Source organism: Kitasatospora sp. NPDC056446 (assembly GCF_042796115.1).
In the GTDB taxonomy this organism is placed as follows: domain Bacteria; phylum Actinomycetota; class Actinomycetes; order Streptomycetales; family Streptomycetaceae; genus Kitasatospora.
The window spans coordinates 1-57,525 of sequence record NZ_JBHTRF010000032.1 but is presented as its reverse complement, the minus strand read 5'-3'; the positions used below and the strand labels follow the sequence as shown (position 1 = coordinate 57,525).

The following is a 57,525-nucleotide window of genomic DNA, read 5'->3' as shown; positions in this document are numbered from 1 at the left end:
CGGTGGACGCCGCAGGCGGAAGGGGGTTGCAATCGGGCCGTGCCACGAAATGATGTCGGAATGGTTGAAGAACTGATCACCGCCGACGGCAGCACCCCGCGCCGTATCGCGGACGGTTACGTCCGCGCCCTGGCCGAGCTCGACCCGCTGACCGCGGTCTACCTCGGCCTCAACCCCGAGGACGACCGGCTGCCCGACCTCTCCCCGGCCGGGGCCCGGGCGATCGCCGACCTTGCCCGCCGCACCCTGGCACAGCTCGACGAGGCCGAACGGGCCGGCGCCGCCGAGGACGAGTCCGAGCGCCGCTGCGCCCGGCTGCTGCGCGAGCGGCTGACCGCCGAACTCGCCGTCCACGACGCGGGGGAGCACTTCCGCGCGGTGCGCAACCTGGGCTCCCCGGTGCACGACCTGCGGGAGTCCTTCACGCTGATGGCCACCGGCACCGAGGCCGAGTGGCAGGTGGTCGGCCGTCGGCTGGAGAAGGTCCCGGTGGCGTTGGAGCAGTACCGGCAGACCCTGGCCGAGGGCATCGAGCGCGGCCTGCTGTCCGGCCCGCGTCAGGTGACCACGGTGGTCGGCCAGATCGCCGAGTGGCTGGAGGGCGGCGCCCCGGCCGAGGACGCGACGGGCGACGGGCACCGGGCCGGCTGGTTCGGGCAGTTCGTCCAGGACGCCCCGGAGGCCGTGCGCCCCGCACTGCTCGGGCACGCGGTGGCCGCCACCGAGGCGCTGGCCGCGCTGCGCGACTGGCTGCGCGACGTCTACGGCCCGGCCGCCGCCGGCACCCCGGACGCGGTGGGCCGCGAGCGCTACCGCCGGTGGGTCCGTTACTGGTCCGGCGCCGATCTGGACCTGGACGAGGCGTACACCTGGGCCTGGACCGAGTTCCACGACCTGCTGGCCCAGATGCGCACCGAGGCCGACAAGGTCCTCCCCGGCGCCGACCCGATGGCGGCGATGGCCTGGCTGGGCACCGACGGCCCGTCCGTCGAAGGCGCCGAGGGCATCCGGGAGTACCTCCAGGGCCTGATGGACCAGGCGGTCCGGGACCTCCAGGGCACCCACTTCGACCTGGCCGAGCCGATCACCCTGGTCGAGTCCAGGATCGCCCCGGCCGGCAGCGCCGCCGCGCCGTACTACACCCCGCCGTCGCTGGACTTCACCCGTCCCGGCCGGACCTGGCTGCCGCTGCTCGGCCGGGAGCGCTTCCCGCTCTGGGACCTGGTCTCGATCTGGTACCACGAGGGCGTTCCGGGCCACCACCTCCAGCTCGCGCAGTGGAACTACGTCGCCGACCGGCTCTCCACCTACCAGGTGAGCCTCGGCGGGGTCAGTGCCAACCTGGAGGGCTGGGCGCTGTACGCCGAACGCCTGATGGACGAGCTCGGCTACCTCACCGACCCGGGCCAGCGCCTCGGCTACCTCAACGCCCAGATGATGCGGGCGCTGCGGGTCATCGTCGACATCGGCATGCACGCGGGCCTGGACTTCCCGGCGGACTCCCCGTACAAGCCGGGCGAGCCGGTGGACCCGGAGAACGCCCGCGAGTTCTTCGGGCTGTACTGCGGCCAGACCGTCGACTTCCTGGACAGCGAGCTGGTCCGCTACCTGGGCATGCCCGGCCAGGCGATCGGCTACAAGCTCGGCGAGCGCGCCTGGCTGCGCGGCCGGGCGGCGGCGCGGGCGGCGCACGAGGCGCGCGGCGAGGAGTTCGACCTCAAGGCCTGGCACATGGCGGCGCTCTCGCAGGGCTCGCTGGGGCTGGACGACCTGGTGGCGGAGCTCTCGGCGCTGTAGCCGTAGGTGTAGCCGGAGCGGCACGGAGCGGCACGGAGCGGCACGGAGCGGCACGGACGTCGCACGGACCAGGGCCCCGGGGCTCCTCCCGGAGTCCCAGGGCCCTGGTCCTTTTGTCCCGTAAGCCCGATTTGGTGAGGTTTTTCCTTGCCTTTCCCTCGGGCCCGGGTATTGGCTGGAAGGCGACTGCGTGACCTCTCCGTACCACCCCGGGAGGCTTGACCCGTGTCTGCGCAACCCGCAACCGGTCATGAGGGCGCGGACACCCGCCGCTGGTGGGCGCTGGCCGTCATCGCCATCGCCCAGCTCATGATCGTCCTCGACATCACCATCGTGAACATCGCGCTGCCGTCCGCCCAGCGGGACCTGGGCATCTCCGACGCCGACCGGCAGTGGGTGATCACCGCCTACACGCTCGCCTTCGGCGGCCTGCTGCTGCTCGGCGGACGACTGGGCGACCTCTTCGGCCGCAAGCGCGTCTTCACCATCGGCCTGTTGGGCTTCGCCCTCGCCTCCGCCCTCGGCGGCGCGGCGGTCGACCCGACCATGCTCTTCGGCGCCCGTGCCCTCCAGGGCGCGTTCGGCGCCCTGCTCGCGCCCTCCGCGCTGGGGCTGCTCTCCACCACCTTCTCCGACCCGAAGGAACGCAGTACGGCCTTCGGCATCTTCGGCGCGATCGCCGGTGGCGGCGCCGCGATCGGCTTCATCGCGGGCGGTCTGCTCACCGAGTACCTGAACTGGCGCTGGTGCCTGTTCGTCAACGCCCCGATCGCCGTCGCCACCGCCTTCGCGGCCTTCTCCGTGCTGCAGCGCGACCACGTGGCCAAGGGGAACCGGGTCCGGCTGGACCTGCCGGGGGCGCTGCTCGGCTGCGGCGGCCTGCTGGCCATCGTGTTCGGCACCTCGGAGGCCGTGACCCGGGGCTGGGTCGACGGCCTGGTGCTCGGCTCGCTGCTCCTGGGCGTGGCGCTGCTCGCGGTGTTCGTGCTGGTGGAGCGGCGCAGCGCGCACCCGCTGCTGCCGGTGCACATCGTCGCGGACCGCAACCGCGGCGGCGGCGCGCTCTCGGTCGGCCTGGCCATGGTCGGCATGTTCGGCCTGTTCCTGTTCCTGACGTACTACCTCCAGGCGATCAAGCACTTCTCGCCGATCGTGTCCGGGCTCTCCTTCCTGCCCATGACGGCCGCCATCGTGATCAGTTCGACGGGCATCGCGGCCCGGCTGATGACCAGGGTGCCGTCCCGGAACCTGATCGCACCGGGGCTGCTGCTCGCCGGGGCCGGCATGGCCTGGCTGACCCAGATGAAGGTGGACAGCCCGTGGGCGGGCATGGTGCTGCCCGCCGAGCTGCTGCTCGGCTTCGGCATGGGCCTGGTCTTCATGCCGGCGATGAGCCTGGCCACCCTCGGGGTCGCCCCGAACGAGGCCGGTGCGGCCTCGGCCACCATCAACTCGGCCCAGCAGGTGGGCGGTTCGTTCGGCACGGCGCTGCTGAACACCATCGCGGCCAGTGCCACCGCGACCTTCCTGGCGACCCGGATCGCCTCCGACCCGGCGGTCCGGGCCCAGGGCGCGGTGCACGGCTACGTGGTGGCGACCTGGGTGGCGATGGGCATCCTGCTGCTGGCCGCGCTGGTCGCCTTCGTGATGATCGACCACCGGCCGGAGACGGGCGGGGCCACCGCCGTCGAGGGCGGTCCGGAGGAGGCGGCGGCGGTCGCCGGCGTCCGGGCCGTGGACGGGCGGCCGAGCCCCCGGGCTGCGGCCATGGCCGACGTGAAGGCCAACGTCCGGGCGGGTGACGCGGTGCGGACGGAAGCGGGGGCGGAGCGGCCACCGGCCGATTGAAAGTTTCAGCAAGGTCTTGCAGTCAACCTCCGGCGCCTGCTTGACTCCTGGCCACCGTCCAGGGATCAAGGAGGCGCCGCCGTGCTGCCCGAGACCACACCGTCCGACGCCGTGCCGGCCACCGCCGCGTCGCCGGAGTTCGACCTGCTCGTCGTCGGCGGCTCCGGAGTGGACACCGTCGTCCGGGTCGACCGGCTGGAGATCCCCTCCGGCGACTCGCAGTTCGTCGGCCCGGTGCACGACTACGTCGGCCACACCGGCACCGGGGTCGCCCTCGGCGCCCACCACCTCGGCCTGCGCACCGCCTTCCTCGACTTCCTGGGCGACGACCCGCAGGGCGCTCAGGTCCGGGCCGCCCTCGCCCGCCACGGCCTGCACTTCGCCCACCTGGTGAGCCCGTACGGCACCCCGCGCGGGGTCAACCTGGTGGACGCGGCCGGCCGGCGGTTCTCCTTCTTCGACGGCCGCCACCCCGCCGACCTGCGACTGCCCCGCGACTTCACCCTGCCGTACGCCGAGCGCAGCCGGCACGTCCACCTGTCCATCACCGGCGTCAACCGGGACATGTACGCCGACCTGCACCGGCTCGGCCGCGGCACCTCCACCGACCTGCACGACTGGGACGGCGCCGACCCGCACCACCGCGACTACGCGCTCGGCTCCGACCTGGTCTTCCTCTCGGTGGCCGGCTGCCGCGGCCGGCACGAGCAGGTGATGCGCGCGATCCTCGCCGAGGGCCGGGCGCGGGTGGTCACCGCCACCGCGGGCGCCGAGGGCTGCTTCGTGCTCACCCGCGAGGACACCGCGCCGCGCCACCTGCCGGCCGTCGACCCGGGCCGCCCGGTGCTGGACACCAACGGCGCGGGGGACGCCTTCGTCTCCGGCTTCCTCTACGCCTGGTTCCGCGGCCGCCCGCCGCTGGACTGCGCCCGGGCCGGCTCGGCGGCCGGGGCCTTCGCCTGCACCGCCGCCGGGACGCACACCGCCTTCATCGGCGCCGCCGGGCTCGACGCGGTGCCGAACGGCGGCTGACCGGGCGGGCGGTGGGCCGGACAGGCGGTGGGCCGGGCCCGGGCGTGACGGATTTCTCATCGAGCTCCAAGCATCCGGTAACGACCTTTCCAGGCTGAGGCGTCATAGTCGTTGACCGAACGCCGCCACCGACCCCGGTAGGAGAGACAGGCATGGGTCAGCACCGCCGCCAGAGGTCCCGCCGCAGCCTGCTGGCTCCGACGCTGCTCACCGCGCTGTCCGCCCTCGTGGTGGCCGCGGTGGTGACCGGCACGCACGGGCTGGACCTGTCCGACGCGACGGCCGCCGGGAAGGCGGCCCGCAGCACCCGCGCCGCCGTCGTGCCCGCCCCGAGCGGCGACGCGGCGGCGCCCGCCCCGATCGCGGCCCCCACGTCGGCCCCCGTGCCGACCGACACCCCGGCCCCGTCCGACCCGCCCGCGCCCGCCCCCGAGGACACCCCGGCGGCCCCGGCGGCGGCCCCGGTGACGGCGGCGCCCGCCCCCGGGACCCACAGCGCCGCCCTCGGCACCACCGCCGCCGCCCCCAACGCGGGCGAAAGCGCCACCGTCGGCGCGCTGTTCAGCGGCGCGGTGGCGGCCGGCAACCACTTCTGCACCGCCAGCGTGCTGCACAGCGCCACCGGCAACCTGCTGCTGACCGCCGCGCACTGCCTCAACAGCACCGACGGCGTGACCTTCGCGCCCGGCTACCGGGACGGCTCCGCCCCGTACGGCACCTGGCAGGTCACCGCGATCCACACCACCGCGGGCTGGTCCCAGAAGGGCGACGCGGACGAGGACTTCGCGATCCTGGAGACCGCCCCCAGCAACGGCCGCAAGGTCGAGGACGTGGTCGGCGGCAACCGGCTGGGCGCCGACGAGCCCTTCGGCGCCACCGTCCGCCTCTACGGGTACCCGGCCGACGCCGAGACGCCCAACCTCTGCACCAACGCCACCGACCAGCAGAGCTCCTACCAGCGGGTCATCCAGTGCCCGTCCTACCCGTCCGGCACCAGCGGGGGCCCCTGGATCAACGCCGCCACCGGCGACGTGGTCGGCGCCATCGGCGGCTACCAGCAGGGCGGCGACACCGACGACGTCTCCTACAGCGCCTACTTCGACCACACCATCGCGACCCTCTACAACCAGGCCGAGGCGTCCGCCTCCTGACCGTCCGGGGCCCGCCCGCGCCACGGCCGGGCGGGCCGTCACGGCAGGGCCCGGCCCGGCCCGCGAACCGTGCCCGGAAAACGAAGAAGGCCCAGACCGTGGATCAACTCCACTGATCTGGACCTCACTTGCACTTCCTGCGAAGTGCCCCCGGTAGGATTCGAACCTACGCACCCGCCTCCGGAGGGCGGTGCTCTATCCCCTGAGCTACGGGGGCCTATTGGCCGGTCGGTCGCTCGCGCTTCCGATGTGAGAACACTACCAGGCCCGGGCCGTGGTCCGTGCACGGGTTTCCCGGAAGATCGTCGGGGCGGCGGAGGCGGGGCGGCGGAGCGGAAGTGCCCAAAGGCCGGACGGGGCGGTGGGCCCGCGGATAACCTCGGTGAGGTGTCGGGAGTGTCCGGGCGGGTCCTCGTGGTGGACGACAGCGAGGTGATCCGCCAGCTGATCAGGGTCAACCTGGAGCTCGAGGGCTTCGAGGTGGTGACCGCCGCCGACGGCGCCGAGTGCCTGGAGGTCGTCCGCCGGGTGAAGCCCGACCTGGTGACGCTGGACGTGATGATGCCGCGGCTGGACGGTCTGCGGACGGCGGCCCGGCTGCGGGCGACGCCGGACACCAGCCGGCTGCCGATCGCGATCGTGAGCGCCTGCACCCCGGCGGACCTGGACCTGGGGGACGCGGTCGGTGTGGACGGCTACCTCGGCAAGCCCTTCGACCCGGCCGACCTGGTGGCCCTGGTCCGGCGCCTGATCCGGCCCGGCGCGGAACCGGGTGCGGAACGCGGTGTGGAACGCGGGGTGGAACGCGGGGTCGAACGCGCGCAGGCCGGCCCGGAGCCCGGTGCGGGGCTCGGCGGGCGGCCCGAGGGGCGGCCCCGGGCGTTTCGCCCTGAGCGAACAGAGCGGAGCGATCACGGCTGAGACCCCCCGGGGCGGACGGCGCGTGGCCGCCCGCGGACGTCTCAACCGGTAAACCGGGTGGCGGGCGGGCACCCCGTCTCGCCTACGCTTGGCGTCGTGACCCCCGCAGACCTTTCCCAGGCAGTCCAGGCCGCAGTGAGCGCCGCCGTCGAGGCGGGCGAGCTGACCGTCGCCGTGCCCGAGCACGTGACGGTCGAGCGGCCCAAGAACAGGGACCACGGCGACTACGCGGTCAACGTGGCCCTCCAGCTCGCCAAGGCGGCCGGCAAGCCGCCGCGAGCCATTGCCGAGGTCCTGGCCGGGCGCCTGCGAGGGATCACCGGCGTCGCCAAGGTCGACATCGCCGGTCCGGGCTTCCTGAACATCACCCTGGACGCCGCCACCGCCGGCGCGCTGGCGCGCACCGTCGTCGAGGCGGGCGAGGCCTACGGCCGCAACGAGGCGCTCAAGGGCCTCAAGATCAACCTGGAGTTCGTCTCCGCCAACCCGACCGGCCCGATCCACATCGGCGGCGTCCGCTGGGCCGCCGTCGGCGACTCGCTGGCCCGGGTGCTGCGGGCCTCCGGCGCCGACGTCACCACCGAGTACTACCTCAACGACGCCGGTGTGCAGATCTCCAAGTTCGCCGCCTCGCTGCAGGCCGTCGCGAACGGCGGCGAGGCGCCCGAGGGCGGCTACGTCGGCGAGTACATCGCCGACATCGCCAAGGCGCTCACCGACGCGATCCCGGGCGTGCTCGACCTGCCCGAGGCCGAGCAGCTGGAGGTCTTCCGCACCGAGGGCCTCAAGCTCATGGTCGCCGAGATCAAGCGCTCGATGGAGGAGTTCGGCACCCACTTCGACGTCTGGTTCTCGGAGAAGTCGCTGCACGACTCCGGCGCCGTCGGGCAGGCCATGGACCGGCTGCGCGAGCAGGGCCACGTCTTCGAGAACGACGGCGCGGTCTTCCTGCGCACCACCGACTTCGGCGACGACAAGGACCGCGTCCTGGTCAAGGCCGACGGCGACACCACCTACTTCGCCGCCGACGCCGCGTACTACCTGTCCAAGCGGGACCGCGGCGCCGAGGTCGCGCTCTACATGCTGGGCGCCGACCACCACGGCTACGTCAACCGCCTCAAGGCCATCTCGGCCTGCGCGGGCGACGACATGGACCACAACATCGAGGTGAAGATCGGCCAGTTCGTGAAGATGCTTCGCGACGGCGAAGAGGTCCGCATGTCCAAGCGGGCCGGCAACATCATCACGATCGACGACGTCGTCGAGTGGATCGGCGTCGACGCGGCCCGCTACACCCTGGCGCGGTCCTCCACGGACTCGACGATCACGCTGGACATCGACATCCTGACCAGCCAGACCAACGAGAACCGGGTCTACTACGTCCAGTACGCCCACTCGCGGATGTGCGCCGTCCAGCGCAACGCCGACGACCAGGGCATCACCCGCGGCTCGGCCGAGGACTTCAAACCGGAGCTGCTGGCCTCCGAGTGGGAGTCCGACCTGCTCGGCCACCTCGGCGAGTTCCCGCGCGTGCTGGCCGCGGCCGGCGAGCTGCGCGAGCCGCACCGGGTCGCCGTGTACCTGGAGGAGCTGGCGGGCAAGTACCACCGCTTCTACGACAACTGCCGCATCCTGCCCCGGGGCGACGAGGAGGTCACGGACCTCACGCGCGCCCGGCTCTGGCTGGCCGACGCCACGCGCACCGTGCTCGCCAACGGCCTCACGCTCCTGGGCGTGACGGCGCCCGAGCGGATGTAAGTACCACCCCCAAGCGCACCAGCAGGGGGCGGCTGACGGTCAACGAGGACCGTCGCCGCCCCTCGCCATAGGTCTCGAAGGACTTCGGACATGAGTCGCTCCGCACACCCCGCAGGCCCCCGTCACGGCGACGTCCTGCCCGAGGGCCACTACCAGGCCCCGCCCGCCGACCTGAACGCGCTCGACCCCAAGGTCTGGTCGCGCACCGTCACCCGCGACGCGGAGGGCGTGGCCACCGTCGGCGGGATCGGCGTCAAGCAGCTGGCCGCCGAGTTCGGCACCCCGGCGTACGTGCTGGACGAGGAGGACTTCCGCACCCGGGCGCGCGCCTGGCGGGACGCCTTCGGCACCGAGGCGGACGTCTACTACGCCGGCAAGGCGTTCCTCTCCAAGGCGATCGTGCGCTGGCTGCACGAGGAGGGGCTCAACCTCGACGTGTGCAGCGTCGGCGAGCTGGCGGTGGCGCTGGCCGCCGGGATGCCGCCGGCGCGGATCGCGCTGCACGGCAACAACAAGTCGGTGGACGAGCTGGAACACGCGGTGAAGACCGGTGTCGGGCACATCGTGGTCGACTCCTACGAGGAGATCGAGCGGCTGGCCGCGATCGCCGCCCGCCAGGGCGTGCGCCAGCAGGTGCTGATCCGGGTCACCGTCGGCGTCGAGGCGCACACCCACGAGTTCATCGCGACGGCGCACGAGGACCAGAAGTTCGGGCTGTCGCTGACAGGGGGAGCGGCCGCCGAGGCGGTGCGCCGGGTGCTCGGCCACGACAGCCTGGAGCTGCGCGGCATCCACTCGCACATCGGCTCGCAGATCTTCGACACGGCCGGCTTCGAGGTGGCCGCCCGCCGGGTGGTCGGCCTGCTGGCGCAGGTCCGCGACGAGCACGGCGTCGAGCTGCCCGAGATCGACCTCGGCGGCGGCCTGGGCATCGCCTACACCAGCGAGGACGACCCGCGCGAGCCGGCCGAGATCGCGGCCGCGCTGGCCGACATCGTCCGCCGCGAGTGCGCCGCCGCGCACCTGGAAGCCCCCCGGCTGAGCGTGGAGCCGGGCCGGGCGATCGTCGGCCCGACGGCGTTCACGCTGTACGAGGTCGGCACCGTCAAGCCGCTGGAGGGCCTGCGCACCTACGTCAGCGTGGACGGCGGGATGTCCGACAACATCCGCACCGCGCTGTACGACGCCGAGTACTCGGTGGCCCTGGTGTCGCGGACCAGCGAGGCCGAGCCGATGCTGGTCAGGGTGGTCGGCAAGCACTGCGAGTCCGGCGACATCGTCGTCCGGGACGCCTTCCTGCCGGCCGACCTCGCCCCGGGCGACCTGATCGCGGTGCCCGCCACCGGCGCGTACTGCCGCTCGATGGCGAGCAACTACAACCACGCCCTGAAGCCCCCCGTGGTGGCCGTCAAGGACGGCGCGGCCCGGGTGATCGTCCGGCGCGAGACGGAGGAGGATCTCCTGCGTCTCGATATCGGATGACGAAATCCTTGTCTCAGATCATGGAACGACCGTAGATCCGTGCGGAAAGTCCCGGAGACTGGTACGGACCGAAGTTCCCGGCGGCCCCGGAAAATCCGCCGGAAATACCGAAGCACGATGAATGCAGAGCGGAGTCGGATGATGCGTACGCGCCCGCTGAAGGTGGCGTTGCTGGGTTGTGGTGTGGTGGGCTCCGAGGTGGCGCGCATCATGACGACGACGGCCGACGACCTCGCCGCCCGCATCGGTGCCCCGGTGGAGCTGGCCGGGATCGCGGTCCGCCGCGCCGGGCGGGCGCGCCCGGGCGTGCCCGAGCACCTGATCACCACCGACGCCGAGGCCCTGGTCAACCGGGGCGACATCGACGTGGTGGTCGAGGTCGTGGGTGGCATCGAGCCGTCCAAATCCCTGCTCCTCTCGGCCTTCGAGCAGGGTGCCTCGGTGGTCAGCGCCAACAAGGCGCTGCTCGCCAAGGACGGCACCGAACTGCACGCCGCGGCCGCCCGGGCCGGCGTGGACCTGTACTACGAGGCCGCGGTGGCGGGGGCGATCCCGCTGCTGCGCCCGCTGCGCGAGTCGCTCGCCGGCGACAAGGTCAACCGGGTGCTGGGCATCGTGAACGGCACCACCAACTTCATCCTCGACAAGATGGACACCACCGGCGCCGGCTACTCGGAGGCGCTGGAGGAGGCCACCGCGCTGGGCTACGCCGAGGCCGACCCGACGGCCGACGTCGAGGGCTTCGACGCCGCCGCCAAGGCCGCGATCCTGGCCGGCATCGCCTTCCACACCGAGGTCACCGCGGCGGACGTCTACCGCGAGGGCATCACCGAGGTCACCGCGGCCGACATCGCCTCCGCCAAGGAGATGGGCTGCGTGGTCAAGCTGCTCGCGATCTGCGAGCGGGCGGCCGACGGCGAGTCCGTCACCGCCCGGGTCCACCCGGCGATGATCCCGCTCTCGCACCCGCTGGCCTCCGTCCGCGAGGCGTACAACGCGGTGTTCGTCGAGGCCGAGGCGGCCGGCCGGCTGATGTTCTACGGCCCGGGCGCGGGCGGCTCGCCGACCGCCTCCGCGGTGCTCGGCGACCTGGTCGCGGTCTGCCGCAACAAGCTGGCCGGTGCCACCGGCCCCGGTGACTCCGTGTACACCCAGCTGCCCGCCAAGCCGATGGACGAGGTGGTCACCCGCTACCACGTCAGCCTGGACGTGGACGACCGCGCGGGTGTGCTCGCCCAGGTGGCGTCCGTCTTCGCCGAGCACGGCGTCTCCATCGACACCGTGCGCCAGCAGGGCCGCGACGGCGACGCCTCGCTCGTCGTGGTCACCCACCGTGCCACCGACGCCGCGCTGTCGGCGACGGTCGACAAGCTCCGCGCGCTGGACAGCGTGCGGGACGTGGCCAGCATCATGCGGGTCGAAGGGGAATAAGGAACAGCCATGAACGCCGTTGCCGAGAACGTCGTCCGAGGCGCGCACACCCACCAGTGGCGCGGCCTGATCGAGGAGTACCGGGACCGCCTGCCGGTCACCGCGGCCACCCCGGTGGTCACCCTGCTGGAGGGCGGCACGCCCCTGGTCCCCGCCCAGGTGCTCTCCGAGCGCACCGGCTGCGAGGTCTACCTCAAGGTCGAGGGCGCCAACCCGACCGGTTCCTTCAAGGACCGCGGGATGACGATGGCCATCTCCAAGGCCAAGGAGGAGGGCGCGCAGGCGGTCATCTGCGCGTCCACCGGCAACACCTCGGCCTCCGCCGCCGCGTACGCGGTGCGGGCCGGGATGGTCTCCGCGGTGCTCGTCCCGCAGGGCAAGATCGCCCTCGGCAAGATGGGCCAGGCGCTGGTGCACGGCGCCCGGATCCTCCAGGTCGACGGGAACTTCGACGACTGCCTCACCCTTGCGCGTGAACTGTCCGAGAAGTACCCGGTGGCCCTGGTCAACTCGGTGAACCCGGTGCGGATCGAGGGCCAGAAGACCGCGGCCTTCGAGATCGTCGACATGCTCGGCGACGCCCCGGACATCCACGTCCTGCCGGTCGGCAACGCGGGCAACATCACCGCCTACTGGAAGGGCTACCGCGAATATGCCGCGGACGGCCTCTCCTCGCGCAACCCGCGGATGTGGGGTTTCCAGGCCTCCGGTTCGGCCCCGATCGTGGACGGCGCGCCGGTGCTCAAGCCGCAGACCATCGCGACCGCGATCCGGATCGGCAACCCGGCCTCCTGGGACTTCGCGCTTGCCGCCCGGGACGAGTCCGGCGGCCTCATCGACAAGGTGACGGATCGTCAGATCCTGTCCGCCTACCGGCTGTTGGCCTCGCAGGAGGGCGTCTTCGTGGAGCCCGCCTCGGCCGCCTCGGTGGCCGGTCTGCTGGCGAAGGCGGAGGCCGGCCTGGTCGACCCGGGCCAGCGGATCGTCTGCACCGTGACCGGCAACGGCCTCAAGGACCCGGACTGGGCGGTGGCCGGCGCGCCGCAGCCGCAGATCGTCCCGGTCGACCCGGAGACCGCGGCCCGCAGCCTCGGCCTGCTCGACCGGTAACGGGCCCGGTGCCCCGACGGGCCGACCCTTTCGGGGGTCGGCCCGTCGGAGTTCTCCATTGACACTTCCGTGTCGATTCCGCGTCGTATTCCGATCCGGTTCCGGCTCTCCCCTTGACGGAGGGGGGTGCGCATTCCGGCCAGAACCGGCAACACACCGGACCGGAGGCCCACGGGGTGTACCGCTCGGGAACCTCTCTTCGATACTCTGGCTTCGGCCGTGTGGCACATGCCCCGGGCCCGGCTCCGTCCGGGCCGCGCCGACGACTGTGACCGCCCGCCCCGACGGGGCCGCGGTCCTTTCCCCCACCCTCGCACCGACGACGCGCTCCGCGCCGCCCGAATTCCCCAGGAGAGTCCACCGCATGGCCGGTCCCGCGTTCCGTGCCGCCGCCGTCCGGGTCCGGGTTCCCGCGACCAGTGCCAACCTCGGCCCGGGCTTCGACGCCTTCGGACTCGCGCTGGGTCTGTACGACGACGTCGTCGTCCGGGTCGCCGACTCCGGCCTCTCCGTCGACATCGCCGGCGAGGGCGCCGGGACGCTGCCGCGCGACGAGCGCCACCTGCTGGTCCGCTCGATGCGCGCCGCCTTCGACCTGCTCGGCGGCCAGCCGCGCGGCCTCGAAGTGGTCTGCGCCAACCGGATACCGCACGGCCGGGGCCTCGGATCCTCCTCCGCCGCCATCTGCGCCGGCATCGTGGCCGCCCGCGCGGTCACCATCGGCGGCCCGTCCGCGCTGGACGACGACGCGCTGCTGGCGCTCGCCTCCGAACTGGAGGGCCACCCGGACAACGTCGCGGCCTGCCTGCGCGGCAACTTCACCATCGCCTGGACCGACGAGGAGTCCGCCAAGGCGGTCGCCCTGGAGCCGTCCGAGCAGGTCGTCCCGGTGGTGTTCGTCCCGGCCGGCGAGGTGCTCACCGAGACCGCCCGCGGCCTGCTGCCGAAGACCGTCCCGCTGGCCGACGCCGCCGTCAACGCCGGCCGCTCCGCACTGCTGGTGGAGGCGCTGACCCGGCGGCCCGACCTGCTCTTCGCCGCCACCGAGGACCGCCTGCACCAGGACTACCGCTCCTCCGCCATGCCGGACAGCGCCGCGCTGGTCGGCGCCCTGCGCGCGGAGGGCGTCCCCGCGGTCATCTCCGGCGCCGGCCCGACCGTGCTGGCGCTCACCGACGAGGCCGGCGTCGACAAGGTGCTCTCCTTCGCCGGGCACCACGGCCACGGCGGCGACCCGGCGTTCGCCGCGCACCGGCTGGACGTCGACCGCGCCGGGGCCGTGGTGCTCCCGCTGGACGCCTGACCAGCCCCGAAGACGCCCGTCCGGGCCCGGCACGGCACCGTGCCGAGCCCGGTCCGCCGGACACGATTGGCAAGCGCAAGGCTGGGGAATGTCTGAGGGGGTCGGTAGTGTTAACCTCATTGCTGCACCAGGTGCCCTCCGGGGCTCGGTGCGCCGCGTCCCGATCCCAGCGCTCCACTGCCGTGGAGTCCCGGCGATTTACGGGGCGACGATTCTCCGGGAGCCCACCGCAGCGCGTACGCAGCCTGCCTGCGCGACACGCGGCCGCATCCCGAAGCCGTGACGGCACCTGATTCCCACCCGCAGCCTCCCAACCCGGAGGCCAGGACGGGCGGAGCGCGGGCCACCGTCACGCGACGGGGGCCCGGGATTCGCAGGCAGCGTGGGGGTTACGCCCTCAGGGGAGGTCGACATACGACCGGCCCACGCGCCGACTCAGCACCACCGCGCCCCAAGCACCGCACCTCGCAGCTCTCCCTCGACGGGCTCCCGCCATTCGAGGGACCACCGCCTCGGACCGACGCAGTCGAGCGTCGGTCAGGACAGCACAACCGGTCGCCGAGCCAGACAGGCCGACGTCCGCTCCAGGGAAGGACCCTTAGTGAGCGACTCCACCGATCTGATGGGCGCGCGCCCGGACGCCGAGGCGTCGGACGCGGCCACCGCCCCCGCCGCCCCGGCACGGCGCCGCCGCAGCGCCGCCGCGGGCCTGGACGGCATGGTCCTGGCCGAGCTGCAGAAGCTCGCCGGGGACCTTGGCATCACCGGTACCGGACGCATGCGCAAGAGCCAGCTGATCGAGACCATCAAGGAGAAGAGCGGCGGGGACCCGCTGCTCGCCGCCGGTGGCGCCCCGGCCGCCGCCAAGCGCACCGCCGCCAAGGCGGACGCCGAGGCCCCGGCCGAGAAGCCGGCCCGCCGTACCAAGGCCGCCGCCAAGACGGCCGCCGAGGCCCCGGCCGAGACCGAGCCGCAGGCCCAGATCGAGATCCCGGTCCAGGCCGCCGCCGAGACCGCCGCGCCCGCCCGTACCGAGCGCACCCGCCGTCGGGCCACCTCGGCCGCCGGCGCGCCCACCGCCCCGGTCGCCGCCCCGGCCGCCGAGGCCGCGGCCGAGACCGCCGGCACCGTGGTCGCCGAGCCGAAGCAGGCCGAGGCCCGCCAGGCCGAGACCCGCGGCTTCGACCGCGAGGACGGCCGCGAGAGCCGCCGCGACCGCCGTGAGCGGCGCGAGCGCCGCGACACCGGTGACCGCCCCGAGCGCACCGAGCGCGCCGACCGCCCCGAGCGTGCCGAGCGTGCCGAGCGCCAGGAGGGCGGCGACGCCCAGGACGCCGACGGCCGCGAGTCGCGTCGCGACCGCCGCAACCGCCGCGAGCGGACCGACCGCCCCGAGCGCACCGAGCGCCAGGGCCAGCAGGGCCAGCAGCAGGGCGGCCAGGGCGAGCAGCAGAACCGCCAGGCCCCGCAGGCCCAGCAGCAGCCGCAGGCGCAGCAGGGCGGCTACGACGACGACGAGTTCGGCGAGGGCCGTCGCGGCCGTCGCGGCCGTTACCGCGACCGTCGGGGCCGTCGCGGCCGTGACGGCTTCGAGGCCGGCCCGGTCGAGACGCCGATCGGCGAGGACGACGTCCTGATCCCCGTCGCGGGCATCCTCGACATCCTCGACAACTACGCGTTCGTGCGCACCTCCGGCTACCTGCCGGGCCAGAACGACGTCTACGTCTCGCTCGCCCAGGTCCGCAAGAACGGCCTGCGCAAGGGTGACGCCATCACCGGCGCGGTGCGCCAGCCGCGTGACGGCGAGCGCCGCGAGAAGTTCAACGCCATGGTGCGGCTGGACTCCGTCAACGGCATGGACCCGGAGAGCGGTCGCGGCCGCCCCGAGTTCAACAAGCTCACCCCGCTCTACCCGCAGGAGCGGCTGCGCCTGGAGACCGACCCGGGCGTGCTGACCACCCGGATCATCGACCTCGTGTCGCCGATCGGCAAGGGCCAGCGCGGTCTGATCGTCGCGCCGCCGAAGACCGGCAAGACCATGGTGCTGCAGGCGGTCGCCAACGCGATCACCCACAACAACCCCGAGTGCCACCTGATGGTCGTCCTGGTCGACGAGCGTCCGGAAGAGGTCACCGACATGCAGCGGTCGGTGAAGGGCGAGGTCATCTCCTCGACCTTCGACCGCCCGGCCGAGGACCACACCACCGTCGCCGAGCTGGCCATCGAGCGCGCCAAGCGCCTGGTGGAGCTGGGCCACGACGTGGTCATCCTGCTGGACTCGATCACCCGCCTGGGCCGCGCCTACAACCTGGCGGCGCCGGCCTCCGGCCGCATCCTGTCCGGTGGTGTCGACTCGACCGCGCTCTACCCGCCGAAGAAGTTCTTCGGTGCCGCGCGCAACATCGAGAACGGCGGCTCGCTGACCATCCTGGCCACCGCGCTGGTCGAGACCGGCTCGCGGATGGACGAGGTGATCTTCGAGGAGTTCAAGGGCACCGGCAACATGGAGCTCAAGCTCGACCGGAAGCTCTCGGACAAGCGCATCTTCCCGGCCGTCGACGTGGACGCCTCCAGCACCCGCAAGGAGGAGATCCTGCTCGGCAGCGAGGAGTTGGCCATCGTCTGGAAGCTGCGCCGGGTGCTGCACGCGCTCGACTCGCAGCAGGCGATCGAGCTGCTCCTGGACAAGATGAAGCAGACCAAGAGCAACGCCGAGTTCCTGATGCAGATCGCCAAGACCACCCCCGGCTCCAACGACTGACCGTAGCCGGACGGTTGTCACGCACGGAACCCCGGATCGCGCGAGCGGTCCGGGGTTCCGCGCGTCCGGAGCGCTTTGTTCCAGAGTCGGGACAAGTTGAGGGCGTTTGGATCATCTTGTCCGATTTACTCTGGACCGTATGGCCGAGCACAAGAGGGTCCTGAGTCGCCGCCGCAAGATCCTGCGGACGGCCGCCTGCGCGTTCGCCGCGCTCGTCGTCCTCGGCGCCGGCGCGGCCGGCTTCGCGTACGTGAAGCTCAACGGCAACATCAAGAGCGTCGACATCGACGGCCGGCTGGGCACCGCCCGGCCGCCGGCCGCCACCGACGGCTCCTTCAACATCCTGGTGCTGGGCTCCGACTCGCGCAGCGGCGAGAACGGCGACCTGGCCGGCGGGAACACCGGCGACACCGCCCGCTCGGACACCGCGATGGTGGTGCACGTCAACCAGGACCACTCGAAGGCGCAGATCGTCTCGATCCCGCGCGACACCCTGGTCGCCCGCCCCGACTGCACCGACGCGAGCGGCCGGACCGTGGCCGGCGTCAAGCGCGCCATGTACAACAGCGCCTTCGAGACCGGCGGCGCGGCCTGCGCCGTCAAGACCACCGAGCAGCTCACCGGGCTGCGGATGGACCACTACCTGCAGATCGACTTCGCGGGCTTCGCCCGGGTCGTGGACGCGATAGGCGGGGCCACCGTGACCACCACGGTGGCCATCCACGACAAGGACAGCGGGCTCGACCTGCCGGCCGGGGAGCACCACCTGGACGGCCAGCAGGCCCTGGCCTTCGTCCGCACCCGGCACGGCGTCGGCGACGGCAGCGACCTCGGCCGGATCGAGCTCCAGAAGCAGATGGTGAAGTCGCTGCTCAAGCAGGCCGGCGGGGCCGGGATGTTCACCGACCCGGTCAAGCTGTGGTCGATCGGCGACACCGTGACCAAGAGCATCACCACCGACTCCGCGCTCGGCTCGGTGAACTCCCTGGTCGGGCTCGTCCAGGAGCTGAAGGGGATAGGCCCCGACCAGCTGAGCATGGTCACCCTGCCGGTGGAGACCGCCCCCAGCGACCCGAACCGGGTGGTCGAGCAGCAGCCGCAGGCCGACCAGGTCTGGGCGGCCCTCAAGGCCGACCAGGCGTTCCCGCAGACGGTTGTGTCGGCACAGCCCGAGAATCCCGCCCAGGCGGCCCCCACGGCCGCCTCGACGGCCCCCGCGAAGGACTCCGCGAAGGTCACCGGGAAGCCGACCCCGAAGGCCGGCGCCGTCCGCTGAGCGGCGCCCGGAATATCCCGGAACGGAACCCGGTTTGGGAAGATGCGGCCGGTCCTGGCAGACTGGTCCGTCGGTCCCGGTTCACGTGCGGCGCTCCAGCCGCCGACCCGGTGCCCTCCCGGAACCTAGGAGAAGCCTTGAAGCCCAACGTTCACCCCGAGTACGTGGTCACCCGTGTGACCTGCACCTGCGGCGCCGAGTTCACGACCCGCTCGACCGAGACCAGTGGCGAGATCCGCGCCGAGGTCTGCTCGCAGTGCCACCCGTTCTACACCGGCAAGCAGAAGATCCTCGACACCGGTGGCCGCGTGGCCCGCTTCGAGGCCCGCTTCGGCAAGCAGCACAGCGCGAAGGCCTAGCGCTCCCTCGGCGCCGGTTCCCGGCGCCCCCGTACTCGTTGTCGGGGGCGCCAGGGGGCCGGCGCCGTTCGCGTCCCCCCGCGCGTTCCGCCCCCGGAGCACCACCGGCCCGGCACACCGCGAGTCCCACCCGTTCCGCACCCCCTCACACGTTCCAGCCCCCGGGAAGAAGGCCACCCCATGTTCGAGGCAGTCGAAGAGCTCCTCGTCGAGCACGCCGACCTCGAGGCGAGGCTGGCCGACCCGTCCGTCCACGCCGACCAGAACAACGCCCGCAAGCTGGCCAAGCGCTACGCGGAGCTGACCCCGATCACGCGGGTCTACCGGCAGTGGCGGCAGGCCGGCGAGGACATCGAGGCCGCGCGCGAACTCGCCGCCGAGGAGCCGGAGTTCCTCGCCGAGGTGAAGGACTCCGAGGCGCGTCGCGACGAGCTGACCGAGGAGCTGCGGCTGCTGCTGGTCCCGCGCGACCCCAATGACGACAAGGACGTCATCCTGGAGATCAAGGCGGGCGAGGGCGGCGAGGAGTCCGCGCTGTTCGCCGGCGACCTGCTCCGGATGTACCTGCGCTTCGCCGAGCGGGTCGGCTGGAAGACCGAGCTCATCGACGCCAACGAGTCGGATCTCGGCGGCTACAAGGACGTCTCGGTGGCCGTGAAGACCAAGGGCAGCACCGAGCCCGGGCAGGGCGTCTGGGCCCGGCTGAAGTACGAGGGCGGCGTGCACCGCGTGCAGCGCGTCCCCGCCACCGAGTCCCAGGGCCGCATCCACACCTCCGCGGCGGGCGTGCTGGTCACCCCCGAGGCGGAGGAGGTCGAGGTCGAGATCCTCGCCAACGACCTGCGCATCGACGTCTACCGCTCCTCCGGCCCCGGCGGCCAGTCGGTCAACACCACCGACTCCGCGGTCCGGATCACCCACCTGCCGACCGGTATCGTGGCGTCCTGCCAGAACGAGAAGAGCCAGCTGCAGAACAAGGAGCAGGCGATGCGCATCCTGCGTTCGCGGCTGCTGGCCGCCGCGCAGGAGGAGGCCGAGCGCGAGGCCTCGGACGCGCGCCGCAGCCAGGTCCGCACGGTGGACCGCTCCGAGCGGATCCGGACGTACAACTACCCCGAGAACCGCATCTCGGACCACCGCACGGGGTTCAAGTCGTACAACCTGGACCAGGTCCTGGACGGTGACCTGAACGCGGTGATCCAGTCCTGCGTGGACAAGGACGCGGCGGTCAAGCTCGCCGCGGCCCAAGAGAACTGAGACCGGCGCGCCCCAGCCCACGCGCGGTCCGAAGCCGGAGCGCAGAAACAAGAGGTCGTACGGATGAACCTGCTGCTCGCCGAGGTGGCCCAGGCCACCCAGCGGTTGGCCGCGGCCGGAGTGCCGTCGCCGCGCTTCGACGCCGAGGAGCTCGCCGCGTACGTCCACAACGTCAAGCGCAGCCAGCTGCACACGGTGAAGGACGCCGACTTCGACGCCCGCTACTGGGAGGCGGTCTCGCGCCGCGAGGCGCGTGAGCCGCTCCAGCACATCACCGGGCGGGCGTTCTTCCGCTACCTCGAACTGGCGGTCGGCCCCGGGGTGTTCGTGCCCCGGCCGGAGACCGAGTCGGTCGTCGAGTGGGCCATAGACGCCGTACGCGACATGGACGTCGCCGAACCGCTGGTGGTGGACCTGTGCTCCGGCTCCGGCGCGATCGCCCTCGCCCTCGCCCAGGAGCTGCCGCGCTCGACCGTCCACGCCTTCGAGCTGGACGAGGGCGCGCTGGAGTACACCCGGCGCAACATCGAGGCCAGCCCGGACCGCGCCCGGGTCACCCTGCACGCCGGGGACGCCACCAAGGCCTTCGAGGGCGACCACTCCTGGGACGGCCGCTTCGACCTGGTCATCTCCAACCCGCCGTACATCCCGCTCACCGAGTGGGAGTACGTCGCGCCGGAGGCCCGCGACCACGACCCGCAGATGTCGCTGTTCTCCGGCGAGGACGGCCTCGACACCATCCGCGGCATCGAGCGGGTGGCCGCCCGGCTGCTGCGCCCGGGCGGCGCGGTGGTCATCGAGCACGCCGACCAGCAGGGCGGCCAGGTGCCGTGGATCTTCAACGAGGAACGCGGCTGGACGGACACCGCCGACCACCGCGACCTGAACAACCGGCCGCGCTTCACGACCGCCCGGAGGGTCGGGTCGTGAAGGATCTGGCACTGTACCACGGCCCGGAGGGTCGGGTCGTGAAGGACCGAGCACCGTACGACCGCCCGCAGGGCGGGGTCGTGACCATCGAGCGCGGCACGGCCGCCCGCCGGGCCGCGCCGTGACGACCGCTGTGACTGCCATGAGCCACTTCGGAAGGGGACCGCACCGATGAGCCGCCGCTACGACTGTGCCGATGCCGGGGACCGTGCCACCGGTCTGCGTGAGGCCGCCTCGGCCGTCCGCCGCGGCGAACTCGTCGTGCTGCCCACCGACACCCTGTACGGGGTCGGCGCGGACGCCTTCTCCCCGGAGGCCGTCGGCGAGCTGATGGCCGCCCGCGGCCGCGGCCGCAACACCCCGTCCCCGGTGCTGGTCGGCTCGCCGACCACTCTGCACGGCCTGGTCACCGACTTCTCCGAGCAGGCCTGGGAACTGGTCGACGCGTTCTGGCCCGGCGGGCTCACCCTGGTCGCCCGGCACCAGCCGTCGCTGCGCTGGGACCTCGGCGAGACCCGCGGCACCGTCGCGGTCCGGATGCCGCTGCACCCGGTCGCCATCGAGCTGCTGAACGCCACCGGTCCGATGGCCGTCTCCAGCGCCAACCGCATCGGCGGGCAGTCCCCGCTGAGCTGTGACGAGGCGCAGGCGCAGCTCGGCGACGCGGTCTCGGTCTACCTGGACGGCGGGGTGGCGGACCACTCCGCGGCCTCGTCCATCGTCGACGTCACCGGCAAGGTCCCGGTCCTGCTGCGGGCGGGCGCGATCAGCGTCGAGCAGCTGAGGGAGGTCGTCCCCGACCTGGAGGCCGGCAGTTGACGCCCACCGTTTCGCGCCATGCCGGTCCCGGCATAGCGCCGTACCTGAGCGTGGGCCCCAGGCCGCTGGACCACTTCCGGATCCTGTTCGTGTGCACCGGGAACATCTGCCGCTCGCCGATCGCCGAGCGGCTCACCCGGCGTGAGCTGGACGCCCGGCTGAGCCCCCGGGTGGCCGGGCGGATCCTGGTCGAGAGCGCCGGGACCTGGGGCCACGTGGGCGCGCCGATGGAGGACCACGCCGCGACGGTGCTCGACGAGTACGGCGCCGACAGCGGCGGCTTCACCGGGCGCGAGCTGCTGGACGAGCACGTGGTCGAGGCGGATCTGGTGCTCACCGCGACCCTGGACCACCGCGCCCAGGTGATCTCGATGGGCCACGAGGCGGGGCTGCGCACCTTCACGCTGAAGGAGTTCACCCGGCTGGTGCGGACGATCGACCCGGGCACGCTGCCCGACCCCCGGCGCGGCGCCGACGTCACCGAGCGGGCCCGCGCGCTGGTCCGGGCGGCCGCCGCGCTGCGCGGCTGGCTGCTGGCGGCCTCGCCGGAGTCGGACGAGGTGGACGACCCGTACGGGGCGCCGATCGGCATGTTCCGCAACTGTGGTGAGGAGATATTCCACGCGGTCGACCCGGTGGTCACCGCGCTCACGGGCGTGCAGGCGGGGCGCTGACGGCCGGACGCCCGCGCCGACGGCCGGGCGGTGGTGCCGACGGCCGAACGGCCGCGTCCCGGCGGGCCGGGCGGCGGCGGCGGTCCTAGGCTGGGATCCACCTCCCCCGGTCTCCGGCCGGGAGGAGCCGCCACCCGCAGCGCCCGGGAGCCCCGCCATGACCGTCACCGATGCCGCGACCGGCCCGACCGAGACGACGGGGCGCCCGTGGGCGTCCGAGGCGCTCTTCCGGGCGGATCCGCAGTTGGCCGACCTGCTGGCCGCGGAGGCCGAGCGGCGTGCCGAAACGATCCAGCTGCTGGCGGGGGAGAACCTCACCACCCCGGCGGTCCTGGCGGCCCTCACCGGCCCGCTGATCGACAAGTACGCCGAGGGCTACCCCGGCCGCCGCCACCACACCGGCTGCGCGCTGGCGGACGCCGCCGAACTGCTGGCGGTCGACCGGGCCCGCTCCCTGTTCGCCGCCCCGCACGCCAACGTCCAGCCCCGGTCGGTGACTTCGGCGATGCTGGCGGCGTACGCGGCACTGCTGAAGCCCGGTGACGGGGTGCTGGCGATGTCGCTGGAGCACGGCGGCCACCTCAGCTGCGGCTCGCGCGCCAACTTCTCCGGCCGCTGGTTCTCCTTCACCGGCTACGGCGTGCGCCCGGACGACGGGCTGATCGACCTCGACCAGGTGCGCGAACTGGCCCGGCTGCACCGTCCGAAGGCCATCGTGGCGGGCTCGATCTCCTACCCCCGGCACCCGGACTGGGCGGCCTTCCGGGAGATCGCCGACGAGGTGGACGCCTATCTGATCGCCTCCGCCGCGCAGACCACCGGTCTGGTCGCGGCCGGCGTCGCGCCCTCCCCGGTGCCGTACGCGGACGTCACCGTGGCGGCCACCCACAAGCTGCTGCGCGGCCCGCGCGGCGGCCTGCTGCTGTCCACCGCGCAACTGGCCGAGCGGATCGACCGCGCGGTGTTCCCGTTCAGCCAGGGCGGCGCGGCGATGAACGAGGTGGCCGGGAAGGCGGTCGCCCTCGCGGAGGCCTCGACGCCCGGCTACCGGGCGTACGCGGAGCGGACGGTGTCCGGAGCGCGGGTGCTGGCCGCAGGGCTCGCAGAGGCCGGAATGCGCCCCCTGACGGGCGGTACCGACACCCACCTGGTGACGGCCGACGTGAGCCCGCTGGGCGTGACCGGCGCCGAGGCGGAGCGCCGCTGCGCGGCGGCCGGGCTGCTGCTCGGCAAGTGCGCGCTGCCGTACGACCCGGCGCCGGCCGCCGAGGCCTCCGGGATCCGGCTCGGGACCGGCACGGTGACCAGCCAGGGGATGGGCGGGGCGGAGCTGGCCGAGATCGCCGGGCTGCTCGCGCGGGTGCTGTCCGGGGGCGCCGTGGCCCCGGTCGGGGAGCGGGTCCGGGAGCTGGCGCGGGCCTTCGCCGGCCGGTCCTGACGGCGGTCCGCCCCCGGGTATCCGGATCTCCTACCCGGGAGGGCGAACCGCGATGCACGTCCACGGCGTCCGACTCAATAAGGTGTGTGCCGTGGCGACGCACCTCGAACCCCGGGAAGGCAGGGGAGTACCTTCGGTACCCCCCCGTTCGACAGTGATGCAGGAGGCCAGTGGTGCGTGAGTATCTGCTGGTGCTGTTCTGCACCGCCGCCGTCACCTACCTTCTGACCGGCCCGGTCCGGAAGTTCGCCATCGCGGCCGGCGCGATGCCGCCGGTGCGCGCCCGCGACGTGCACCGCGAGCCCACCCCGCGGCTCGGCGGCATCGCGATGTTCGGCGGGCTCTGCGCGGGCATCCTGGTCGCCTCCCAACTCGACAACCTGAGCAAGGTGTTCAGCCAGGGCACCGACATCCGCGCGCTGCTGTCCGGTGCCGGGATCATGTGGCTGCTCGGGGTGCTCGACGACAAGTGGGGCGTGGACGCGCTGGTGAAGCTCGGCGGCCAGATGATCGCCGCCGGTGTGATGGTCTGGCAGGGCGTCACGGTGATCACCCTCCCGGTGCCCGGCTACGGCACGGTCGTGGTGAGCCCGACCCAGGGCATGGTCATCTCGGTCACCCTGGTCGTCGTCATGGTCAACGCGGTGAACTTCATCGACGGCCTGGACGGCCTGGCCGGCGGCATGGTCTGCATCGCGGCGATGGCCTTCTTCCTGTACAGCTACCGGCTCTGGTACGGCTACACGATCACCGACGCGGCCCCCGCCGTGCTGTTCAGCGTGCTGCTGATCGGCATGTGCCTGGGCTTCCTGGCGCACAACATGCACCCCGCGCGGATCTTCATGGGCGACTCCGGCTCGATGATGCTGGGCCTGATGCTGGCCGTGGCCGCGATCTCCATCACCGGCCGGGTCGACCCGGACCTGCTCAACAACGAGACCGGTTCGCAGACCGCCACCGTGCACGCCCTGGTGCCGATCTACATCCCGCTGCTGCTGCCGCTGACGGTCATCGCGCTGCCGCTGGCCGACCTGCTGCTCGCGGTGGTGCGCCGCACCTGGGCCGGCCAGTCGCCGTTCGCCGCCGACAAGCGACACCTGCACCACCGGCTGCTCCAGGTGGGGCACTCGCACAGCCGGGCGGTGCTGATCATGTACTTCTGGGCCGCGCTGATCGCGTTCGGCACGGTGGCCTTCTCGGTGACCAACACCGGCCGCACGGTGATCCTGACGCTCGCCGGGCTCTGCCTGGTCGGCCTGGTGGTGCTGCTGGTGCCGCGGTTCCGGCCGCGCGCGCCGCGGGCGGTGCAGTCCTTCGTCCCGCCGCGGTACCGCCGGCAGCGTTCCGGTCCGATGGCCGAACTGTCGGCGAAGGACAAGCAACTCCTGGGTGAAGCCGGCCGGGACTCCGCCGACGAGCGCGCCGACCACGGACCGGCCGGCGGCCGTCGCTGACAACGGAGTTGGCGATCCGTCGGATGGCTTCACCCGTACGGCGGATCCGTTGCGCCGTTGGTGTGACAGGTGCCACACATTCATGGTAAAGCTCTCATCAAATAGTTTGTGATACCGTTCACGAGTATCGAGAACACGCCGAAAGACCTGACAGGTGGATGACTTCCGTCCCTGTCGGTCTCCCTCGACGGGCCCGCCGTTCCAGCGGGCGGCCCGATGGCGATGCCTCGGTCCGGTGTCACCTGCCACCGCTGTGCCCGTCCCCCGCCATCGACATGCCGCCGGAGCTGCCGACATGCCGTCCACCGACGCCCGGATCCTCCGGGGCGCCGCGATCCCCACTGCGGTCGCCGGGATCATCGCCATGGCGATCTCCTTCGCCGTCGCCGGTGGGAAGGGATTGATCGGCGCCCTGTTCGGCGCGGTGCTCGTGATGGCCTTCTTCAGCTTCGGCCAGATCGCGCTCGACCGGCTGACCAGGTCGAACCCGCAGATGATGATGGCCGCGGGGCTGCTCGTCTACACCACGCAGATCCTGCTGGTCGGCATCGTCCTGGCCGTCTTCAAGAACACCGAGCTGTTCAACCGGCAGACCTTCGCCTTCACCCTGCTCGGCTGCGCGCTGATCTGGACGGGCTTCCAGGTGCGCGGTGCGCTCAAGGCCAAGACCTTCTACGTCGACACCGACGCCTCGGAAAAGAAGGGCGACAAGCCCTCCGACTCGGGGCGTCAACAGTGACGAGCCCCAACTGTCCCCCCAACGAGGGGGGCGGTGTTTATGCCGCACTGACGGGCTGCTATCGTCCGTCGCAACAACGGAGTACGGGAAGAGGCCAGGTCTGTCCGCACAGCGGACTGATCGCCCCCCGGATCCGCGCAGTCTTCGATGATCCCGCAGTAGTGCAGCGCACCGCCGTGCGGGGTCGGCGAGAAACCCATCAAGTTCCAGTGCCGCTCCGTGGCCGCAGGCCGCGCCGACACACCGAGGTTGCCGTATCCATGCGTCACGACGAAGGAGTCCGTGGTGAGTGCTGAACTCACGTCCCTCGCCTCAGGCAGTTGCCACTTCGGGGACGCTGGCTGCGGCTTCCCGGCCCCGGGGCTGAACGAGTTCCAGTTCAAGCCGATCTTCTCGATCGGTAGCGTCGAGTTCAACAAGCCGATGCTGCTGTCGATCATCGTCGCGCTGCTGGTCGTCGTCTTCTTCTGGGCCGCCTTCGCGAAGCCGCGCCTGGTCCCCGGCAAGCTGCAGCTGGTCGGCGAGATCGGTTACGACTTCGTCAAGCGTTCCATCGTGCTGGAGACGATCGGCAAAAAGGGCGAGAAGTACGTCCCGATGCTGGTCTCGATGTTCTTCTTCGTGTGGATGCTGAACATCATGTCGGTCATCCCGTTCGCACAGTTCCCTGTGTCGGCGGCGATCGCGTTCCCGGCCGGCCTCGCGGCGGTCGTGTGGATCACCTACATGACGCTGACCTTCAAGAAGCACGGCTTCGTCGGCGGTCTGAAGAACCTCTGCTGGCCCTCGGGCATCCCCGGCTGGGTCATGTTCATCCTGGTGCCGATCGAGTTCTTCTCGAACATCTTCGTGCGCCCCTTCACGCTCGCGGTCCGAGCCTTCGCGAACATGTTCGCCGGCCACCTGCTGATCGTGATGTTCTCCATCGCCTCCTGGTACCTGCTCAGCCCGACCCTGGGCGCGCTGTACGGCTCGGCGTCGTTCATCGTCGCCGTCGGCCTGACCGCCTTCGAGCTGCTGGTCCAGTTCCTGCAGGCCTACATCTTCGTGATGCTGGCCAGCAGCTACATCGCCGGCGCGCTGGAAGAAGCGCACTGAGCCCCGAGGCTCCGGCCTCCCATGAACCACCCCATCCGGATCGCCCGGTGGCCAATCACCACCGGTTCACCACCCCCTGCAAAGGACAATTGCAATGACCATGCTCGCTGCTGATGGCGTCGTCGGTTCCATCGCTTCCGTCGGCTACGGCCTCGCCGCGATCGGCCCCGGCATCGGCGTCGGTCTCATCTTCGGCAACGGCGTCCAGGCGATGGCCCGTCAGCCCGAGGCCGCCGGTCTGATCCGCTCGAACATGTTCATCGGCTTCGCGCTGACCGAGGCGCTCGCGCTCATCGGCATCGTCATGCCGTTCGTGTTCGGCACCGGCAAGTAATTCGGCCGTAGACCCTTTCTGAGGAAGGTCCAGATATGAGCATGGCGATCGTCCAGCTCGCGGCCGAGGAGAAGATGAACCCTCTCCTCCCCGCGTGGCCCGAGATCATCATCGGCCTGCTCTGCTTCTTCATCGTCTTCGGTCTGCTCGGCAAGAAGCTCCTCCCCAGCATCGAGAAGGTGCTGTCGGAGCGCCGGGACGCGATCGAGGGCGGGATGGAGCGCGCCGAGGCCGCTCAGGCGGAGGCCCAGGCCGTGCTTGAGCAGTACCGCGCCGAGCTCGCCGAGGCACGCCACGAGGCTGCCCGCATCGTCGAGCAGGCTCGCGAGCAGGGCGCCGCCCAGCTCACCGAGATGCGCGAGGAGGGCCAGCGTCAGCGCGAGGCCATCGTCGCGGCCGGTCACGCCCAGATCGAGGCGGACAAGAAGCAGGCGACTGCCGCCCTGCGTCAGGACGTGGGCTCGCTGGCCACCCAGCTGGCGTCCCGCATCGTGGGCGAGTCCCTTGAGGACCACGCCCGGCAGAGCGGCGTGATCGACCGCTTCCTGGACGAGCTGGAGGCCAAGGCCGCCGTTGCTCAGGGCGCGGCCAAGTGATCGGCGCCAGCCGTGAGGCCCTCGTGGCCGGCCGGCAGAACCTGGAGAGCCTGACCGACTCCACCTCGGTGGACGCGGCCAAGCTCGCCGAGGAGCTCACCGCCGTCACGGCCGTGCTGGACCGTGAGGTCTCGCTGCGCCGTGTCCTGACCGACCCGTCCCGGTCGGGCCAGGACAAGGCCCAGCTGGTCGCCTCGCTGCTGACCGGCCAGGTCTCCGGCACGGCCGTCGACCTGGTCTCCGGTCTGGTCCGCTCCCGCTGGTCGGGCTCGCGCGACCTGGTGGACGCGACCGAGGAGCTCGCCGCCTACGCGGAGATCATCGCCGCGGACAAGGCCGGCTCCCTGGACGACGTCGAGGACGAGCTCTTCCGCTTCGGCCGGGTGGTGAGCGGCTCGCACGAGCTGCGCGCCGCGCTGACCGAGCCGAAGGCCGGTGCCGTCGCCAAGGCCGAGCTGATCGGCAAGCTGCTCGGCGGTCGCGCCAACGCCGGCACCGTCCGGCTGGTCACCGCCGTCGTGAACGCGCCGCGTGGCCGTAGCCTGGAGCAGGGCCTGGAGTCCTACTCGAAGCTCGCCGCCGCGCGCCGCGACCGCATGGTGGCCCTGGTCACCACCGCGGTGCCGCTGTCGGACGTCCAGAAGGAGCGCCTGTCCGGCGCTCTGGCCCGGATGTACGGCCGCCAGGTCCACCTGAACATCGACGTCGACCCCGAGGTCGTCGGCGGCGTGCGGGTGCAGATCGGCGACGAGATCATCAACGGCACCGTGTCGAGCCGCCTCGACGGCGCTCGCCAGTCGCTCGAAGGCTGAGCAGCAGCACATCCGACCCTCGGTCGGGAAACCGGCTCCCCAAGGAGCCGGCACAACGTACGGCCGGTTCGACAGACCCGGCCGAGAGTCGAATACTTGCGGCCCTCAATGGCGGGCCGAGGATCGCAAACTAGGAGAGCAGGGAAGCCTGATGGCGGAGCTTACGATCCGTCCGGAGGAGATCCGGGACGCGCTGGCCGACTTTGTCCAGTCGTACCAGCCGGACGCCGCTTCTGTGGAAGAGGTCGGCAAGGTCACTGACGCGGCGGACGGTATCGCGCATGTCGAGGGCCTGCCCTCGGTCATGGCGAACGAGCTGCTGAAGTTCGAGGACGGCACGCTCGGCCTCGCGCTGAACCTCGACACCCGCGAGATCGGTGTCGTCGTCCTCGGTGAGTTCGGTGGCATCGAAGAGGGCCAGACCGTGCGCCGCACCGGCGAGGTCCTCTCGGTCCCCGTCGGCGACGGCTACCTCGGCCGCGTCGTGGACCCGCTGGGCAACCCGATCGACGGCCTCGGCGACATCGCCTCGACCGGTCGTCGTGCCCTGGAGCTGCAGGCCCCCGGCGTCATGGCCCGCAAGTCGGTCAAGCAGCCGCTGCAGACCGGCATCAAGGCCATCGACGCGATGACCCCGATCGGCCGCGGCCAGCGCCAGCTGATCATCGGCGACCGCCAGACCGGCAAGACCGCGGTGGCCGTCGACACGATCATCAACCAGCGCGACAACTGGCGCTCGGGCGACCCGGAGAAGCAGGTCCGCTGCATCTACGTCGCCGTGGGCCAGAAGGGCTCCACCATCGCGTCCGTCCGCGGCGCCCTGGAGGAGGCCGGCGCGCTGGAGTACACCACCATCGTGGCCGCTCCCGCGTCCGACCCGGCGGGCTTCAAGTACCTCGCCCCGTACACCGGTTCGGCCATCGGCCAGGAGTGGATGTACGACGGCAAGCACGTCCTCATCATCTTCGACGACCTGTCGAAGCAGGCCGAGGCGTACCGTTCCGTCTCCCTGCTGCTGCGCCGCCCGCCGGGCCGCGAGGCCTACCCGGGTGACGTCTTCTACCTGCACTCCCGTCTGCTGGAGCGCTGCGCCAAGCTGAACGACGCCCTCGGCGGCGGCTCGATGACCGGTCTGCCGATCATCGAGACCAAGGCCAACGACGTCTCGGCGTACATCCCGACCAACGTCATCTCCATCACCGACGGCCAGTGCTTCCTGGAGTCCGACCTGTTCAACGCCGGCATCCGCCCGGCCGTGAACGTCGGTATCTCGGTCTCCCGCGTCGGTGGCTCCGCCCAGATCAAGGCCATGCGCTCGGTCGCCGGCCGTCTGCGCCTGGACCTCGCCCAGTACCGTGAGCTGGAGGCCTTCGCCGGCTTCGGCTCCGACCTGGACGCGGCCTCCAAGGCCCAGCTGGAGCGCGGTGCGCGCATGGTCGAGCTGCTGAAGCAGGGCCAGTACCAGCCGTTCCCGGTCGAGGAGCAGGTCGTCTCCATCTGGGCCGGCACCACCGGCAAGCTGGACGACGTCCCGGTCGCCGAGATCCGCCGCTTCGAGCGTGAGTTCCTCGACCACGTCCGCCTGCAGCACAAGGACCTGCTCGCCGGCATCGTCGAGACCGGTCTGCTGGCCGAGGGCACCATCGACGCCCTGACCGGCGCGATCGAGGCCTTCAAGCAGGGGTACCAGACCGCCGACGGCAAGCTGCTCTCCGAGCAGGCCTGAGTCCGGTAGCGAGGGAAAGGACGTAACGACCCATGGGAGCACAGCTTCGGGTCTACAAGCGCCGGATCCGCTCTGTCACCGCGACGAAGAAGATCACCAAGGCGATGGAGATGATCTCCGCGGCGCGCATCGGCAAGGCGCAGCGCGCGGTGGCGGCCTCCGCTCCGTACGCCGATGAGCTCACCCGGGCGGTGACGGCGGTGGCCACCCGGTCCAACGCCAAGCACCCGCTCACCACCGAGAACCCGAACGCCACCCGCGCCGCCGTCCTGCTGATCACGGCGGACCGCGGCCTGGCCGGCGGTTACTCGTCCAACGCCATCAAGGCCTCGCTGGCGCTCTCCGAGCGCCTGCGCGGCGAGGGCAAGGACGTCGTGACCTACATCGTCGGTCGGAAGGGTCTGTCGTACTACACCTTCCGCAACCTGGCGGTGGGGAACTCGTGGACGGGCTTCTCGGACAAGCCGACCTACGGCGACGCGAAGACGGTGGCGGCCGAGCTGATCGAGGCCTTCACGGCCGAGACCGGCGGCGTGGACGAGCTCCACGTGGTCTCGACCAAGTTCGTGTCCATGCTGACGCAGGACGCGGTGGACGCGCGGCTGCTGCCGCTGAAGCTGGACGAGGTCCAGCTCAGCGACGAGACGCCGGCCAAGTCGGAGATCTTCCCGCTGTACGACTTCGAACCGTCGGCGGAGGGCGTCCTCGACGCACTGCTGCCGCGGTACGTCGAGAGCAGGATCTACAACGCGCTGCTGCAGTCGGCCGCTTCCGAGCACGCCGCCCGCCGCCGCGCGATGAAGAGCGCGACGGACAACGCCGGCGAGCTCATCAAGTCGCTCACGCGGCTTGCCAACTCGGCCCGTCAGGCCGAGATCACCCAGGAAATCAGCGAGATCGTCGGCGGTGCCAACGCCCTCGCCGACGCTAGCCGCGGGAGCGAATGAGTATGACCACCACTGTTGAGCCGACCACGGCGACGGGCCGCGTCGCGCGGGTCATCGGCCCGGTCGTCGACGTGGAGTTCCCCGTCGACGCGATTCCGGACATGTTCAACGCCCTGCACGTCGAGGTGGACAACCCCGACGGCACGGGCAAGAAGACCCTCACCCTCGAGGTCGCCCAGCACCTCGGCGACGGCATGGTCCGCGGCATCTCGATGCAGCCGACCGACGGCCTGGTCCGTGGCGCGCAGGTCAGCGACACCGGCGCGGCCATCTCCGTGCCGGTCGGCCAGATCACCAAGGGCAAGGTCTTCAACGCCCTCGGTGACGTGCTGAACGTCGACAAGGACGAGTTCGAGTCCCAGGTCGAGGTCCGGTGGCCGATCCACCGCAAGGCCCCGGCGTTCAAGGACCTCGAGTCCAAGACCGAGATGTTCGAGACCGGCATCAAGGTCATCGACCTTCTCACCCCGTACGTCACGGGTGGCAAGATCGGTCTGTTCGGTGGTGCCGGTGTCGGCAAGACCGTTCTGATCCAGGAGATGATCTACCGCGTCGCCGAGAACTTCGGTGGTGTGTCGGTGTTCGCCGGCGTCGGCGAGCGCACCCGTGAGGGCAACGACCTCATCGACGAGATGGTCGACTCGGGCGTTCTGGACAAGACCGCGCTGGTCTTCGGCCAGATGGACGAGCCGCCGGGCACCCGTCTGCGCGTCGCGCTGTCCGCGCTGACCATGGCGGAGTACTTCCGTGACGTCGAGAAGCAGGACGTGCTCCTCTTCATCGACAACATCTTCCGGTTCACCCAGGCCGGTTCCGAGGTGTCGACCCTGCTCGGCCGCATGCCCTCCGCGGTGGGCTACCAGCCGAACCTGGCCGACGAGATGGGCCTCCTCCAGGAGCGCATCACCTCGACCCGCGGTCACTCGATCACCTCGATGCAGGCGATCTACGTCCCCGCGGACGACCTGACCGACCCGGCCCCGGCCACCACCTTCGCCCACCTGGACGCGACGACCGTTCTGTCGCGCCCGATCTCGGAGAAGGGCATCTACCCGGCCGTCGACCCGCTGGACTCCACGTCCCGCATCCTCGACCCGCGGTACATCGCGCAGACCCACTACGACACGGCCCTCCGTATCAAGGGGATCCTGCAGAAGTACAAGGACCTCCAGGACATCATCGCCATCCTCGGTATGGACGAGCTGTCCGAAGAGGACAAGATCACGGTGCACCGCGCCCGTCGCATCGAGCGCTTCCTCTCGCAGAACACCTACGTGGCGAAGCAGTTCACCGGTGTCGAGGGCTCGACCGTGCCGCTGTCGGAGACCATCGAGGCCTTCAACTCGATCGCCGACGGCAAGTACGACTCCGTCCCGGAGCAGGCCTTCTTCATGTGCGGTGGCATCGAGGACCTCGAGAAGAACGCCGCCGAGCTGGCGAAGAAGTAATCGCGGCCGGTAGCAGCCGACTGTGACCGTGAGGGGTGGGACCCAACCCTGGGACCCACCCCTCGCGTCGCATCGGCTGTGATTCCGGTCAAATCCGTGCCGCCGGTTTCATGCCGGGGGCGCGGGGCCGTTATTCTTACCGAAACTCCCGAGTAATCGGGGGTTGCATGAGCCTAGGAGCCCACGTTGGCTGAGCTGCACGTCGAGCTGGTCGCAGCCGACCGCAAGGTGTGGTCCGGTGCGGCCACCATCGTCGTCGCCCGTACGGCCTCCGGTGACACCGGCATCATGCCGGGCCACACCCCGGTACTGAGCGTGCTGGAGACCGGTCCGGTCACCATCCGCACGGTGGACGGCGGCACTGTGATCGCCGCGGTGCACGGCGGCTTCATCTCCTTCGCCGACAACAAGCTGTCTCTGCTCGCGGAGATCGCCGAGCTGGCGGACGAGATCGACGTCGCGCGTGCCGAGCGCGCACTGGAGCAGGCCCAGTCCGACCTGGACGCGCACGCCGAGCGTCGCGCCGAGGTCCGACTGTTCGCGGCGCGCGGCCTCAAGGCGCACGCCTGAGTGTGCCTGACCCCCGGCTTGGCGGGGTCGACCGACGGTCCCGGGGACGCGTGAGCGTGACCCCGGGACTGTCGTCGTAGTTGGTAGGTCAGCGCGGTCGCTTGATACGACCGCTACGGGGAACGCGGGTAGCGAGGAGGTAGGTGAGCATGGTCCTCGCGCTTGTGGTGTGTGCGGTGGTCGTGGCACTGGGTGTGATCGGCCTGATGGCCTTCGCCGTCCGGCGCCGCCTGATCCAGCGGGTCGGCGGCACCTTCGACTGCAGTTACCGGCTCAAAATGCCGGCGGACGCCTCGACGCAGCCCGACCTCGACGAGAACGGCAAACCCACCTCAGCCCCGGTCCCCCCGACCGACGGCAAGGGGTGGGTTTTTGGTATCGGCCGCTACAGCGGCGACTCCATCGAGTGGTTCCGGGTCTTCTCCTACGCCCCGCGTCCGCGCAAGCTGCTGCCGCGCCGGGAGATCGAGGTGCTCGGCCGGCGCTACCCCGAGGGCCAGGAGGAGCTGGCGCTGCTCTCCGGCTCGGTGGTGCTGCGCTGCCTGCACAGCGGGACGCCGCTGGAACTGGCGATGAGCGAGGACGCCCTCACCGGCTTCCTCGCCTGGCTGGAAGCCGCCCCGCCCGGGCAGAGGGTCAACGTCGCGTAGCGACGAGACCCTCGGGGTGGGGGTGCCCCCGGCCGGAGGCTGGGGGAGGGTCAACGTCGCGTAGCGACGAGACTCTCGGGATGGGGGTCCCCCCGGCCGGAGGCTGGGGGAGGGTCAACGTCGCGTAGCGACGGGACCCTCGGGGCGGGGAAGGGTTAACGCGGCTTAACGTCCCCGGCTAGGGTGGCCGCATGGTCAATCTGACGCGCATCTACACCCGTACCGGCGATGACGGCACCACCGCGCTCGGCGACATGAGCCGGACCACCAAGACCGATCCCCGGCTGATCGCCTACGCCGACACCAACGAGGCGAACGCGGCGATCGGGGTGGCGCTGGCGGTCGGCGCGCTGTCCGAGGACGTGGCGGCGGTGCTCGTCCGGGTCCAGAACGACCTGTTCGACGTCGGCGCGGACCTGTCCACCCCGGTGGTCGAGGACCCGAAGTACCCGCCGCTGCGGGTGCTCCAGTCCTACGTCGACCGGCTGGAGGGGGACTGCGACCACTACCTGGAGCAGGTGGAGAAGCTGCGCAGCTTCATCCTGCCCGGTGGCACGCCCGGCGCGGCCCACCTGCACCTGGCCTGCACGGTGGTGCGGCGGGCCGAGCGGTCCACCTGGGCGGCGATCGCGGAGCACGGGGACACCGTCAACCCGCTGACCGCGAAGTACCTCAACCGGCTCTCCGACCTGCTGTTCATCCTGGCCCGGGTGGCCAACAAGGAGCGCGGCGACGTGCTCTGGGTCCCGGGCGAGAACCGCTAGGACCGCCAGGGCCGGTCAGGACCGGTCAGGACCGGGCCCGGCCTTCTCGGCCACCCGGTCGGCCCCGACGGCCCGGCCGTCCTCGACCACCGTGCCGGCCGGCGGCTCCTTGGGCCACAGCGAGTAGCAGCCGGCCACGACCACGTTGACCACGGCGGCGATGCCCAGCTTGATGTACCACTGCAGGAACGTGCCGTAGTGGGCGGAGCCCGCGGAGAGCGGGACGAGCAGGGTGATCAGGGTGAGCGTGATGGCCGAGGAGACGACGGTGCGGCCGGCGATCCGCCACTCGTGCCTGGTCCGTTCCGGGCCGTACTTGGGCGCGGGCAGGGGCTTGGGGCCGCCGGCGAAGCGGTGCAGGAAGTGGCGGTCGGCCCAGGCGACCAGCGAGGGCCCGTAGCCGACGGAGAAGCCCGCGTAGCTCGCGGCGAGGGCGTGCGTCCAGCTCGCCTCGGTGCCGTTCCTCAGGTCGAGCACGGTGAGCGCGTAGAGGACGAGGTCGACCACCGGGAGGCCGAGCAGCAGGACGGTGCCGGTGCGGCGCCACCGCAGCAGGTAGCGGGCGCAGAGGGCCAGGCCGAGCACGATCCACCAGGAGATCTCGGCCGCGACGACGAGGGTGACGATCACGATGTGCTCCAGGGCGTTCGGCGGTATGTCCAGCCTGGTCGGCGGGGGTGCGGGTGTCGTCGTCGCCCGGTGCCGTCCGGGACTGCACCTTTCGATGTAGCGGGCTCCTCCGTGGACCGGAGTCGGGCGGTCTGTCGGGATGGTGGGATGGGGGTGTGCCCGCTCCGTCCCTCTCCCCCCGTCGGCTCGACCGGCTGATCGCCCTGTGCGGCCTGCTCGGCGGCACGGTCCTGATCGTCTTCCGGGTGTACGAGAACGCCGACCGCGTGCCGCTGTGGGCGGTCGTGCTGCCGATGCTGGTGATGGCCGGGCTTGAGCTGTGCCGGCGGAGCAGACCGGTGCTCGCGGTGACGCTCGGCGGGCTGGCCTTCGCGGCGAGCCTGTTCACCGGCAGCCTGCTGGCGACGCTGATCATGTACACCGACCTGCTGTACGCGGCGGTGATCTACGGCAGCCGCCGGATGTCCCGGGTGCTGCACCTGACCGGCGGGTCGACCGTGCTGGTGCTCTCCAGCCTGGCCTGGTACGCCGGCGGCACCGCGGCCGGGCTGCTGGTCGCGGTGGTCAGCTCGCTGGTCTTCCTGGCGCCGGTGTGGACCGGTGACGTGGTGCGCAAGCACCGGGAGGAGGCGGAGACCGAGCGGCTGCGGGCCGAACAGACCGCGCTGCTCTCGGAGATGGACCGGCGGGAGGCGATCGGCGCCGAACGGGCGCGGATGGCACGGGAGTTGCACGACGTGGTGGCCAACCACCTGTCGGCGATCGCGATCCACGCCACCGGCGCGCAGTCCGTCGCCAAGCGCCGGGGCATGCCCGGGGACGATCCGCTGGTGGAGGTGCTGGCGGTGATCCGGGAGAACAGCGTCCAGGGATTGGCCGAAATGCGCCGCATGATCGGGCTGCTCAGGGACAGCGGCGGGGGAGAGGTCGACGAGTCCTACGCGGCGCCCGACCTCGCCGCGGTGGACGCCCTGCTGGCCAAGGCGCGGGCGGCGGGCCAGGACGTCGGGCTGGAGTTCGAGCTGGCCGAGCACGGCGAGCGCGGGGAGGTGCCGGTGCCGGTCGGCCTGGCCGCGTACCGGATCGTCCAGGAGTCGCTGACCAACGCGCTCAAGCACGCCGGGCCCGGACTGGTGCGGCTGCGGCTGGAGTTCGGCCCGGAGGACCTGCGGATCACCGTCGACAGCCCGTACCGCGCCGAGCCGGGCCGCGGCCTGCCCGGCGCCCGGGCCGGACTGGTGGGCATGGGGGAGCGGGCCGGACTGCTCGGCGGCACCTTCGAGGCCGGGCCGAAGGACGGGTACTGGAGCGTGCGCGCGGTGCTGCCGCGGGTGCGGGAGAGCGAGGGGCGGGCATGACGATCCGGGTGCTGGTGGCGGAGGACCAGGCGGCGGTACGGGCGGCGCTGGTGATGATCCTGCGTGCCGAGCCGGATTTCGACGTGGTCGGGCAGGCCGCCGACGGTGAGGAGGCCGTCCGGATGGCGCTGGAGCTGCGGCCGGACGTGGTCCTGATGGACGTGCAGATGCCCCGGCTGGACGGCGTCTCGGCGACCCGTGAGGTGGTGGCCGCCGGGGCCGCCCAGGTGCTGGTGCTGACCACCTTCGACCTGGACGAGTACGTCTACGGCGCGCTGCGGGCCGGCGCGGCCGGGTTCCTGCTCAAGGACCTGGAGGCGGACACCCTGGTCGAGGGCATCCGGACGGTGGCGCGCGGGGACGGCATGCTGGCGCCCTCGGTGACCAGGCGGCTGATCGGGACCTTCGCCCGCCCGGAGCGGCAGGTCGGCCCGGAGGCCAGGGAGGCGGTGGCCGGGCTGACCGTCCGTGAGCGGGAGGTGCTGGCCTGCCTCGGGGCGGGGCTGTCCAACGGGGAGATCGCGTCCCGGCTGGCGATGGCGGAGGCGACCACGAAGACGCACGTCAGCCGGATCCTGGCGAAGCTGCGGCTGCGCAGCAGGGTGCAGGCGGCGATCCTGGCCCAGGACCTCGGTCTGACCATCTGATCTACTACTTGGGCGACTGACAAGGTCGGTTGCAGATCACACTCCCGATCGCTATTGCCCGGGGGATTCCGGCATTAGAGTCCCGGAAACGAGCGATGCGGCTCCATGGCGGTGATCCCTGCCCTGAGCCGCCTTCAGGGCCCGCCCGCGAGGCGGCGACGGCATCGGGAGACCCAGCCATGAGCAACGCGTCCAGCAAGCAGATCGCCGTCATCGGTGCCGGCCTGATGGGCGCCGGAATCGCCCAGGTGTCCGCGCAGGCCGGCCACCCGGTGGTGCTGCGGGACGTCACCGAGGAGGCGCTGCAGCGCGGCCTCGCGGGCATCCGCGCCTCGTACGACAAGTTCGTCGCCAAGGGGAAGCTGAGCGCCGAGGACGCCGAGGCCGCGCTGGCCCGGATCACCACCACCACCGACCTGGGCGCCGTCGCCGAGGCCGACATCGTGGTCGAGGCCGTGTTCGAGCAGCTGGAGGTCAAGGAGGGCGTCTTCCGCGAGCTCGACAAGCTCGCCAAGGACGGCGCCGTGCTGGCCTCCAACACCTCCGCCATCCCGATCACCCGGATCGCCGCCGCCACCCGGCGCCCCGAGTCGGTCGTCGGCGTCCACTTCTTCTCGCCCGTCCCGATGATGAAGCTGGTCGAGCTGGTCCGCGGCTACAAGACCAGCGACGAGACGCTGGCCACCGTCCGCGCCTACGCCGAGGGCGTCGGCAAGGAGGTCGTGGTGGTCAACCGCGATGTGGCCGGCTTCGTCACCACCCGCCTGATCACCGCGCTGGTCGTCGAGGCCGCCAAGCTGTACGAGTCGGGCGTCGCCACCGCCGAGGACATCGACACCGCCTGCCGGCTCGGCTTCGGCCACGCGATGGGCCCGCTGCAGACCGCCGACCTGACCGGCGTCGACATCCTGCTGCACGCCGCCCAGAACATCTACACCGAGACCAAGGACGAGAAGTTCGCCGCCCCGGAGATCATGGCCCGGATGGTCACCGCCGGAGACCTGGGCCGCAAGAGCGGCCGGGGCTTCTACCCGTACGAAGGCAAGTGAGCCGACCGGGCCTGACGGCCCGACGGGCCGTGCGATCGGAGCATCGTACGGCCCGCCCCGCGGGGCCGGGTGAGTTTCCTCACGCCGGGTGCCGCAGACGGGTGATTTGGGCGGGAATCGAGCGTAGGTGTGGAGACCACCTGCGTATATTCCCTCGGACGAGTGAAGTTGCTTCAGATCCGGCCGGAACCAGCAACCTGCGGAGCGGGTTCACCGTCAGATGAGGGAACCCGGCATTCCGACCGGGTCCGGGCGTGGGGCCGCTGCCCGCCCGGCCGCACACCCCGCTCCCGCACCCGGTACGGCCGGGGCGGACCCGTCCCGCACCAGGCCGTCCAGGCGAAGGAGGAGAGCATGCGCATCACCGGCGACCACACGGCGCTGGCCATCGAAGGCCGCCTCGACGTGCGCACCGCCGCCGACGCGCGGTCCCAGCTGCACCAGGCCGTGGACGGCGGCCTCGGGGACCTCGTGCTCGACCTCGCCCGGCTGGAGTTCTGGGACGCCACCGGCCTCGGCGTGATCATGGGCACCCACCGCAGGGCCGGCCGGATCGGCCGCCGGCTGGTGCTGCGCTCCGTCCCGGCCCAGCTCCAGCGACTGCTGGTGGCCACCAAGCTGCACCGCATCCTCGCGGTCGAGGGCGTCGTGGTCGAGGCCCAGGGCGCCGTCCTCTAAGCCCCCCTCGCCGGCGCTCTCCGACGGCGCTCTCCGACGGGCTTGCGCAACACGCCTGGTCAGCGTCCCCGACCGGTCCCCGCCCGCTCCCCGACCGGGGACCGTCCTGCGCGGGCGGGCCCGGATGTGCAAGAGTCTGCCCGTCAGATGACGGCTGCCGGGGCTGCCCCCCAAGACCGCCCGCGGCCGGGGCCGGGACGTCAGCCGGCCGGCGCGGGGCGCCGGCGGCCGAGCACGATGCGGAGCAGAACGTGGCACAGCCATCCGGGGAGTTCCGGCAGGAGGCCGTCCGCACCCGCGGTGGCGAACTGGTCTCCGGCGGCCTGTTGGTGGGAGTCGGGGCGCCGGACGGTTCCGAGGCCAGGCCCTGCCCCGAGGAGTGGCGTCCGCGCCCGCGCCCGACCGGCCGCAGCGAGCCCGCCCGCGGCCCGGTCGGCGGTGTCGGCCGCGCGGTCGGCCCGCTCGCGCTCGGCGCCGGGCCCGCCGACCTGCCGCTGCTGGACCGCGAGGCCGACATCGCCGAACTGCTCGGCCTGCTCGCCGAGGGCCGCTCGATACGCCTGGTCGGCCAGGCCGGCTCCGGTCGCAGCGCACTGCTGTCGGCCGTCGCCGAGGCCGCCGCCGACCTCGCCCCCGGCGGTGTCGTCCAGCTCTGCGGCCACCACCGCACCGTGGACGACCTGCTCCAGGACCTCTTCGCGGCCACCCACCACGCCCCCGGCTACCGGCCCGACCCGGGGCAGCTGGCCGCGCACCTCGCCGGGGTCGGCGCGGTCGTGGTGATCGACGCCGCCGAGCCCTCCGACAGCGAGCTGGAAGAGCTGCTCGCCACCGCGCCAGGCTGCGCCTTCCTGGTCTCGGTCGCTCCGGACAGCCCGCCGCTCGTGGTCGGCTCCCGCCTCCAGGACCACCTCGTCGCCGGGCTCTCCCGCTCCGCCTGCCTCGCCCTCACCGCCCGGCTGGCCGGGCGGCCGCTGGACGTCGCCGAGAAGGCCTGGGCGGTGGACCTCTGGTTCGAGTCCGAGGGCCTGCCGCTGCGCTTCGTGCAGGCCGCCGCGCTGCTGCGCCAGCGGGACGTCTCGGTGGACGCGCTGGTCGCCGCCGAGGACGACCGGATGGACGTCTTCGGCGCGGTCGAGGGGCCCGTCCACGACCCCGACCCGGCGATCCGGGAGAACGCGCTGCGCCGCACCGTCCCGCTGCCCTCGGTCGCCGAGACGGCCTCGCCCGCGGTCCGGCTCGCGGAGGGGCTGAGCGAGCCCGCGCAGGCCGTGCTGCGGCTCACCGTCGCGCTCGGCGGGGAGTGCCCCACCGCGCCGCACCTGCCCGCGCTGATCGACGTCGGCCAGGGCGAGGCCGCGCTCGCCGAACTCGCCGACGCCGGGCTGGCGGTGTCCGTCGGCGGGCACCACCGGCTGACCGCCGGCGCGTTCGACCTGCTCGCCCCGCACTGGCCGCCGCTCGGCTGCGTGGACGGCGCCGCCCAGCACTTCGCCTGGTGGGTCGGGCACAGCTCGGTGACGCTGGAACAGATCGCCGCCGAGGCGGAGGTGGTGATCGGCGTGCTGGTCGCCGACGGGGCCGCGGGCCGCCACGAGGCGGTGGTCAGGCTCGCCCGGGCGGCGGCGCCCGCGCTGGCGCTGGCGCTGCGCTGGGGGGCCTGGGAGCGGGTGCTGCAGCTCGGCCTGGAGGGGGCCCGCCGGGCCGGCTCGGCCGTCGACCAGGCCTGGTTCCACCACGAGGCGGGCGTGCACGCGATCTGCCTGCGGCAGCCGTCGCGGGCCGTCGCCGAACTGGAGACCGCGCTGACCCTGCGGGCCGGCGCCGGGGAGCAGCGCGGGGTCGCCTCGGCGCGCCGGATGCTCGACCTGCTGCGCGCGGACGGCCGGCAGCTGCCCGCGGCCGCGCCGGCGGCGCCGAGCCGGGCGCCGGTGATCCGCAAGATCGCGGCCCGGGTGCCGGCCCGGCTGAAGTCCAGCAGGCGGCGGCGGGTGGCCGTGGTCACGACGGCCGTGCTGACCCTGGGGGCGCTCGGGACGGCGGTGGCGATGAGCCTCACCGGCCCTGACGAGCACCGGGTGAAGGATCCGGCCGGCACCCGGCTGGACGAGGGCGGCGGCGGCCAGGACGCGCCGTTCCCGCCGCCGTCCGGGAGCACCGCGCCGGGGCCGGCGGGTACGGCACCGGGGAGTCCGTCGGGGCAGGCCACCGGCCCGGAGCCCACGACCAGCGGCAGTGCCTCGCGCTCGGCGAGCGCCTCGCCGAGCGCCTCGCCGACGAAGCGGGCGGGCGCCTCGACGGGGGCGAGCGAGTCGCAGGCCCCGCAGCAGTCGCAGCCGCCCGTACCGGGGCAGTCCCAGCCGCCCGCCCCGCAGCCCGGGCAGCCGCAGCCGGGCGGGCCCGGCGGGGGCGGCAACGGCGGCGGCAACGGTGGTGGCGGCAACGGCGGGGGCGGCACTCAGCCCGGCGGCTCGACGTCGCCGAAGCCGCCCACCTCGCCGCCGGCCACCACGACCCCGTCGCCGACCGGGACGACGAGCGCCAGTGGCACGCCGTCCGTCCCGCCGCCGGCCTCGGGCTGAGCCGTCAGAACAGCTTGAGCTTGTCGTCGTCGATGCCGCGCAGCTCGTCGTAGTCCAGCACCACGCAGCCGATGCCGCGGTCGGTGGCCAGCACGCGGGCCTGGGGCTTGATCTCCTGCGCGGCGAAGATGCCCTTGACCGGGGCCAACAGCGGGTCCCGGTTGAGGAGTTCGAGGTAGCGGGTGAGCTGTTCGACGCCGTCGATCTCGCCGCGGCGCTTGATCTCGACGGCGACCGTGGCGCCGTCGGAGTCGCGGCAGAGGATGTCGACCGGGCCGATCGCGGTGGGGTACTCGCGGCGGATCAGCGACCAGCCGGCACCGAGCACCTCCATCCGGTCCGCGAGCAGCTCCTGGAGGTGTGCCTCGACGCCGTCCTTGATCAGGCCCGGGTCGACCCCGAGCTCGTGGGACGAGTCGTGCAGCACCTCCTCCAGCGTGATGATGAGCTTCTCGCCGGCCTTGTTCTCCACCGTCCAGACCCCGTCGGCCTCCTTGAGGACGCACGGCGGGGACATCCAGTTGAGCGGCTTGTAGGCGCGGTCGTCGGCGTGGATGCTGACGCTGCCGTCGGCCTTGACCAGGATGAGCCTGGTGGCGGAGGGCAGATGGGCGGAGAGCCGACCGGCATAGTCGACTGAGCAGCGGGCAATTACGAGACGCACGGTCGACCACGCTAGCCCACCGGGGCCAGTTGATGCGATTCCACGACGGCTGGGTGAAGAAAGCGCGAACCCCGCGAACATTGAGGTTCGGCGGTTCCGCTCCCGCTCGTCGCGGTCTGGCGCCCACTCCATCTGGTCGCTACGGTGTGTGACGGCACGCTTGCGGGATCGCTGTCAACGGGGATGGAGACTTCAGATGAACGATCCGACAGGATCCGGCCAATCCGGTGCACCACGGCGTATTTCCGGAGCAATCCGCAGGAATGACCGGCCTCCCCGCCCGCTGACTGCCACGCTGTTCTGAGCGCGGTCGGTGTTCGGGGCGTCACGTCCCGTATCGCCGCCGCCGTCGCGAAGGTGCTGGCAATCCCCGTCCCACGGTGTTCCGGACACCACGCGCGAGTTCGCCCACCCTCACCTGAGCTTGGACTACGCATGACCACCCGGGCGCCGCGCGGGTGGACCGCGAGAGGAGAATCCATGTCGCTCGACGTCTCACCGGCCCTGCTGGAGAAGGCCGAGCGGGGCGAGGTCGACGAGCGGGAATTCGTCGACTGCGTCCGCGTCTCCCTGCCGTACGCCTGGGAGCTGATCAGCTCGCTGGTCGCCCAGGCGAAGGTCGACGGCACCGACTTCGCCGACAACCAGGTACCGCCGCCCAGCGAGCAGGCCCGCGGCCAGCTCCTGCGCGCCCTGGCCAGCGATGCCATCCGGGGCGCCCTGCAGCGCCACTTCGGCGTCCGGCTGGCCTTCCAGAACTGTCACCGGGTGGCGGTGTTCCTGCCGTCGGACGCCAACGAGGCGCGGATCACGCGCTTCACCTCCGTCCGGGAGCAGTTGCTCAACCAGTCCGAGGAACTGCGGGACTGCTGACCGGCGGTACCGCCGCCGTGGCGCCGGCCGCTCCCGTCCCCCGGTGCGGGGGGAGGGGGCGGCGGCCCGGGCCGGCGGGCTCAGCCCAGCTGCGGCAGCACCTCCGAGCCGAGCCGGGCGATGTTGTGCAGGGTCGCCTCGTGGTCGCCGCTGCCCTCGGCGAGCAGTGCGAACCGGCGGATGCCGGTCCGCTCGGCGGTGGCCAGCAGCCGGTCGGCGCACTGGCGCGGGGTGCCCACCGCGTGCAGGTCGCAGAGGAGTTCGGTGTACTCGCGCGGGTCGCGCATCTTGCGCTCGCGGCCGTCCACGGTGCGGTGGGCGCCGAGCCCGTACTCGAACCAGCCGGGCATCGCGTTCAGCAGGGTGGACCGGGCCGCGGCGGCGCGGTCGTCGACCTGGGCCACCCCGGCCGCGACGTGCCGGCGGCCGACCCGGCGCAGCTGCTCCTCGCCGCGCCCGGCGGCCAGCCAGGCGGTGCGGTACAGCTCCAGCATCCGCAGCTTGTCCTCGTCCCCGGAGTGCATGCCGAGCAGCATCGGCAGGCCGCGTTCGGCGGCCAGCCGCACCCCGCCCGGTGAGGTGCACGCGACCACCATGGGCGGGCCGGCCACCGGCCGCCCGCTGGGGGTGAGCTCCTCGCCGAGGCCCTCCTCGTCCTGGCGCTGGCGCGGGAAGCGCACCGGGCCGGACCGCTCGCCGAGGCCGAGCCAGTTGCTCAGACCGGACCGCCGCAGGGGTTCGGCGGCCCGCGGCACTACCGTCACCTCGGGGAAGTCGAACTGCGGTCCGTCCCCGCCCACCCGGGAGCCGCGCAGCCAGCGCAGCAGCAGGTCCAGCCGCTCCGGGAAGCCGTTCTCGAAGGCGTCCACGCCGCCGCCGAACACGTCCAGGTCGATCCACGGCCCGCCGCGGCCGACCCCGAGCGTGAAGCGTCCGCCGGAGGTGAGGTGCAGCAGCGCGGCCTGCTCGCCGAGCGCCACCGGGTGGCGGGTGGAGAGCACGCTGACGGCCGTGCCGACGCCGATCCGGCGGGTGCGGCCGAGCAGCAGCGCGGCCATCGTGGCGGCGTCGGGGCAGACCCCGTACGGGACGAAGTGGTGCTCGGCGAGCCAGACGCTGTCCAGGCCCGACCGCTCGGCCTCGACGGCGGACCGGAGGGTGCGGTCCAGCGCCTCGCCGTGGCTCTGCCCCGGGAACTGCGCGGACAGCAGGAACAGGCCGACCCGCACCGGCGCGGTGTCCGCCGGCCGTGCCCCCGGGCGCTGGGCCGCGGGCAGCGGCTCGCCGGCGACGGCCGTCACCGGGGGGACGGAGGTCAGCGCCGGGCCGGGGGCGGGCGGGCGGACCCCGACGGGCCGGCGGGTCTCGGCACGGGCGCTGGTCTTGGTCATCCTGGGGTCCTCCTCGGGTGCGCGCAGGGTCTGCGGGCCCCGCCTCTTCCCCCTCTGGGTATCGGATGTCATGTGCCAATGGCACGCGGAACCCCGAATTTCCCTGATGATCGGGTGGATCTCGGCAAAAAGGCGGGGACGCCGGGCGGAGCCGTGATAGTGGCCATCCGGAAGGCCGGCCGGCCGTAGGCTGGAACGGCCCAGAGCCCCGGAAGAGAGGCAGTCCGCCGTGTCGCCGCGCCGCAACCGGATCAAGAGCGCCGCCACCCGCGAGAGCGGCGAGCCGGGGGACGCCCCGCTCGGAGGCTCGCTGCGCCGCACCGAGAACTACCAGGGCGACGACTGGGTGGTCCAGACGGTCGCCGGGACGTCGGGGCGGTCCTACCGCTGCCCGGGCTGCGACCAGGAGATCCCGTCCGGGATGGGCCACGTGGTGGCCTGGCCGATGCACGGCGCCGGCGTGGACGACCGGCGGCACTGGCACCGGGCCTGCTGGGGAGCGCGGGAGCGCCGGGCCTCCAACGTCCTGCGAGGCCGCGGCGCTCCGCGGTACTGAGCGTCCCGCCGCACCGGCGGGCCGGGGCCCTACGCGTCGCGGTTCTTGAGCACCAGCATGCCGCCGAGCAGGGCCGCCGCCGTCCAGGCGAGGCAGATCAGGAAGCCGGCCCACGGCCCGTACGGCTGGCCGTGCTGCTCGTACACCAGCAGCATCCGCGAGCCCGCGTAGTCGGGGAAGTAGTGGGCCAGGGTCTTGACCTTCGGCACCGCCGAGAGGATCGGCGAGAGCAGGAAGAAGAACGGCACCAGCACGCCGAGCGCCAGCGTCTGGTTGTGCAGCATCGTGGTGACGCCCGCCGAGAACAGGCAGAGCATCGTCAGGTACAGCGCGGCGCCGAACACCGCGCGCAGCACGTTCGGCTCGCCGATCGTGGTGGAGTGCGAGCCGAGCAGGGCCTGGCCGACGAAGAAGGTGACGAAGGCCGTCACCAGCGAGACCGCGAGGGCGAGCCCGCCGAGCACCGCCGCCTTGCCGCCGAGCAGGGTGGCGCGCTGCGGGACGGCGGCCAGGGTGACCCGGATCATCCCGCTGCTGTACTCGTTGCCGATCGCCAGCACCCCGAAGACGATGATGGCCAGCTCGCCGAGCATGATGCCGGAGAAGGCCGTCCCGGTGGCGTCGAACGGGGACTGGTCGTTGCGCCGGAACTCGGTGAAGTTGTTGTTGGTGAGCAGGGACAGCAGCGCGCCGAGGCCGACGGTGACGACGAAGGCCAGCGCGAGCGTCCAGACCGTCGAGCGGACGCTGCGGATCTTCGTCCACTCGGAGCGCAGGACCGCGGGGAAGGACGCCATCTCAGTTCTCCTCCTGCTGTGCCGCGGCGGCCCGCGGGTCGTCGTCCGCCTTCCACCCGGCGCCCCAGACGCCGGGGGCCCCGGCCGCGTCCCGGCCCGGCCCGTCGCCCGCGTGGTACTCCACCGAGTCGGCCGTCATCTGCATGAACGCCTCCTCCAACGAGGCCTGCTGCGGGCTGAGTTCGTGCAGCACCAGCCCGTTGGCCGAGGCGAGCTCGCCGAGCCGGGCGAGGCTGCCGTCGACCACCTCGAACGAGCCGTCGGGGCCCGGTTCGTGCCGCAGGCCGGCCCCGGCGAGCACGTCGAGCAGCCGCTGGGGCTCGGGGCTGCGCAGCCGGACGGCGGAGCGCGAGTTGCGCCGGATGAACTCCGGCATCGGCAGGTCGGCGAGCAGCCGGCCCTTGCCGATGACCACCAGGTGGTCGGCGGTGACGGCCATCTCGCTCATCAGGTGGGAGGAGACGAAGACCGTCCGGCCCTCGGTGGCGAGGCGCTTCATCAGGTTGCGGATCCAGAGGATGCCCTCCGGGTCCAGGCCGTTGACCGGTTCGTCGAACATGACGATCTCCGGGTCGCCGAGCAGCGCGGAGGCGATGCCCAGGCGCTGGCCCATGCCGAGGGAGAAGCCGCGGGCCCGCTTGCGGGCCACCGGGGTGAGGCCGACCAGGGCGAGCACCTCGTCCACCCGGCGCTCCGGGATCCGGTTGCTCTGGGCGAGCCAGAGCAGGTGGTCGCGGGCGGTGCGGCCGGGGTGGACGGCCTTGGCCTCCAGCAGGGCGCCGATGTACTTGAGCGGCTCGCTGAGCTGCCCGTAGCGCTTGCCGTCGATGGTGACCCGGCCGCCGGTCGGGCGGTCGAGGTCGAGGATCATGCGCATGGTGGTGGACTTGCCGGCACCGTTGGGCCCGAGGAAGCCGGTCACCACGCCCGTGGGGACCTGGAAGCTGAGCCGGTCCACCGCCAGCGTCTTTCCGTAACGCTTTGTCAGGTCGTGCAACTCGATCATTCGCGCTCCCTTACTCTCTGTCAGGCTAGGACAAAGCGGATATCGCGGCCCGCTGAGTGGGCCCGCCGGGCGCACCGGAATACGGTGGGCGCATGACCGAGCTCCCCTCCGCAGTGTCCGTCCGCGAGAGCGGTACCGGAACACCCCTCGTGCTCCTGCACGCCTTCCCGTTGAACTCCTCGATGTGGTCGTCCCAGCTGGACGGACTGCCCGGTCCGACCGGGCACGAGGCCCGGGTGCTCGCCCCCGACCAGAGGGGGTTCGGCGGCACCGGGCTGGGCACCGACGAGCCCTCGCTGGACCGGGTCGCGGACGACCTCGCCCTGCTGCTGGACGCGGCCGGGATCGGGCGCGCGGTGGTCGGCGGGCTCTCCATGGGCGGCTACGTGGCGCTGGCCTTCGCCCGCCGCCACCCCGGGCGGCTGTCCGGGCTGCTGCTGGCCAACACCCGTGCCACCGCCGACACCGACGCCGTACGGGCCAACCGGGAGCGGATCGCCGCCGCCGTCACCGCGCGTGCGAGCGTGCGGCTGCTGCTGGACGAGGAGGTCGCGGCCGGGCAGCTCGGACCGGACTCCCGGCACCTCGTGGAGCGGGTGGAGGCCATGGTCGCCGCCGCGTCGCCGGCCGCCGTCGCGTGGGCCCAGCGGGCCATGGCGGCCCGTCCGGACACCCTGGACGTGCTGGCCGGGCTGCGGGTGCCGGTCGCGGTCGTGGCGGGCGCCCAGGACCCCCTGGTGGCGCCGCAGGAGGCCGAACTGATGCTCCGGGCCCGACCGGACGCCGAGCTGACCGTCATCCCCGCCGTGGGCCATCTGAGCGCCCTGGAGGCACCCGAGGCGTTCGACGCCGCCGCCCGGGCCCTGCTGCTGCGGGTGGACGCCGGATGAGCGAGGACGAGGCCTCCTGGGACTTCTCCGCGCTGGAGGTGACCGGCCGGATGCCCGTGACCAACCGGAGCGAGGTGCTGGTCGAGCTGACCCTGGAACCGCTCGGCGAGGACTACTGGATGCGCCCGGGGGAGACGTTCATCGTCACCTCGTACGGCGACTACGGCTCCGGGCACCCCTTCGAGGTGCAGTACTGGCCCGACTCGGTGTCGGTCTGGTGCACCTCCTGGTTCGGCACCGTCTCGGACGACGAGGGCAACCAGCTCAGCAGCGGGTACCAGCGCCCGGACGGCGCCTACCCCCGGTAGGGCGGGCCCGGTAGGGAGGGCCCCGGCGAAGAGGGCCCGAGGTGATGACGCCGTGACAGCCGACAGGCCCTCACCCGGGAGGGTGAGGGCCTGCGGTACGGCGGTGGTGCGGCGTCAGCGCGACTGCTGGGCGGGCACGCCCATGGTGTCGTCGTTCGGCAGCGAGGCGGCGGCCACGGCCGCGCCGGTCAGCGTCGCCAGCATCTCGCGGACGTTGGTCAGCTGGGCGTTGATGCTGTCGCGGCGGTTGGTGAGCGCCGCCAGCTCGCGCTCGGATTCGCTGCGGATGCGGTCGGCCTTGGCGTTGGCGTCCGCCACGATGTCCTCGGACTGGCGCTGGGCCGTCTCGACGGTCTGGCGGGCCCGGCGCTCGGCGTCGGTGCGCAGCTTCTCGGCCTCCAGGCGCAGCTGCTCGGCCCGGTGCTCGATCTCGGCCAGGCGCTTCTCGGCCTTGGCCTGACGGGCGGCCAGGTCGCGCTCGGACTGCTCGCGGCGCTTGGCCAGGTTCGTCTCGAACTCCAGCGCGGCCTGGGCGGCCTTGGTGCGGGTCTCCTCGAAGAGGGCGTCCGCCTCCTCGCGCTTGTTCTGGGCGTCCTTGTTGGCCTCGGCGCGCAGCTGGGCGGAGTCGCTCTTGGCCTTGTCGACGATCCGCAGGCCCTCGTCCTCCGCCTTGGCCTTGCGGTCCTTGGCGTAGTTCTCGGCCTCGGTGCGGACCTGCTGGGCGGCGGCCTCGGCGAGCTCGCGGTGCTGCTCGGCGGCGCGGTGCGCCTCGTCGCGCAGGTCCTTGGCCTCCTCCTCGGCGAGTCGCAGGATCTTCTCGACCCGGGCGCCGAGACCGGCGTACGAGGGCTCCTGCTCGACGACCGCCGCCTGGGCGGTCTGGGTCTCCAGGTGGAGCTCCTCGATGCGCTTCTCCAGCGCGCTGATCCGGGTCAAGGCACTGTCACGGTCGGCCACCAGCTTGGTGATCCGCTCGTCGACCTGGGCACGCTCGTACCCACGGCGCACCAGGTCGAAGCCGTGAGGGGAGTGACTGTCGCTCATGGGGTTCTGGGCTTCCTGTCGTCAAACCGCTGAGGTGGTTGAGGGAATCCTGACACGGTACCGGAGTGTCGACGGCGAAATGCCGTTGTCTCGCGGACAATGTCCGCTCAATCGGGTGGTGCGTTCTTGGAGCGATTGCCACCCGACCGGGGGGAGCCGACTCCGGCACCTGCCTTGGCCCCCCCGTCCTTCTTGCTGTTGTTTCCCCCGTTGGCCTGTGCGACCGGTGACGGTGCCTCGAACGCCTCCAGGGCGGACAGGACGTCCTGGACCCTGGAGATCTCGGTGTTGATGTCCTTGCGGCGGCGCACCAGTTCGTCCAGCTCGCGCCGGCCCTCGTCGGTGACCCGCTTCGCCTCGGCCTTCGCCTCGGCGAGCAGCCGCTCGGCCTCCGCCTTCGCCAGCTCGATCTGCTCGTCCGCGGTCCGGTCGGCGTCCCGCAGCCGCTTCTCCGCCTCGGTCGCCGCCTTGTCCAGCCGCTCCTCGGACTCGGCCTCCGCGGAGCGGAGCTTCGCCTCGGCCTTCCCGATCAGCGCCTCGGCGCGGTCGGTCGAGGTGGAGAGCTTGGTCTCCGCCTCCTTCAGCAGGCCCTCGGCCTTGCGGACCGCCGAGAGCCGGACCTTGCTGGCCTCGGCCGAGGCCTCCGAGGTGAGCTCGTTCGCGTGGTCCTCGGCGGCGGCGACCAGGGCCGCGGCGCGGTCCTCGGCCTCCGCGACGGTGGACACCGCCTGCTCCTCGGCCTCGGTCAGCTGCTCCTGGGCGGCCGTCACCAGCGCGTCCACCCGCTCGCCGGCCGACTTCATGGCCGCCGCGTTCTCCTTGCGGGCGCGCTCGTGCAGCGCCTCCACCTCGGCGTCGGTACGCTCGCGCAGTTCCTCGGCGCGCTCGCGGATCGCGGTGGCGTCCCGACGGGCCTCGGCGAGCAGGGTGTCCGCGTCGGAGCGGCCCTTCTCGACCTCGCCCTGGCCGGCCGCCTCGCCGGCCGCGACCAGCCGGTCGGCCTCCTTGCGGGCGGCGGCGACCATCGCGTCCGCCTGCTCCTCGGCGGCGGCGGTGGTCGCCAGCGCGGTGGTCTGGGCGTCCTCGCCGAGCGACTCGGCGTCCGCGAAGGCCTTCTCCAGGACGGACTTGGCCTGGTCGCGGGTGGCCTTGTCGAACTGCTCGGCGGCCTCCCGGATCTCCGCGTCGAACGCGTCGGCGCGGGCGTGGGTGGCGCTGTCGTAGTCGTCGGCCAGGGTGCGGGTCGCGAGGGCGTACTCCTCGGCCTCGGCGCGCAGCCCGGCGGCCAGCTCCTCGGCGTCGGCGACCGTGCGGGAGCCCAGGGCCTCGGCCTCGGCCATGGTGCGGTTGCCCTGCGCCTCGGCGTCGGCGCGCAGGTGCTCGGCGGCCTCGTGGGCGGACCGCAGCTCGGCCTCGGCGTCCGCGCGCAGCTGCTCGTCGTAGGCGTGGGCCTCGGCGCGCTGCCGGCCGAGTTCGGCCTCGGCGGCCTCGCGCTCGGCGGCCAGCTCCTGCTCGGTCTGCTCGCGCAGGGTGGCGGCGTAGGTGTCGGCCGCCGCGCGCAGCTCGGTCGCGTACGTGTCCGCGGCCTCGCGCTGCTCGGTGCTGTAGGCGTCGGCGGCCTCGCGCTGCTCGACGCTGTGCCGGTCGGCCAGCTCGCGCAGCTCGGCGCTCTCCCGCTCGGCGAGCTCGCGCAGCTCGGCGGTCTCCCGCTCGGCCAGCTCGCGCAGCTCGGCGGTCTCCCGCTCGGCCAGCTCGCGCAGCTCGGCCGCGGCCTGCTCGCCGTCCTCGCGGACCCGGTCGGCCTCCTGCCCGGCGGCGGCCTTGAGCGCCGCGATCTGCTCGGCGGCGGCCTCGTGCATGCCGGCCACCGACTGGCGGACCTCGGCGGCCTCCTCCTCGGCGACGGCGACCAACTCGGCGCCCTCGGCCTTGGCGGCGGCGATCAGGTCCGCGCGGTCGGCCTTGGCCTGCTCCAGCTCGGCGCCGGCCTCGGCGCGGATGGCGTCGGCGGTGGCGCGGGCCTCGGACAGCTCGCGGCCGGCCTCGGCCCGGACGGTCTCCGCCTGCTCGTTGGCCAGCGCCAGTTCGGCGGCGGCCTTCTCGCGGACGGCCTTGGCGTCCTTGGCGGCCTCCGCCCGGCGCTGCTCGGCGGTGGCCGCGGCGCGCTCCAGCAGCTCGTCGGCGGCTTCGCGCTGCTCGGCGGCGTGGGCTTCGGCGGCTTCGCGCTGTTCGGTGCTGTAGGCGTCGGCGGCTTCGCGCTGTTCGGTGGTTTCGGTGGTGGTGCGTTCGGTGAGGTCGGCGGCGTGCTGTTCGGCCTCGGTGCGGACGCGGTCGGCGTGGGCTTCGGCGGCTTCGCGCTGCTGGGTGGTCTCGCGCTGGGCGACGGCCCGCAGCTCGCCGACGGCCTGTTCGGCCTCCGCGCGGACCTCGGCGCTGTACGCGTCGGCGGTCTCGCGCTGTTCGGCGGCGTAGGCGTCGGCGGCTTCGCGCTGCTGGGTGGTCTCGCGCTGGGCGACGGCCCGGAGCTCGCCGGCGGCCTGCTCGGCCTCCGCGCGGACCTCGGCGCTGTACGCGTCGGCGGTCTCGCGCTGTTCGGCGGCGTAGGCGTCGGCGGTCTCGCGCTGTTCGGTGCTGTACGCGTCGGCGGCTTCGCGCTGCTCGGCGGCGTGCTGTTCGGCCAGGGTGAGCGCGGTCTCGGCGGCGGCCAGCCGGTCGGCGGTCTCCTCGCGCTCGCGGCGCAGCCCGTCCGCGGCCTCCTCGCGTTCGCGGAGGCTCTCCTCGCGCAGCCCGTTCGCGGCGGCCTCGGCCTCGGCCCGGGTGCGGGCGGCCTCGGTGTCGGCCTCGGTGCGCATCCGGTCGGCGTCGGCCGCCGCGGCGTCCCGGACGGCGGCGGCCCCGGCCTGTGCCTCGGTGGTCAGGGCCTCGGCCGCGGCGTTCGCCCCGGCCCGGACCCGCTGGTCGAACTCGGTTGCCTCGCGCCGGAGTTCGGCGGTCTCGCGCTCGGCGGCGGTGCGGTTCTCGGCGGCCGCGGCCTTGGCGGCGGAGAGCGCGTCCTGGCCCTGCTGCTCGGCGGTGGCGGTGATCTTCCCGGCTTCGGCGCGGGCCCGGGCCAGGGTCTGCTCGGCCCGGCCCTGGGTCTCGGCGGCCTGCTCCTGGGCCTGCTCGCGCAGCCGCTCGATCTCGCCGGCGGCGCCGGCGCGCAGCTCGTCCGCGTCGGTCTTGGCCTTGGTGAGCAGCTCCTCGGCGTTCTTCGCCGACTCCTCGATCTGCACCACGGCCTGGCGGCGGGCCTCGCCGCGGACCCGTTCGGCCTCGGCGGCGGCCTGGGCGCGCAGTTCCTCGGCCTCGGCGCGCAGCCGGGCCGCCTCGTCCTGCATCTGCTCGATCCGCTCACGGATCGCGGCGGCGTCGTCCAGCGCGGCGTTCTGGGCCTGCTCGACGGCGGCCTGGGCCTGTTCGCGCAGGCGCTGCGCCTCGGCGGCGGCCTCGGTCCGGATCCGCTCGGCCTCGGCGGAGGCCTCGCTGCGGGCGGTCTCGGCGTCCTGGTTGGCCCGGCCGAGCACCTCCTCGGCGGTCTTGGCGGCCGTGGCGAGGTGGACGGTGGCTTCCTTGGCGCCGGCCGCCCGGCCTTCCTCCTCGGCTTCGCTGCGCAGCCGCTGGGCCTCGGCCTCGGCCTGTGCCCGCAGCTCGGCCAGGTCCCGTTCGGCCCGGGCGCGCAGGTCGGCGATCGCGGCCTCGGCCTCGGCGCGCAGTTCGGCGGCGACGGACTCGGCGGTGGCCCGCAGCCGTTCGCTCTCCTCGGCGGCGGCGGCCCTGGCGGCGTCGGCCTCGGCCTGCCGGGTGGCCGCGATGCTGCGGACGGCCTCGGCCTCGGCGCGGATGGCGTCGGCTTCCCTGGTGGCGTGGGCCACCATCCGGGCCACCTCGGCGCGGGCGGTCTGCGAGCGCTGCTCGTTGGCGGCCTCGCCGTCGGCGGCCTTGCGTTCGGCGGCGGCCTCGGCGTCGGCCTGGAGCTGTTCGGCGGCCTGCTCGGCCTGGACGCGCAGGGCGGCGGCCTCGTGGCGGGTGCGCTCGGCCTCGGCGATGACCTCGGAGCGCAGCCGCTCTATCTCGGCCTTGGCGGCGGCGAGCTGCTGCTCGGCCCGGGCCTGCTCGGTCGCGGCCTGCGTCTTGAGCTGGTCGATCTCGGCGCGGGCGACGGCCAGCTGGCGCTCGGCCGCGGCGTGCGCGGCGGCGAGCTGCTGCTGGGCCTCGCCGCGGGCGGCGTCCACGTCCGCGGCGGCCTGGGCGCCGGCTTGCTGGGCCTGCTCGGAGGCGGCGCGCAGCAGTCGTTCGGCGTCGTTCTGGGCCCGCTGGAGGGCGGCCTCGGCGGCGGCGTGGGCCTCGCCGCGGGCGGCGTCCACGTCGGCGGCGGTCTGGGCGCGGGCCTGGTCGGAGAGGGCGACGGCCTCCGCGCGGGCGGCGGCGACCATCCGCTCGGCCTCGACGCGGGCGTCCTGGAGCAGGCGCTGGGCCTCCTGCTCGGAGCCGGCCCGGGTCTGCTCGGCCCAGCCGTTGACGTGCTGCTCGGCGGAGCGGCGCAGTTCGGTGAGCTCGTCCTCCAGCCGGCGGCGGCGGGCGGTGAGCTCGGCCTCCAGGCGGGCGGTGCGCTCGGCGGCCTCGGCCATGATCCGCTGGGTGGCGGCCTGGGAGTCGCGCAGCTGCCGTTCGGCGTCGGCGCGCAGCTGCTGGGCCTGCATCTCGGCGGTGCGGAGCATCTGCTCGGCCTGGCCGGAGACGGCGTCGAAGGCACGCGGTTGGGCGAGCATGCGACGGGACTCGTGCAGTTTCGCCCGGAGCACCTCCACCTGGTAGGCGAGGTCCTCGGCATGCTCGACTGCCTTGTCGCGCTCCTTCCGAGTCCGACCCATCTCGGCCTCGAACTGGGAGAGGTGATCGTCAGCCTCGTAGCGGTCGTTGCCCCGCACTCCGCGGTCCCATCCATCTCCTGGTCGCGTCCTCGACCCGGCCGGTGCCGTGCCCCCGTTGTCCGGGTGCCGCTCCGACTGGTCCTTGCATCCCGCGGCGGCCGTCGTCCCCTTGCCAATCAGGGGCCGCCCACCGCGGTCGTCGGAGTCCGTTGGCGCGGGAGCGCGGGGGTATGCCGCGTTCCCCCGTCCGAGTGGACTCCTGGGCGAACTCTTGCCTTGTGGAGAATGGTGACAGATCCGTCTTGCGACTGTTCAGCCGTGCCCGCGTAATGGACTCCCCTTGCGACGGGCCCACCGCCCGGGGGCGGACGGGCCAGTCTTCGGCCGTGCCCGTCGCCTCCGTCCCCCGGAGTCTTCGCGCACCTGGGCATTGTAGTGGGAGCGCACCGCGGGGGAATGGCCGCAGGGGGGTTTTCCGGCTCTTCCGGCCAGGTTACTGACGGGTCATGACCGACGGGCCGTCGGGTGCCGCCGCGACGGACGGCACCCGGGGCGCTCCGGCGGACGGTTCAGTGGCCGTCGTGGGCGTTCTGCGCGGAGGTGACCAGCTCGGTCAGGACGCCGCCGCAGTCCTTCGGGTGCAGGAAGGTGATCCGCGACCCCATCGAGCCGGTCCGCGGCTCGTCGTAGAGGACCCGGACGCCCTTGGCGCGGACGGCCTCGGCGTCGCCGTCCACGTCGGCGGTGCCGAACGCGATGTGGTGCACGCCCTCGCCGTTCTTCTCCAGCCACTTGGCGACGGTCGAGTCGGGACGGGTCGGCTCCAGCAGCTGGAGGTAGGAGGCGCCGCCGTCGTCGGTCCCGTTGATCCTCAGCATGGCCTCGCGGACGCCCTGCTCCTCGTTGACCTCGGAGTGGAAGACCTCGAAGCCGTAGGTGGCGCGGTAGAACTCGACGGTCCGGTCGAGGTCTCGGCAGGCGATGCCGATGTGGTCGATTCGGGTCAGCACGGTGACCTCCGGGGGTGGGGACAGGGGTGGCACCCAGTGCAGCGCATGGCCCGGGACGGACGCCAGCGCCGGACGTGCGAGCCTGCTCACAGCGTCGGGGTTCACCCGGACCGCTCCGGCACGGTGTTGACTGGAGGGTGCCAGTGCGCTCGATCACACTGTCGCTCCGGTGACGGGTGCGTAACAGGTCAGTACATTGAGCGCATCCTCACCTGGCCACGACGTGCGAAGGGGCCCGTCCCATGACCAACACCACCTCTGTGATCGTTGCCGGTGCACGGACCCCGATGGGTCGCCTGCTCGGTTCCCTCAAGGGCTTCTCCGGTGCCGACCTCGGCGCCGTCGCCATCAAGGCCGCCCTGGAGCGGGCCGGCGTCACCGGGGACCAGGTCCAGTACGTGATCATGGGCCAGGTGCTGCAGGCCGGCGCGGGCCAGATCCCGGCCCGCCAGGCCGCCGTCAAGGCCGGCATCCCGATGAACGTGCCGGCGCTGACCATCAACAAGGTCTGCCTCTCCGGCCTCGACGCCATCGCGCTGGCCGACCAGCTGATCCGCGCCGGCGAGTTCGACATCGTGGTGGCCGGCGGCCAGGAGTCGATGACCAACGCCCCGCACCTGCTGCCGAAGTCCCGCGAGGGCTTCAAGTACGGCGCGATCGGGATGCTGGACTCCATGGCGCACGACGGCCTCACCGACGCCTACGAGAACATCCCGATGGGCGAGTCCACCGAGAAGCACAACACCCGTCTGGGCATCGCCCGCGAGGTGCAGGACGAGATCGCCGCCGCCTCCCACCAGCGGGCGGCCAAGGCGCAGGCCGACGGCGTCTTCGAGGCCGAGATCGTCCCGGTCGCCATCCCGCAGCGCAAGGGCGAGCCGGTGCTGTTCAGCCAGGACGAGGGCATCCGCGCGGACACCACCGTCGAGGGCCTCGCCAAGCTGCGCCCGGCCTTCACCAAGGACGGCACGATCACCGCCGGCACCTCCTCGCAGATCTCCGACGGCGCCGCCGCGGTGGTCGTGATGAGCAAGGCCAAGGCCGAGGAGCTGGGCCTGGCCTGGATCGCCGAGATCGGCGCGCACGGCAACGTGGCCGGCCCGGACAACTCGCTCCAGTCGCAGCCGTCCAACGCGATCCGGCACGCGCTGGCCAAGGAGGGCCTGGAGGTCGCCGACCTCGACCTGATCGAGATCAACGAGGCGTTCGCGGCGGTCGCGTACCAGTCGGCCAAGGACCTGGGCGTCTCCTCGGACATCGTCAACGTCAACGGCGGCGCGATCGCGCTGGGCCACCCGATCGGGATGTCCGGTGCCCGCGTGGTGCTGAGCCTGGCGCTGGAGCTCCAGCGCCGCGGCGGCGGGGTCGGCGCGGCCGCGCTGTGCGGCGGCGGCGGCCAGGGCGACGCGCTGATCGTGCGCGTGCCCGCCGAGCAGAGCCCGAAGGCCTGACCGGCCGATCCGGTCCTCTGGGCTGCGGACCGCCACCGGCGGGCCGCAGCCCTTCGGCGTCCCGTCCTGCTAGGAGCTCCTGATGATCGATGTCGCCACGCTGGTCGAGCAGGCCAGGGAGGGCCGGCCGCGCGCCGTCGCCCGGCTGATCACGCTGGTCGAGAACGCCGCCCCGCAGCTGCGGGAGGCGATGGCCGCGCTCGCGCCGTACACCGGGCAGGCCTACACCGTCGGGCTGACCGGCTCGCCCGGCGTCGGCAAGTCCACCTCCACCTCGGCGCTGGTCTCCGCCTACCGGCGGCTCGGGAAGCGGGTCGGGGTGCTCGCCGTGGACCCGTCCTCGCCGTTCTCCGGCGGCGCGCTGCTGGGCGACCGGGTCCGGATGCAGGACCACGCCACCGACCCCGAGGTGTTCATCCGCTCGATGGCCACCCGCGGCCACCTCGGCGGGCTCTCCTGGACGGCGCCGCAGGCGCTGCGGGTGCTGGACGGGGCCGGCTGCGAGGTGATCCTGGTCGAGACCGTCGGCGTCGGCCAGTCCGAGGTCGAGATCGCCGCCCAGGCGGACACCACCGTGGTGCTGCTCGCCCCCGGGATGGGCGACGGCATCCAGGCCGCCAAGGCCGGGATCCTGGAGATCGGCGACGTCTTCGTGGTCAACAAGGCCGACCGGGACGGCGCCGACGCCACCGCGCGGGAGCTCAACCACATGCTCGGCCTCGGTGAGGCCCGCGGGGCGGGGGACTGGCGCCCGCCGATCGTGAAGACCGTCGCGGCCCGCGGCGAGGGCGTCGACGAGGTGGTCGAGGCGCTGGAGAAGCACCGCGCCTGGCTGGAGGAGCACGGCGAGCTGGCGGTGCGCCGCCGCCGCCGGGCCGCCGAGGAGATCGAGGCGATCGCGCTGGCCGAGCTGCGCGCCCGGATCGGCGACCTCGGCGGCGACCGGCACCTGGCCGCGCTGGCGGACCGGGTGGCCGCGGGCGAGCTGGACCCGTACGGCGCGGCCGACGAACTGGTCGCGGGGCTGACCCGGGGCTGAGCCGTGCCCCGGTACGGCGGAAGGGGGGGGGCCCCGGGGGCCGCCCCGGGGGCCGCCACCGGGCGACGCCCGGGGCGGGGTGGGGCGGTCCGGGCCTTCGGCCGGCCGAGGAAGCGGGAGCGGGGCGGCGGCCGCGGTCAGTGGAGGACGTTCAGGG

The 57,525-nt window shown here is 72.8% G+C and carries 50 protein-coding genes and 1 tRNA gene; 42 read left to right on the top strand and 9 right to left on the bottom strand.

Going from position 1 to position 57,525, the window contains the following annotated elements; genetic code table 11:
• Positions 1–60: 60 nt before the first annotated feature.
• The 4 genes from ACFQ6N_RS21170 to ACFQ6N_RS21155 all read left to right on the top strand — a co-directional run bounded on the left by ACFQ6N_RS21170 (position 61) and on the right by ACFQ6N_RS21155 (position 5,828).
• Positions 61–1,797 carry a DUF885 domain-containing protein gene (locus ACFQ6N_RS21170; protein WP_380650979.1) on the top strand — a complete coding sequence of 579 codons (1,737 nt, stop codon included), beginning with the start codon at positions 61–63 and terminating at the stop codon, positions 1,795–1,797.
• Between the two features lie 309 nt (positions 1,798–2,106).
• Positions 2,107–3,645, top strand: a complete 1,539-nt coding sequence (locus ACFQ6N_RS21165) for an MFS transporter (protein ID WP_380651057.1) — start codon at positions 2,107–2,109, stop codon at positions 3,643–3,645.
• 81 nt (positions 3,646–3,726) lie between these two features.
• Positions 3,727–4,677 carry a carbohydrate kinase family protein gene (locus ACFQ6N_RS21160; protein ID WP_380650976.1) on the top strand — a complete coding sequence of 317 codons (951 nt, stop codon included), beginning with the start codon at positions 3,727–3,729 and terminating at the stop codon, positions 4,675–4,677.
• 152 nt (positions 4,678–4,829) lie between these two features.
• The gene (locus tag ACFQ6N_RS21155; RefSeq protein WP_380650974.1) at positions 4,830–5,828 is read left to right on the top strand and encodes a trypsin-like serine peptidase; all 999 of its coding nucleotides are present in this window, start codon (positions 4,830–4,832) and stop codon (positions 5,826–5,828) included.
• Positions 5,829–5,973: 145 nt separating this feature from the next.
• On the opposite strand, the gene ACFQ6N_RS21150 is transcribed toward ACFQ6N_RS21155, so the two are convergent.
• Positions 5,974–6,045, bottom strand: a tRNA-Arg gene (locus ACFQ6N_RS21150).
• Between the two features lie 170 nt (positions 6,046–6,215).
• Between ACFQ6N_RS21150 and ACFQ6N_RS21145 the strand changes: the two genes are divergently transcribed.
• The 27 genes from ACFQ6N_RS21145 to ACFQ6N_RS21015 all read left to right on the top strand — a co-directional run bounded on the left by ACFQ6N_RS21145 (position 6,216) and on the right by ACFQ6N_RS21015 (position 34,485).
• Positions 6,216–6,749: a PleD family two-component system response regulator gene (locus ACFQ6N_RS21145; RefSeq protein WP_380650971.1), complete on the top strand. Its 534-nt coding sequence runs from the start codon at positions 6,216–6,218 to the stop codon at positions 6,747–6,749.
• Between the two features lie 96 nt (positions 6,750–6,845).
• A complete protein-coding gene (gene argS / locus ACFQ6N_RS21140) occupies positions 6,846–8,507 on the top strand; it encodes an arginine--tRNA ligase (RefSeq protein ID WP_380650968.1) in 1,662 nt (553 codons plus the stop codon).
• 90 nt (positions 8,508–8,597) lie between these two features.
• Positions 8,598–9,989 (top strand): diaminopimelate decarboxylase, encoded by a 1,392-nt coding sequence (gene lysA, locus ACFQ6N_RS21135; RefSeq protein WP_380650966.1) that lies wholly within the window; start codon positions 8,598–8,600, stop codon positions 9,987–9,989.
• Between the two features lie 138 nt (positions 9,990–10,127).
• Positions 10,128–11,420, top strand: coding sequence for a homoserine dehydrogenase (locus tag ACFQ6N_RS21130; protein WP_380650963.1), 1,293 nt, complete (start codon positions 10,128–10,130; stop codon positions 11,418–11,420).
• 9 nt (positions 11,421–11,429) lie between these two features.
• Positions 11,430–12,530, top strand: coding sequence for a threonine synthase (thrC, locus tag ACFQ6N_RS21125; protein WP_380650960.1), 1,101 nt, complete (start codon positions 11,430–11,432; stop codon positions 12,528–12,530).
• A 364-nt stretch (positions 12,531–12,894) separates the two neighbouring features.
• Entirely contained in the window at positions 12,895–13,833 is a 939-nt protein-coding gene (thrB, locus tag ACFQ6N_RS21120; protein ID WP_380650958.1) for a homoserine kinase, read from the top strand.
• 601 nt (positions 13,834–14,434) lie between these two features.
• On the top strand, positions 14,435–16,594 hold the full coding sequence (gene rho / locus ACFQ6N_RS21115; protein WP_380650955.1) for a transcription termination factor Rho: 2,160 nt from the start codon (positions 14,435–14,437) through the stop codon (positions 16,592–16,594).
• Positions 16,595–16,733: 139 nt separating this feature from the next.
• Complete coding sequence (locus ACFQ6N_RS21110; RefSeq protein ID WP_380650952.1) at positions 16,734–17,870, top strand: LCP family protein; 1,137 nt, start codon at positions 16,734–16,736, stop codon at positions 17,868–17,870.
• Between the two features lie 137 nt (positions 17,871–18,007).
• Positions 18,008–18,229 carry a 50S ribosomal protein L31 gene (gene rpmE, locus ACFQ6N_RS21105; RefSeq protein WP_030057539.1) on the top strand — a complete coding sequence of 74 codons (222 nt, stop codon included), beginning with the start codon at positions 18,008–18,010 and terminating at the stop codon, positions 18,227–18,229.
• 180 nt (positions 18,230–18,409) lie between these two features.
• A complete protein-coding gene (prfA, locus tag ACFQ6N_RS21100) occupies positions 18,410–19,486 on the top strand; it encodes a peptide chain release factor 1 (protein WP_380650949.1) in 1,077 nt (358 codons plus the stop codon).
• Between the two features lie 63 nt (positions 19,487–19,549).
• Entirely contained in the window at positions 19,550–20,416 is an 867-nt protein-coding gene (gene prmC, locus ACFQ6N_RS21095; RefSeq protein ID WP_380650946.1) for a peptide chain release factor N(5)-glutamine methyltransferase, read from the top strand.
• On the top strand, positions 20,413–20,541 hold the full coding sequence (locus tag ACFQ6N_RS21090; RefSeq protein ID WP_380650943.1) for a hypothetical protein: 129 nt from the start codon (positions 20,413–20,415) through the stop codon (positions 20,539–20,541). The genes prmC and ACFQ6N_RS21090 overlap by 4 nt, the downstream gene beginning before the upstream one ends.
• Before the next feature lie 46 nt (positions 20,542–20,587).
• Positions 20,588–21,235: an L-threonylcarbamoyladenylate synthase gene (locus tag ACFQ6N_RS21085; protein ID WP_380650941.1), complete on the top strand. Its 648-nt coding sequence runs from the start codon at positions 20,588–20,590 to the stop codon at positions 21,233–21,235.
• Between the two features lie 32 nt (positions 21,236–21,267).
• Positions 21,268–21,909, top strand: coding sequence for a protein-tyrosine-phosphatase (locus tag ACFQ6N_RS21080; protein WP_380651054.1), 642 nt, complete (start codon positions 21,268–21,270; stop codon positions 21,907–21,909).
• A 157-nt stretch (positions 21,910–22,066) separates the two neighbouring features.
• Positions 22,067–23,347, top strand: coding sequence for a serine hydroxymethyltransferase (gene glyA, locus ACFQ6N_RS21075; RefSeq protein WP_380650938.1), 1,281 nt, complete (start codon positions 22,067–22,069; stop codon positions 23,345–23,347).
• A 173-nt stretch (positions 23,348–23,520) separates the two neighbouring features.
• Entirely contained in the window at positions 23,521–24,801 is a 1,281-nt protein-coding gene (locus tag ACFQ6N_RS21070) for an MraY family glycosyltransferase (RefSeq protein ID WP_380650935.1), read from the top strand.
• 295 nt (positions 24,802–25,096) lie between these two features.
• Complete coding sequence (locus ACFQ6N_RS21065) at positions 25,097–25,540, top strand: hypothetical protein (protein WP_380650932.1); 444 nt, start codon at positions 25,097–25,099, stop codon at positions 25,538–25,540.
• A gap of 285 nt (positions 25,541–25,825) precedes the next feature.
• Positions 25,826–26,638: a F0F1 ATP synthase subunit A gene (gene atpB / locus ACFQ6N_RS21060; protein WP_380650930.1), complete on the top strand. Its 813-nt coding sequence runs from the start codon at positions 25,826–25,828 to the stop codon at positions 26,636–26,638.
• 94 nt (positions 26,639–26,732) lie between these two features.
• Positions 26,733–26,972: an ATP synthase F0 subunit C gene (gene atpE / locus ACFQ6N_RS21055; protein WP_030057531.1), complete on the top strand. Its 240-nt coding sequence runs from the start codon at positions 26,733–26,735 to the stop codon at positions 26,970–26,972.
• A gap of 41 nt (positions 26,973–27,013) precedes the next feature.
• The gene (locus ACFQ6N_RS21050; RefSeq protein ID WP_380651051.1) at positions 27,014–27,568 is read left to right on the top strand and encodes a F0F1 ATP synthase subunit B; all 555 of its coding nucleotides are present in this window, start codon (positions 27,014–27,016) and stop codon (positions 27,566–27,568) included.
• Positions 27,565–28,380, top strand: a complete 816-nt coding sequence (locus ACFQ6N_RS21045) for a F0F1 ATP synthase subunit delta (protein WP_380650927.1) — start codon at positions 27,565–27,567, stop codon at positions 28,378–28,380. Before ACFQ6N_RS21050 ends, ACFQ6N_RS21045 begins: the two co-directional genes overlap by 4 nt.
• A gap of 151 nt (positions 28,381–28,531) precedes the next feature.
• A complete protein-coding gene (gene atpA, locus ACFQ6N_RS21040; RefSeq protein WP_380650925.1) occupies positions 28,532–30,106 on the top strand; it encodes a F0F1 ATP synthase subunit alpha in 1,575 nt (524 codons plus the stop codon).
• A gap of 32 nt (positions 30,107–30,138) precedes the next feature.
• A complete protein-coding gene (locus ACFQ6N_RS21035) occupies positions 30,139–31,053 on the top strand; it encodes a F0F1 ATP synthase subunit gamma (RefSeq protein ID WP_380650923.1) in 915 nt (304 codons plus the stop codon).
• A gap of 2 nt (positions 31,054–31,055) precedes the next feature.
• Positions 31,056–32,501, top strand: coding sequence for a F0F1 ATP synthase subunit beta (gene atpD / locus ACFQ6N_RS21030; protein WP_380650921.1), 1,446 nt, complete (start codon positions 31,056–31,058; stop codon positions 32,499–32,501).
• A gap of 186 nt (positions 32,502–32,687) precedes the next feature.
• On the top strand, positions 32,688–33,071 hold the full coding sequence (locus tag ACFQ6N_RS21025) for a F0F1 ATP synthase subunit epsilon (RefSeq protein ID WP_350504372.1): 384 nt from the start codon (positions 32,688–32,690) through the stop codon (positions 33,069–33,071).
• 149 nt (positions 33,072–33,220) lie between these two features.
• Positions 33,221–33,721 carry a DUF2550 domain-containing protein gene (locus ACFQ6N_RS21020; protein ID WP_380650919.1) on the top strand — a complete coding sequence of 167 codons (501 nt, stop codon included), beginning with the start codon at positions 33,221–33,223 and terminating at the stop codon, positions 33,719–33,721.
• A 191-nt stretch (positions 33,722–33,912) separates the two neighbouring features.
• Positions 33,913–34,485 (top strand): cob(I)yrinic acid a,c-diamide adenosyltransferase, encoded by a 573-nt coding sequence (locus tag ACFQ6N_RS21015; RefSeq protein ID WP_380650917.1) that lies wholly within the window; start codon positions 33,913–33,915, stop codon positions 34,483–34,485.
• A 15-nt stretch (positions 34,486–34,500) separates the two neighbouring features.
• Here ACFQ6N_RS21015 and ACFQ6N_RS21010 read toward each other — a convergent pair whose 3' ends face one another.
• Positions 34,501–35,115, bottom strand: coding sequence for a hypothetical protein (locus ACFQ6N_RS21010; RefSeq protein WP_380650915.1), 615 nt, complete (start codon positions 35,113–35,115; stop codon positions 34,501–34,503).
• Positions 35,116–35,270: 155 nt separating this feature from the next.
• On the opposite strand from ACFQ6N_RS21010, the gene ACFQ6N_RS21005 reads away from it, so the two are divergent.
• The 5 genes from ACFQ6N_RS21005 to ACFQ6N_RS20985 all read left to right on the top strand — a co-directional run bounded on the left by ACFQ6N_RS21005 (position 35,271) and on the right by ACFQ6N_RS20985 (position 41,429).
• Positions 35,271–36,473, top strand: coding sequence for a sensor histidine kinase (locus ACFQ6N_RS21005; protein ID WP_380650913.1), 1,203 nt, complete (start codon positions 35,271–35,273; stop codon positions 36,471–36,473).
• Positions 36,470–37,120, top strand: coding sequence for a response regulator (locus tag ACFQ6N_RS21000; RefSeq protein WP_380650911.1), 651 nt, complete (start codon positions 36,470–36,472; stop codon positions 37,118–37,120). Before ACFQ6N_RS21005 ends, ACFQ6N_RS21000 begins: the two co-directional genes overlap by 4 nt.
• 179 nt (positions 37,121–37,299) lie before the next feature.
• Positions 37,300–38,169, top strand: coding sequence for a 3-hydroxyacyl-CoA dehydrogenase family protein (locus ACFQ6N_RS20995; RefSeq protein ID WP_380650909.1), 870 nt, complete (start codon positions 37,300–37,302; stop codon positions 38,167–38,169).
• 354 nt (positions 38,170–38,523) lie between these two features.
• A complete protein-coding gene (locus tag ACFQ6N_RS20990) occupies positions 38,524–38,847 on the top strand; it encodes an STAS domain-containing protein (protein WP_380650907.1) in 324 nt (107 codons plus the stop codon).
• A gap of 251 nt (positions 38,848–39,098) precedes the next feature.
• A complete protein-coding gene (locus ACFQ6N_RS20985) occupies positions 39,099–41,429 on the top strand; it encodes an ATP-binding protein (RefSeq protein WP_380650905.1) in 2,331 nt (776 codons plus the stop codon).
• 4 nt (positions 41,430–41,433) lie between these two features.
• On the opposite strand, the gene nucS is transcribed toward ACFQ6N_RS20985, so the two are convergent.
• Positions 41,434–42,093, bottom strand: coding sequence for an endonuclease NucS (gene nucS, locus ACFQ6N_RS20980; RefSeq protein ID WP_380650903.1), 660 nt, complete (start codon positions 42,091–42,093; stop codon positions 41,434–41,436).
• Positions 42,094–42,573: 480 nt separating this feature from the next.
• Here nucS and ACFQ6N_RS20975 point away from each other — a divergent pair, with 480 nt between their 5' ends.
• Complete coding sequence (locus ACFQ6N_RS20975; RefSeq protein WP_380650901.1) at positions 42,574–42,966, top strand: SCO5389 family protein; 393 nt, start codon at positions 42,574–42,576, stop codon at positions 42,964–42,966.
• 80 nt (positions 42,967–43,046) lie between these two features.
• Here the strand turns inward: ACFQ6N_RS20975 and ACFQ6N_RS20970 are convergent, their stop codons facing one another.
• Entirely contained in the window at positions 43,047–44,195 is a 1,149-nt protein-coding gene (locus ACFQ6N_RS20970; RefSeq protein WP_380651048.1) for an LLM class flavin-dependent oxidoreductase, read from the bottom strand.
• Positions 44,196–44,586: 391 nt separating this feature from the next.
• Between ACFQ6N_RS20970 and ACFQ6N_RS20965 the strand changes: the two genes are divergently transcribed.
• On the top strand, positions 44,587–44,913 hold the full coding sequence (locus ACFQ6N_RS20965; protein ID WP_380650899.1) for an ATP/GTP-binding protein: 327 nt from the start codon (positions 44,587–44,589) through the stop codon (positions 44,911–44,913).
• 29 nt (positions 44,914–44,942) lie between these two features.
• Here ACFQ6N_RS20965 and ACFQ6N_RS20960 read toward each other — a convergent pair whose 3' ends face one another.
• Together ACFQ6N_RS20960 and ACFQ6N_RS20955 are read right to left on the bottom strand one after the other, a co-directional pair.
• Positions 44,943–45,710: an ABC transporter permease gene (locus ACFQ6N_RS20960; RefSeq protein ID WP_380650897.1), complete on the bottom strand. Its 768-nt coding sequence runs from the start codon at positions 45,708–45,710 to the stop codon at positions 44,943–44,945.
• A 1-nt stretch (position 45,711) separates the two neighbouring features.
• Complete coding sequence (locus tag ACFQ6N_RS20955; RefSeq protein WP_380650895.1) at positions 45,712–46,716, bottom strand: ABC transporter ATP-binding protein; 1,005 nt, start codon at positions 46,714–46,716, stop codon at positions 45,712–45,714.
• 92 nt (positions 46,717–46,808) lie between these two features.
• Between ACFQ6N_RS20955 and ACFQ6N_RS20950 the strand changes: the two genes are divergently transcribed.
• Together ACFQ6N_RS20950 and ACFQ6N_RS20945 are read left to right on the top strand one after the other, a co-directional pair.
• Positions 46,809–47,606, top strand: a complete 798-nt coding sequence (locus ACFQ6N_RS20950) for an alpha/beta fold hydrolase (protein ID WP_380650893.1) — start codon at positions 46,809–46,811, stop codon at positions 47,604–47,606.
• A complete protein-coding gene (locus ACFQ6N_RS20945; RefSeq protein WP_380650891.1) occupies positions 47,603–47,914 on the top strand; it encodes a hypothetical protein in 312 nt (103 codons plus the stop codon). Before ACFQ6N_RS20950 ends, ACFQ6N_RS20945 begins: the two co-directional genes overlap by 4 nt.
• A gap of 114 nt (positions 47,915–48,028) precedes the next feature.
• Here the strand turns inward: ACFQ6N_RS20945 and ACFQ6N_RS20940 are convergent, their stop codons facing one another.
• The 3 genes from ACFQ6N_RS20940 to mce form a co-directional block, all read right to left on the bottom strand.
• A complete protein-coding gene (locus tag ACFQ6N_RS20940) occupies positions 48,029–48,958 on the bottom strand; it encodes a cellulose-binding protein (protein WP_189915750.1) in 930 nt (309 codons plus the stop codon).
• 107 nt (positions 48,959–49,065) lie between these two features.
• Complete coding sequence (locus tag ACFQ6N_RS20935) at positions 49,066–53,925, bottom strand: hypothetical protein (protein ID WP_380650889.1); 4,860 nt, start codon at positions 53,923–53,925, stop codon at positions 49,066–49,068.
• 512 nt (positions 53,926–54,437) lie between these two features.
• A complete protein-coding gene (mce, locus tag ACFQ6N_RS20930) occupies positions 54,438–54,878 on the bottom strand; it encodes a methylmalonyl-CoA epimerase (RefSeq protein ID WP_380650887.1) in 441 nt (146 codons plus the stop codon).
• 242 nt (positions 54,879–55,120) lie between these two features.
• Between mce and ACFQ6N_RS20925 the strand changes: the two genes are divergently transcribed.
• On the top strand, positions 55,121–56,329 hold the full coding sequence (locus ACFQ6N_RS20925; RefSeq protein WP_380650885.1) for an acetyl-CoA C-acetyltransferase: 1,209 nt from the start codon (positions 55,121–55,123) through the stop codon (positions 56,327–56,329).
• 82 nt (positions 56,330–56,411) lie between these two features.
• Positions 56,412–57,368, top strand: coding sequence for a methylmalonyl Co-A mutase-associated GTPase MeaB (gene meaB / locus ACFQ6N_RS20920; protein WP_380650883.1), 957 nt, complete (start codon positions 56,412–56,414; stop codon positions 57,366–57,368).
• Positions 57,369–57,525 lie beyond the last annotated feature (157 nt).

Bases quoted from the DNA above. Each gene is read 5' to 3' on its own strand.
- prfA (WP_380650949.1), top strand. From the start codon at position 18,410: ATGTTCGAGGCAGTCGAAGAGCTCCTCGTCGAGCACGCCGACCTCGAG.
- atpA (WP_380650925.1), top strand. From the start codon at position 28,532: ATGGCGGAGCTTACGATCCGTCCGGAGGAGATCCGGGACGCGCTGGCC.
- ACFQ6N_RS21015 (WP_380650917.1), top strand. From the start codon at position 33,913: ATGGTCAATCTGACGCGCATCTACACCCGTACCGGCGATGACGGCACC.
- ACFQ6N_RS20950 (WP_380650893.1), top strand. From the start codon at position 46,809: ATGACCGAGCTCCCCTCCGCAGTGTCCGTCCGCGAGAGCGGTACCGGA.
- meaB (WP_380650883.1), top strand. From the start codon at position 56,412: ATGATCGATGTCGCCACGCTGGTCGAGCAGGCCAGGGAGGGCCGGCCG.
- ACFQ6N_RS21130 (WP_380650963.1), top strand. From the start codon at position 10,128: ATGATGCGTACGCGCCCGCTGAAGGTGGCGTTGCTGGGTTGTGGTGTG.
- ACFQ6N_RS21000 (WP_380650911.1), top strand. From the start codon at position 36,470: ATGACGATCCGGGTGCTGGTGGCGGAGGACCAGGCGGCGGTACGGGCG.
- lysA (WP_380650966.1), top strand. From the start codon at position 8,598: ATGAGTCGCTCCGCACACCCCGCAGGCCCCCGTCACGGCGACGTCCTG.
- ACFQ6N_RS21065 (WP_380650932.1), top strand. From the start codon at position 25,097: ATGCCGTCCACCGACGCCCGGATCCTCCGGGGCGCCGCGATCCCCACT.
- ACFQ6N_RS21170 (WP_380650979.1), top strand. From the start codon at position 61: ATGGTTGAAGAACTGATCACCGCCGACGGCAGCACCCCGCGCCGTATC.
- ACFQ6N_RS20955 (WP_380650895.1), bottom strand. From the start codon at position 46,716: ATGATCGAGTTGCACGACCTGACAAAGCGTTACGGAAAGACGCTGGCG.
- ACFQ6N_RS21085 (WP_380650941.1), top strand. From the start codon at position 20,588: ATGAGCCGCCGCTACGACTGTGCCGATGCCGGGGACCGTGCCACCGGT.
- ACFQ6N_RS20945 (WP_380650891.1), top strand. From the start codon at position 47,603: ATGAGCGAGGACGAGGCCTCCTGGGACTTCTCCGCGCTGGAGGTGACC.
- thrB (WP_380650958.1), top strand. From the start codon at position 12,895: ATGGCCGGTCCCGCGTTCCGTGCCGCCGCCGTCCGGGTCCGGGTTCCC.
- ACFQ6N_RS21165 (WP_380651057.1), top strand. From the start codon at position 2,107: ATGATCGTCCTCGACATCACCATCGTGAACATCGCGCTGCCGTCCGCC.
- glyA (WP_380650938.1), top strand. From the start codon at position 22,067: ATGACCGTCACCGATGCCGCGACCGGCCCGACCGAGACGACGGGGCGC.
- ACFQ6N_RS21020 (WP_380650919.1), top strand. From the start codon at position 33,221: ATGGTCCTCGCGCTTGTGGTGTGTGCGGTGGTCGTGGCACTGGGTGTG.
- ACFQ6N_RS21035 (WP_380650923.1), top strand. From the start codon at position 30,139: ATGGGAGCACAGCTTCGGGTCTACAAGCGCCGGATCCGCTCTGTCACC.
- thrC (WP_380650960.1), top strand. From the start codon at position 11,430: ATGAACGCCGTTGCCGAGAACGTCGTCCGAGGCGCGCACACCCACCAG.
- ACFQ6N_RS20990 (WP_380650907.1), top strand. From the start codon at position 38,524: ATGCGCATCACCGGCGACCACACGGCGCTGGCCATCGAAGGCCGCCTC.
- ACFQ6N_RS21155 (WP_380650974.1), top strand. From the start codon at position 4,830: ATGGGTCAGCACCGCCGCCAGAGGTCCCGCCGCAGCCTGCTGGCTCCG.
- ACFQ6N_RS21110 (WP_380650952.1), top strand. From the start codon at position 16,734: ATGGCCGAGCACAAGAGGGTCCTGAGTCGCCGCCGCAAGATCCTGCGG.
- atpE (WP_030057531.1), top strand. From the start codon at position 26,733: ATGACCATGCTCGCTGCTGATGGCGTCGTCGGTTCCATCGCTTCCGTC.
- ACFQ6N_RS20975 (WP_380650901.1), top strand. From the start codon at position 42,574: ATGTCGCTCGACGTCTCACCGGCCCTGCTGGAGAAGGCCGAGCGGGGC.
- prmC (WP_380650946.1), top strand. From the start codon at position 19,550: ATGAACCTGCTGCTCGCCGAGGTGGCCCAGGCCACCCAGCGGTTGGCC.
- ACFQ6N_RS20995 (WP_380650909.1), top strand. From the start codon at position 37,300: ATGAGCAACGCGTCCAGCAAGCAGATCGCCGTCATCGGTGCCGGCCTG.
- ACFQ6N_RS21050 (WP_380651051.1), top strand. From the start codon at position 27,014: ATGGCGATCGTCCAGCTCGCGGCCGAGGAGAAGATGAACCCTCTCCTC.
- ACFQ6N_RS20940 (WP_189915750.1), bottom strand. From the start codon at position 48,958: ATGAGCGACAGTCACTCCCCTCACGGCTTCGACCTGGTGCGCCGTGGG.
- ACFQ6N_RS20960 (WP_380650897.1), bottom strand. From the start codon at position 45,710: ATGGCGTCCTTCCCCGCGGTCCTGCGCTCCGAGTGGACGAAGATCCGC.
- atpD (WP_380650921.1), top strand. From the start codon at position 31,056: ATGACCACCACTGTTGAGCCGACCACGGCGACGGGCCGCGTCGCGCGG.
- ACFQ6N_RS20925 (WP_380650885.1), top strand. From the start codon at position 55,121: ATGACCAACACCACCTCTGTGATCGTTGCCGGTGCACGGACCCCGATG.